This is a genomic window from Collinsella tanakaei, assembly GCF_016902615.1.
Taxonomy (GTDB): Bacteria; Actinomycetota; Coriobacteriia; order Coriobacteriales; family Coriobacteriaceae; genus Collinsella; species Collinsella tanakaei_A.
In genome coordinates, this window is record NZ_JACJMB010000006.1 from 1 (window position 1) to 57,671 (window position 57,671).

General features: G+C 64.8%; 51 protein-coding genes and 1 tRNA gene (1 of these 52 running past the window's edge). 15 read left to right on the forward strand and 37 right to left on the reverse strand.

What is annotated here, in order from left to right:
- Positions 1–85: 85 nt before the first annotated feature.
- The 3 genes from H6A21_RS03215 to H6A21_RS03225 all read right to left on the reverse strand — a co-directional run bounded on the left by H6A21_RS03215 (position 86) and on the right by H6A21_RS03225 (position 4,327).
- Entirely contained in the window at positions 86–1,198 is a 1,113-nt protein-coding gene (locus tag H6A21_RS03215) for a double zinc ribbon domain-containing protein (RefSeq protein WP_204560171.1), read from the reverse strand.
- A 214-nt stretch (positions 1,199–1,412) separates the two neighbouring features.
- Complete coding sequence (locus tag H6A21_RS03220; protein WP_239462617.1) at positions 1,413–4,163, reverse strand: HAD-IC family P-type ATPase; 2,751 nt, start codon at positions 4,161–4,163, stop codon at positions 1,413–1,415.
- Between the two features lie 87 nt (positions 4,164–4,250).
- Positions 4,251–4,327, reverse strand: a tRNA-Arg gene (locus H6A21_RS03225).
- Between the two features lie 174 nt (positions 4,328–4,501).
- On the opposite strand from H6A21_RS03225, the gene aroF reads away from it, so the two are divergent.
- The 9 genes from aroF (at position 4,502) to H6A21_RS11210 (ending at position 14,904) form a co-directional block, all read left to right on the forward strand.
- Entirely contained in the window at positions 4,502–5,521 is a 1,020-nt protein-coding gene (aroF, locus tag H6A21_RS03230) for a 3-deoxy-7-phosphoheptulonate synthase (RefSeq protein ID WP_204560173.1), read from the forward strand.
- A complete protein-coding gene (locus H6A21_RS03235) occupies positions 5,514–6,434 on the forward strand; it encodes a prephenate dehydrogenase (RefSeq protein WP_204560175.1) in 921 nt (306 codons plus the stop codon). Before aroF ends, H6A21_RS03235 begins: the two co-directional genes overlap by 8 nt.
- 6 nt (positions 6,435–6,440) lie before the next feature.
- Complete coding sequence (gene aroB, locus H6A21_RS03240; protein ID WP_204560177.1) at positions 6,441–7,532, forward strand: 3-dehydroquinate synthase; 1,092 nt, start codon at positions 6,441–6,443, stop codon at positions 7,530–7,532.
- Complete coding sequence (gene aroA, locus H6A21_RS03245; RefSeq protein WP_342636045.1) at positions 7,532–8,860, forward strand: 3-phosphoshikimate 1-carboxyvinyltransferase; 1,329 nt, start codon at positions 7,532–7,534, stop codon at positions 8,858–8,860. Before aroB ends, aroA begins: the two co-directional genes overlap by 1 nt.
- A gap of 4 nt (positions 8,861–8,864) precedes the next feature.
- Positions 8,865–10,004 carry a chorismate synthase gene (gene aroC / locus H6A21_RS03250; protein WP_204560179.1) on the forward strand — a complete coding sequence of 380 codons (1,140 nt, stop codon included), beginning with the start codon at positions 8,865–8,867 and terminating at the stop codon, positions 10,002–10,004.
- Positions 10,005–10,019: 15 nt separating this feature from the next.
- Positions 10,020–11,165, forward strand: a complete 1,146-nt coding sequence (locus tag H6A21_RS03255; protein ID WP_204560181.1) for a bifunctional chorismate mutase/prephenate dehydratase — start codon at positions 10,020–10,022, stop codon at positions 11,163–11,165.
- Complete coding sequence (locus tag H6A21_RS03260; RefSeq protein WP_204560183.1) at positions 11,166–12,425, forward strand: shikimate kinase; 1,260 nt, start codon at positions 11,166–11,168, stop codon at positions 12,423–12,425.
- Between the two features lie 9 nt (positions 12,426–12,434).
- On the forward strand, positions 12,435–12,881 hold the full coding sequence (gene aroQ, locus H6A21_RS03265; protein ID WP_204560185.1) for a type II 3-dehydroquinate dehydratase: 447 nt from the start codon (positions 12,435–12,437) through the stop codon (positions 12,879–12,881).
- 97 nt (positions 12,882–12,978) lie between these two features.
- The gene (locus tag H6A21_RS11210; RefSeq protein WP_204560187.1) at positions 12,979–14,904 is read left to right on the forward strand and encodes an FUSC family protein; all 1,926 of its coding nucleotides are present in this window, start codon (positions 12,979–12,981) and stop codon (positions 14,902–14,904) included.
- 44 nt (positions 14,905–14,948) lie between these two features.
- Here the strand turns inward: H6A21_RS11210 and H6A21_RS03275 are convergent, their stop codons facing one another.
- From H6A21_RS03275 to H6A21_RS03370, 20 genes are all read right to left on the reverse strand, one after another.
- On the reverse strand, positions 14,949–16,580 hold the full coding sequence (locus H6A21_RS03275) for a DNA repair protein RecN (protein ID WP_204560189.1): 1,632 nt from the start codon (positions 16,578–16,580) through the stop codon (positions 14,949–14,951).
- Complete coding sequence (locus H6A21_RS03280) at positions 16,573–17,433, reverse strand: NAD(+)/NADH kinase (RefSeq protein WP_204560191.1); 861 nt, start codon at positions 17,431–17,433, stop codon at positions 16,573–16,575. The genes H6A21_RS03275 and H6A21_RS03280 overlap by 8 nt, the downstream gene beginning before the upstream one ends.
- Positions 17,430–18,233, reverse strand: coding sequence for a TlyA family RNA methyltransferase (locus H6A21_RS03285; protein ID WP_204560192.1), 804 nt, complete (start codon positions 18,231–18,233; stop codon positions 17,430–17,432). Before H6A21_RS03285 ends, H6A21_RS03280 begins: the two co-directional genes overlap by 4 nt.
- The gene (locus H6A21_RS03290; RefSeq protein ID WP_204560194.1) at positions 18,230–18,520 is read right to left on the reverse strand and encodes an exodeoxyribonuclease VII small subunit; all 291 of its coding nucleotides are present in this window, start codon (positions 18,518–18,520) and stop codon (positions 18,230–18,232) included. The genes H6A21_RS03285 and H6A21_RS03290 overlap by 4 nt, the downstream gene beginning before the upstream one ends.
- Positions 18,513–18,995, reverse strand: a complete 483-nt coding sequence (nusB, locus tag H6A21_RS03295) for a transcription antitermination factor NusB (RefSeq protein ID WP_204560196.1) — start codon at positions 18,993–18,995, stop codon at positions 18,513–18,515. The genes H6A21_RS03290 and nusB overlap by 8 nt, the downstream gene beginning before the upstream one ends.
- Positions 18,996–18,997: 2 nt before the next feature.
- On the reverse strand, positions 18,998–19,360 hold the full coding sequence (locus H6A21_RS03300; protein ID WP_204560198.1) for an Asp23/Gls24 family envelope stress response protein: 363 nt from the start codon (positions 19,358–19,360) through the stop codon (positions 18,998–19,000).
- Positions 19,361–19,520: 160 nt separating this feature from the next.
- Positions 19,521–20,084 carry an elongation factor P gene (gene efp, locus H6A21_RS03305; protein WP_204560200.1) on the reverse strand — a complete coding sequence of 188 codons (564 nt, stop codon included), beginning with the start codon at positions 20,082–20,084 and terminating at the stop codon, positions 19,521–19,523.
- A gap of 241 nt (positions 20,085–20,325) precedes the next feature.
- The gene (locus tag H6A21_RS03310; RefSeq protein ID WP_204560202.1) at positions 20,326–21,456 is read right to left on the reverse strand and encodes a M24 family metallopeptidase; all 1,131 of its coding nucleotides are present in this window, start codon (positions 21,454–21,456) and stop codon (positions 20,326–20,328) included.
- Positions 21,457–21,539: 83 nt separating this feature from the next.
- The gene (locus tag H6A21_RS03315; RefSeq protein WP_204560204.1) at positions 21,540–22,646 is read right to left on the reverse strand and encodes a hypothetical protein; all 1,107 of its coding nucleotides are present in this window, start codon (positions 22,644–22,646) and stop codon (positions 21,540–21,542) included.
- A complete protein-coding gene (locus H6A21_RS03320) occupies positions 22,643–23,176 on the reverse strand; it encodes a shikimate kinase (RefSeq protein ID WP_204560206.1) in 534 nt (177 codons plus the stop codon). Before H6A21_RS03320 ends, H6A21_RS03315 begins: the two co-directional genes overlap by 4 nt.
- A 6-nt stretch (positions 23,177–23,182) precedes the next feature.
- Entirely contained in the window at positions 23,183–23,680 is a 498-nt protein-coding gene (locus tag H6A21_RS03325; RefSeq protein ID WP_204560208.1) for a YqeG family HAD IIIA-type phosphatase, read from the reverse strand.
- Positions 23,677–24,927: an endolytic transglycosylase MltG gene (mltG, locus tag H6A21_RS03330; protein WP_204560210.1), complete on the reverse strand. Its 1,251-nt coding sequence runs from the start codon at positions 24,925–24,927 to the stop codon at positions 23,677–23,679. Before mltG ends, H6A21_RS03325 begins: the two co-directional genes overlap by 4 nt.
- A complete protein-coding gene (gene ruvX / locus H6A21_RS03335) occupies positions 24,914–25,348 on the reverse strand; it encodes a Holliday junction resolvase RuvX (protein ID WP_204560211.1) in 435 nt (144 codons plus the stop codon). Before ruvX ends, mltG begins: the two co-directional genes overlap by 14 nt.
- Before the next feature lie 2 nt (positions 25,349–25,350).
- On the reverse strand, positions 25,351–28,008 hold the full coding sequence (gene alaS, locus H6A21_RS03340) for an alanine--tRNA ligase (protein ID WP_204560213.1): 2,658 nt from the start codon (positions 28,006–28,008) through the stop codon (positions 25,351–25,353).
- 146 nt (positions 28,009–28,154) lie between these two features.
- Positions 28,155–29,549, reverse strand: a complete 1,395-nt coding sequence (locus tag H6A21_RS03345; RefSeq protein WP_239462618.1) for an AI-2E family transporter — start codon at positions 29,547–29,549, stop codon at positions 28,155–28,157.
- Positions 29,546–30,337 carry an RNA polymerase sigma factor SigF gene (locus tag H6A21_RS03350; RefSeq protein ID WP_204560215.1) on the reverse strand — a complete coding sequence of 264 codons (792 nt, stop codon included), beginning with the start codon at positions 30,335–30,337 and terminating at the stop codon, positions 29,546–29,548. Before H6A21_RS03350 ends, H6A21_RS03345 begins: the two co-directional genes overlap by 4 nt.
- On the reverse strand, positions 30,337–30,714 hold the full coding sequence (locus tag H6A21_RS03355; RefSeq protein WP_204560217.1) for an ATP-binding protein: 378 nt from the start codon (positions 30,712–30,714) through the stop codon (positions 30,337–30,339). The genes H6A21_RS03350 and H6A21_RS03355 overlap by 1 nt, the downstream gene beginning before the upstream one ends.
- Positions 30,711–31,283, reverse strand: a complete 573-nt coding sequence (locus H6A21_RS03360; RefSeq protein ID WP_204560219.1) for a hypothetical protein — start codon at positions 31,281–31,283, stop codon at positions 30,711–30,713. Before H6A21_RS03360 ends, H6A21_RS03355 begins: the two co-directional genes overlap by 4 nt.
- A gap of 139 nt (positions 31,284–31,422) precedes the next feature.
- Positions 31,423–32,763, reverse strand: a complete 1,341-nt coding sequence (locus H6A21_RS03365) for a replication-associated recombination protein A (protein ID WP_204560221.1) — start codon at positions 32,761–32,763, stop codon at positions 31,423–31,425.
- 62 nt (positions 32,764–32,825) lie between these two features.
- The gene (locus H6A21_RS03370) at positions 32,826–34,085 is read right to left on the reverse strand and encodes a deoxyguanosinetriphosphate triphosphohydrolase family protein (protein ID WP_239462619.1); all 1,260 of its coding nucleotides are present in this window, start codon (positions 34,083–34,085) and stop codon (positions 32,826–32,828) included.
- A 247-nt stretch (positions 34,086–34,332) separates the two neighbouring features.
- On the opposite strand from H6A21_RS03370, the gene H6A21_RS03375 reads away from it, so the two are divergent.
- Together H6A21_RS03375 and H6A21_RS03380 are read left to right on the forward strand one after the other, a co-directional pair.
- The gene (locus tag H6A21_RS03375) at positions 34,333–34,782 is read left to right on the forward strand and encodes a prepilin peptidase (RefSeq protein WP_204560223.1); all 450 of its coding nucleotides are present in this window, start codon (positions 34,333–34,335) and stop codon (positions 34,780–34,782) included.
- Positions 34,783–34,965: 183 nt separating this feature from the next.
- Complete coding sequence (locus H6A21_RS03380) at positions 34,966–35,328, forward strand: hypothetical protein (protein ID WP_204560225.1); 363 nt, start codon at positions 34,966–34,968, stop codon at positions 35,326–35,328.
- A 98-nt stretch (positions 35,329–35,426) separates the two neighbouring features.
- On the opposite strand, the gene H6A21_RS03385 is transcribed toward H6A21_RS03380, so the two are convergent.
- From H6A21_RS03385 to H6A21_RS03405, 5 genes are all read right to left on the reverse strand, one after another.
- On the reverse strand, positions 35,427–36,722 hold the full coding sequence (locus H6A21_RS03385) for a glycosyltransferase family 2 protein (RefSeq protein WP_204560227.1): 1,296 nt from the start codon (positions 36,720–36,722) through the stop codon (positions 35,427–35,429).
- Between the two features lie 114 nt (positions 36,723–36,836).
- Complete coding sequence (locus tag H6A21_RS03390) at positions 36,837–37,844, reverse strand: RluA family pseudouridine synthase (RefSeq protein WP_204560229.1); 1,008 nt, start codon at positions 37,842–37,844, stop codon at positions 36,837–36,839.
- On the reverse strand, positions 37,841–38,431 hold the full coding sequence (lspA, locus tag H6A21_RS03395; RefSeq protein ID WP_239462620.1) for a signal peptidase II: 591 nt from the start codon (positions 38,429–38,431) through the stop codon (positions 37,841–37,843). The genes H6A21_RS03390 and lspA overlap by 4 nt, the downstream gene beginning before the upstream one ends.
- A 96-nt stretch (positions 38,432–38,527) precedes the next feature.
- Entirely contained in the window at positions 38,528–41,332 is a 2,805-nt protein-coding gene (ileS, locus tag H6A21_RS03400; protein WP_204560231.1) for an isoleucine--tRNA ligase, read from the reverse strand.
- Positions 41,333–41,897: 565 nt separating this feature from the next.
- Complete coding sequence (locus H6A21_RS03405) at positions 41,898–42,698, reverse strand: MBL fold metallo-hydrolase (RefSeq protein WP_204560233.1); 801 nt, start codon at positions 42,696–42,698, stop codon at positions 41,898–41,900.
- Positions 42,699–42,868: 170 nt separating this feature from the next.
- Here H6A21_RS03405 and H6A21_RS03410 point away from each other — a divergent pair, with 170 nt between their 5' ends.
- A complete protein-coding gene (locus H6A21_RS03410) occupies positions 42,869–43,846 on the forward strand; it encodes a Gfo/Idh/MocA family protein (RefSeq protein ID WP_204560235.1) in 978 nt (325 codons plus the stop codon).
- A 224-nt stretch (positions 43,847–44,070) separates the two neighbouring features.
- Here the strand turns inward: H6A21_RS03410 and H6A21_RS03415 are convergent, their stop codons facing one another.
- On the reverse strand, positions 44,071–44,829 hold the full coding sequence (locus H6A21_RS03415; protein ID WP_204560237.1) for a CPBP family intramembrane glutamic endopeptidase: 759 nt from the start codon (positions 44,827–44,829) through the stop codon (positions 44,071–44,073).
- A gap of 501 nt (positions 44,830–45,330) precedes the next feature.
- On the opposite strand from H6A21_RS03415, the gene H6A21_RS03420 reads away from it, so the two are divergent.
- Positions 45,331–46,416, forward strand: a complete 1,086-nt coding sequence (locus tag H6A21_RS03420) for an iron-containing alcohol dehydrogenase family protein (protein ID WP_204560239.1) — start codon at positions 45,331–45,333, stop codon at positions 46,414–46,416.
- A gap of 100 nt (positions 46,417–46,516) precedes the next feature.
- On the opposite strand, the gene H6A21_RS03425 is transcribed toward H6A21_RS03420, so the two are convergent.
- The 4 genes from H6A21_RS03425 to H6A21_RS03440 form a co-directional block, all read right to left on the reverse strand.
- Positions 46,517–47,527, reverse strand: coding sequence for an NYN domain-containing protein (locus H6A21_RS03425; RefSeq protein ID WP_204560240.1), 1,011 nt, complete (start codon positions 47,525–47,527; stop codon positions 46,517–46,519).
- Positions 47,528–48,034: 507 nt separating this feature from the next.
- A complete protein-coding gene (gene ftsH, locus H6A21_RS03430; protein ID WP_204560242.1) occupies positions 48,035–49,945 on the reverse strand; it encodes an ATP-dependent zinc metalloprotease FtsH in 1,911 nt (636 codons plus the stop codon).
- Positions 49,946–50,096: 151 nt separating this feature from the next.
- Positions 50,097–51,197 carry an S-layer homology domain-containing protein gene (locus H6A21_RS03435; RefSeq protein ID WP_342636050.1) on the reverse strand — a complete coding sequence of 367 codons (1,101 nt, stop codon included), beginning with the start codon at positions 51,195–51,197 and terminating at the stop codon, positions 50,097–50,099.
- Positions 51,130–51,411 (reverse strand): hypothetical protein, encoded by a 282-nt coding sequence (locus H6A21_RS03440; RefSeq protein ID WP_204560245.1) that lies wholly within the window; start codon positions 51,409–51,411, stop codon positions 51,130–51,132. Before H6A21_RS03440 ends, H6A21_RS03435 begins: the two co-directional genes overlap by 68 nt.
- A 370-nt stretch (positions 51,412–51,781) precedes the next feature.
- Between H6A21_RS03440 and H6A21_RS03445 the strand changes: the two genes are divergently transcribed.
- The gene (locus H6A21_RS03445) at positions 51,782–53,185 is read left to right on the forward strand and encodes an MATE family efflux transporter (RefSeq protein WP_204560247.1); all 1,404 of its coding nucleotides are present in this window, start codon (positions 51,782–51,784) and stop codon (positions 53,183–53,185) included.
- A gap of 190 nt (positions 53,186–53,375) precedes the next feature.
- On the opposite strand, the gene H6A21_RS03450 is transcribed toward H6A21_RS03445, so the two are convergent.
- The 4 genes from H6A21_RS03450 to H6A21_RS03470 all read right to left on the reverse strand — a co-directional run bounded on the left by H6A21_RS03450 (position 53,376) and on the right by H6A21_RS03470 (position 57,554).
- Positions 53,376–54,290: a TrmH family RNA methyltransferase gene (locus H6A21_RS03450; RefSeq protein ID WP_204560249.1), complete on the reverse strand. Its 915-nt coding sequence runs from the start codon at positions 54,288–54,290 to the stop codon at positions 53,376–53,378.
- Between the two features lie 219 nt (positions 54,291–54,509).
- Positions 54,510–55,691, reverse strand: coding sequence for a dihydrofolate reductase (locus H6A21_RS10915; RefSeq protein WP_239462621.1), 1,182 nt, complete (start codon positions 55,689–55,691; stop codon positions 54,510–54,512).
- A gap of 9 nt (positions 55,692–55,700) precedes the next feature.
- Positions 55,701–56,549: a thymidylate synthase gene (gene thyA, locus H6A21_RS03465; RefSeq protein ID WP_204560251.1), complete on the reverse strand. Its 849-nt coding sequence runs from the start codon at positions 56,547–56,549 to the stop codon at positions 55,701–55,703.
- Positions 56,550–56,906: 357 nt separating this feature from the next.
- A complete protein-coding gene (locus tag H6A21_RS03470; protein WP_204560253.1) occupies positions 56,907–57,554 on the reverse strand; it encodes a YitT family protein in 648 nt (215 codons plus the stop codon).
- 89 nt (positions 57,555–57,643) lie between these two features.
- On the opposite strand from H6A21_RS03470, the gene H6A21_RS03475 reads away from it, so the two are divergent.
- On the forward strand, positions 57,644–57,671 hold the start of the coding sequence (locus H6A21_RS03475) for a MerR family transcriptional regulator (RefSeq protein ID WP_204560255.1). It continues 812 nt past the right edge of the window; the window shows 28 of its 840 coding nt (coding positions 1–28); its start codon is at positions 57,644–57,646; the stop codon falls past the right edge of the window.

A 57,671-nucleotide genomic window follows, 5' to 3' on the forward strand; every position in this document is an offset into this window, starting at 1 on the left:
GGGGCGGGGGTTGTTTGGTGCCAGGGGGCGGGCGAGCGCCCTCGGGGTGGCACCAAACTACCCCGTCCCCGATGAGGACACAGACCTATTCGGCTGCGCTGTCCTTGCGCTCGGGTTCCCACTGATAGAAATAGGTGTCGAAATTCGTCAGGTCGTCGCTTCCCGCCTCGCGCATGGGCTGCAGGATCTCATCGTTGTGCGACGACATCGACTCCCCTTGGGGAATGGAGAGGGAGACGTCCCACGAATCGCAGATCTGGTCAACGCGGCCGTACATCCACTCGGCAAGCTGGCGCATGTGGTCGATATCCTCGCGATAGACCGTGTCTTCCGGAGCCTCCAGGGCGTCGATCTGATCGATGGTCGTCTGGATGGCATCGCGCAGCGCGTAGGCGCTCTCGGACGCCTCGGTGCGCGCAGTCAGGTCCGACAGCAGATAGTTGCTGTTGAACGAGTCGATAACCTCGCCGATGTTGCTGTCGCTGTTGTAGGAATCGATCTGGTGGTAGATGATCGTGAGCTTATCGAACACCTCGTCGTCGGTAAGCGGGCCGGAATCTTGCGGCTCGGTGGGGTTCACGCCCGACCCGTCGGTCGCTGCGTTGTCCGAGTCGCCCGTCTCGCTCAGCTGCCTGCTCGGGAAGGCCTCACGAGCCGCAGCGCGAAACGCATCGTAGAAACCGGGCATGACACCCAGAGGATCCATCGTGACAAACGCGGTCGCGCCGCCCGCGAGCGCGACGACCAGCAGCACGGCAACAAGCTTGCCCCAGTGGCGCCGACGGGGGTGATACGGGTCCTCATCGACCGCACGCGCCTTGCGCCTGCTCGAACGGGGCGCCTCGAGGTCCTCGCGAGAGAGCACGTTGGTAGAGGAAGGGTCCACGGAATCGTCGAGCACTCGGCCGGCACTCACCGGCTCCACGCGCGGGGCCTCCGTCTGGATGAGCGACTTCGTCAGCCGCGGGAAGCTCGCGGTCTTTCCCGCCGCGAGGTCGGATGAGGAGGAATCCGTCGACAGGATGCCCGGGGCGGGCCTGCCGCATTTCGGGCACGTGCGATCGTGGAGGGAGAGCCGGGCGCCGCAGCCCTCGCAGAACACGAACTCATCGGTATTCGCAGGACCGACGTAGCCGTGGCAATGCGGACAGAACGTCTCGCCGTCACCGATGGTTTTGAGACAGTGCGGGCAGATCACGAAGCTCCCTCATTTCAAGCTCGAACGCTACGGGCACAGCATACCACCTCGCCCGGACATCGCGTGGCATCGCCAAACAGCATCAACGCGACTGCGTGCACGCTCCGCATAGCCGTCGAGCACCGAAAACGATGGCCGGCCCATGCCGGAGCGCGCCTTTCGCGCACCGGGTGTCAACCAAAAAATCCACGTGAGATGGAGCGTATAGGGTACCTCAGCGTTTGCGTTTGCCCATCTTCACCTTGATGCCCTCGCTGGACTGTACGACGCGGCGGCGCTGGCGCTGGCGCGCGTCGGCCTTCTCGCGGGCGACCTCCTCGATCGCCGCATTCTGGGCACGCTCGAGCTCCCGGGTCTCCTTGCTGCGGGCGACCCGGCTGCGCACGCGATGGATGAGGCGCCGCGGCGCCGACCCCGTGGAGGTGACCTTTCTCCCCCGCTTGCCCAGCGACATCTTCACGCCGCGGCCGAACCCGGTCGCAGACCTGCTCTGGCGCTCGGGAGCGCGCCCGATGAGGGCCGCCAAGGCGAAGAAGAGCCCCATGCCGACAAGGGAGATGCCGATGGTAAGCGCCAGGAGCCCAAACGGAAGCGCGGCTATGGAGAAAAACTCGGGGAACAGACCGATGCTGATCAGGAGGCCGGCGATGACGCAGATGAACAGCGCAGCGCGCAGGCGCGTGAAGGGCCAGGAGATGCGCCAGATGAGGCTGCAGCTCACCGATGCTGTGGCGATCAGGCACATCGTCGAGAGGGTCTGGGTGTCGAGCTGGGCTGTCGCGCCCGCGAACATGCACAACCCGCACGCAACGAGCACGGCGATCGAGGCGGGGACGCAGCGCTTCAGCACATTCGTCAGGAAGCGTCCGCGAACCCGCGCACGGTTCGGCTCGAGGGCGAGCACGAAGCTCGGGAAGCCGATGCAGAAGAAGTTGATGATCGTCATCGTTATCGGCTGGAAGGGATAAGGCGGGCAGAAGATGCAGATTGCCGCGAGCCCCATGGAGAAGAGCGTCTTGGTGAGGAACAGCGCGGCGGAGCGCTGCAGGTTGTTGATGGAGCGTCGGCCCTCGGCGACGACCTCGGGCATCGAGGCGAAATCGTTGTCGACGAGCACGATCTCGGCGACGTTGCGCGCCGCATCGGAGCCCGCGGCCATGGCGACCGAGCAGTCGGCCTCCTTCAGGGCGAGGACGTCGTTCACGCCGTCTCCGGTCATGGCCACCGTATGCCCCCGGCGCTTGAGGGCGACGACGAGCTCGCGCTTCTGCTGGGGCGTGACGCGCCCGAAGACGTGGTAGCGGTCGATCGCCGCATCGAGGCGCGCGGGCGTATCGAGCGTCGTGGCGTCGACATACGCATCGGCGCCCGGGATCCCGACGACCTTCGCGATGGAGGACACGGTGCGCGGGTCGTCGCCGGAGATGACGTTGAGCTCGACGCCCTGCTGCTTGAAGTAGCGGATGGTGTCGGCAGCCGAGGAGCGGATCTCGTCGCGGATCGTCACAAGGCCGATGGGCCGCGCGCTCCCGACCATATCGCCCGTCTCGGTAAAGCCGTCCACCTGCGCGATCACGAGAACTCGGCAGGTCTCGGCGAACCCGTTCACAGTGCCCTCGAGCGCGGCGAAGGTATCGGGGGCGAGGCAGAACTGGGCGGCACCCATGATGAACGAGCCGTTCGCGAAGGTCGCACCGCTCCACTTCTTCGTGGAGGAGAACGGGATGACCGCCTGGGCGCGCGGCACGTCGACGGTGCGGCGCGCATAGTAGTTCAGGACCGCACGGCAGGTTTCGTTGGCATCCGCCTCGGTCGCGCGCGCGATACCGCACAGCGCCGCGTGGACCTCGGTGGCGCGTGCGGAGGCGGCATCGTCGGCGACGACCGCCCAGCCATCGTCGTCAAGGGCGTAGACGCCCGCTACCTCCATATGGCCCGATGTGATGGTGCCCGTCTTGTCAAGACACAACACGTCGACGCGCGCGAGCGTCTCGATGCAGTAGAGCTGCTGCGCGAGCACCTTGCGGCGCGCGAGGCGAAACGTCGCGATCGCGAGCACGGAAGACGTGAGCAGCACGAGCCCCTGGGGGATCATGCCGAGAAGGGCCCCCACCGTCGACAGGATCGCCTGGGAGATGTCCCCCCAGGCGGCGGAGCCGCTCAGCAGCCAACCGACGATCGAGGTGGAAGGGTCCGCCGCGCTGGCCGCCCACGCCGCATACGATTCGTGTGCGCTCGAGAAGAACAGGGCGATACCGAGCGGAACCATGATGACGCTCGCGAAGCGCACGATGGCGTTCAGCGCGTTCATGATCTCGGAGTTGACCTTCTTGACGTACTTCGCCTCGTTGTTGATGCGCGCGACGTAGTTCTCCGCGCCGACGTGCTCGACGCGCGCGCAGATGACGCCGGAGTCGATGAAGCTGCCGCTCATGAGGTTCGAGCCCGGGGTCTTGCGGATCAGGTCGCTCTCGCCGGTGAGCAGGCTCTCGTTCACGGAGGCCTCGCCCTGCACGACAACGGCGTCGGCGGGAATCTGGTCGCCGCGGCCGAGGCGGATGAGGTCGTCCTGCACGATCTGGTCGAGGTCGATCTCGCAGTCGGCACCGTCGCGTATGACCGTCGCCCGCTTGCTCACAAGCAGCGTCAGCTTGTCCACCATGCGCTTGGAGCGCAGCGCCTGGAAGATGCCGATGCCGGTGTTCAGGATGACGATGAGCAGGAAGGTCAGGTTCTTGAGGGAGCCGGTCGCGATGACCAGCACGGCCAGGATGATATTGATGAGATTGAACAGCGTGCAGGTGTTCTCGATGATAAGCTCGCGGACCGATTTGGTCTTGAGCTCCATATTCACGTTGACCTTGCCGGCCTCGATGCGCTGCCTCACCTCTTCGAGCGTGAGGCCCTTGAGTTCTTGAGTATCCGGCATCTGGGAACCGGTGTCCGCGGTCGTCGTGTCGGCCATAAGACTCCTCTGAATATGAGAAGAGAACCGCACGGCTCGCCCCGCGGTTCTCCCCCATCAAGCGTTTATGCAAACGCGCAGCTGCAATGGTGCCCCATGTCGGATTCGAACCAACGGCCTTCTGCTCCGGAGGCAGACGCTCTAATCCCCTGAGCTAATGGGGCGCACAAACACGAGTATAGCGCCGGGCCGGCGCGGGCGCCATAGTCATTTTGCCCCGTCCCCGATGGAGACACGTGTCATGGCGGTTAAGAAATCAGTCGGACACAGGCCGGTGTCCGCGCGTTGGTATACACTGCTCTGCTACACATACCATACCCGCAAACGATAGGAGACCCATGATCGCCATTCTGCGCAACAGCGCATCAGACGAGGCCGTCGGCCACCTCATATCGTGGATCGAGGGCAAGGGCCTCACCACGCATGTTTCCCGTGGCGAAAACGAGATCGTCATCGGCCTCGTGGGCGACACGACCCGCATCGACCCGTTCTTGCTCGAATCCATGGATATCGTCGAGCGCGTCCAACGCGTTTCCGAGCCCTTCAAGAAGGCGAACCGCAAGTTCCACCCGACCGACACCGTCGTCGACTGCGGCCACGGCGTGAAGATCGGCGGCGGCCACTTCCAGGTCATCGCCGGACCCTGCTCGGTCGAGGGCAGAAACCTCATCGACATCGCACGCCGCGTACACGCCGCGGGCGCCACGATGCTGCGCGGCGGCGCCTTCAAGCCCCGCACCTCCCCGTATTCCTACCAGGGCATGGGCGAGGCGGGCCTCGACCTTCTGCTCGAGGCCGGATCTGAGCTCGATATGCCCGTCGTGACCGAGATCATGGACCCCCGCGATGTCGAGCTGTTCGTGGACCGCGGCGTCGACGTCATGCAGATCGGCGCGCGCAACGCGCAGAACTTCAGCCTGCTGAAGGAGGTCGGCCGCACCAAGACGCCTGTCCTGCTGAAGCGCGGCATGTCCGGCACCGTCGATGAGCTCCTCATGGCCGCCGAGTACATCATGAGCGAGGGCAACGACAACGTCATCCTGTGCGAGCGCGGCATCCGCACGTTTGAGACGCGCACGCGCAACACGTTCGACCTGAACGCCGTGCCGGTCCTCCACTACCTGTCGCATCTGCCCGTCGTCGCGGACCCAAGCCATGCGACCGGCTATACGCGCTATGTCGAGCCGATGGCGCTCGCTGCCTGCGCCGCCGGGGCGGACGGCCTCGAGATCGAGGTCCACGACTGCCCAGAGAAGGCCTGGTCCGACGGCGCCCAGGCGCTGACGCCCGATCAGTTCGACCGTACGATGGAGCGCATCCGGGCCATCCGCTTCGTCATCGCTGAAGACCATGAGTAGCGACCAGCAAGCCCGGGGCCTGAGCGTCGGCATCGTCGGGTTGGGACTCATCGGCGGCAGCTTCGCCCGCGCCTATGCGGCCGCCGGCGCGCGCGTCTTCGCGTTCGATCCCAATGAGGACACGATGGGGGCCGCGCGGGTGGAGACGGTGGCCGGCGAGTTCGACGACACGACGGTGCCCTGCTGCGACCTGATCGTGCTCGCCGCCTATCCGCAGGCCTGCCTCACCTGGCTGCACGACCATGCGGAGCTGCTCGGCAGCATCTCCGACCCTGCACGCGGAACGGGACCTGTGGTGATCGACACGGCAGGCGTCAAGACGGCGGTCTGCCGCGAGGCGTTCGCCCTTGCAGCGCAGCACGGTTTCGCCTTCGTCGGCGTCCACCCCATGGCGGGTACGGAGAACTCGGGGTTCGCCTATGCCCGCGCCGACCTCTTCCGCGGTGCCCCGGTCGTGCTCACGCCCCCTGCGCTCGACGACATCTCCCGCCTCATGCTCCTCGACCGCGTGCACACGCTGCTCGCCCCGGCCGGTTTCGGGACCTACAGCGTCACGACCCCCGAGGAGCACGACGCCGTCATCGCCTTCACGAGCCAGCTCGCGCACGTGGTGTCGAACGCCTACGTGAAGAGCCCGACCGCCCAGGAGCACCATGGCTTCTCGGCGGGCAGCTATCGCGACCTGACGCGCGTCGCGCACCTGAACGCGCCCATGTGGGCCGAGCTCATGCTCGACAACGCGGACAACCTGAGTCGGGAGATCTCGATGCTGATCGACGCCCTCGCGGCCTATCGCGATGCGCTCGATGCCGGCGATTTCGAGCGCCTGCGCATGCTGCTCGCCGAGGGTGACCGCATCAAGCGCGCCCTCGATGACGCACGGGACGACGAGTCGGAATACGAGGGGAAGTAGGCAGCCATGCACACCATTGACGTCAACACGGGACGCCCCTATCGCGTCCATGTCGGGACCTTTCTGCTCGAGCGCGTCGGCGAGACGTGCCGCGAGGTCGCCGGCGGCGAGCGCGCCTGCATCGTGACGGACACCAACGTCGGCCCGCTGTACGCAAATCCCGTCCGCCAGGGCCTGGCCGAGGCGGGCTATGAGGTCGACATCTTCACCTTCGAGGCGGGCGAGGCGAACAAGCGCGCCGGCACCTACATCTCGATCCTCGAGTTCCTCGCCGAGCGCGCCTACACGCGCTCCGACGTCGTCGTCGCCCTCGGCGGCGGCGTGACGGGTGATATGGCGGGCTTCGCCGCGGCGACCTACATGCGCGGCTGCGCCTATGTCCAGGTCCCGACGAGTCTGCTCGCCATGGTCGACTCCTCGGTGGGCGGCAAATGCGCCATCGACCTCTCGTCCGGCAAGAACCTCGCCGGCGCGTTCTGGCAGCCCGCGGCGGTGCTCGCAGACATCGGCTGCCTCGCGACGCTCGATGACGCCCAGTTCGCCGACGGCTGCGGCGAGGTCGTGAAACACGCGGCCATCGCCGATCCCGACCTGTTCTGCGCGCTCGAGCGCACGCCCCTCACCCCCGAGCTGCTGCGCGAGAACGTGCCACTCGTCGAGGAGCTCGTCGCGCGCAACATCGACATCAAGCGCGCGGTCGTCGAGATGGACGAGCGCGAGACCCAGGCGCGCAAGCTCCTGAACTTCGGGCACAGCATCGGCCACGCCGTCGAGGCGAGCGAGAACTACCGTCTCGGCCACGGAACCTGCGTCGCCATCGGCATGACGGCGATCTCGCGCGCCGCGGCCGCACTCGGCGCATGCGATACGACCGTGCCGGAGCGCATCGAGACTGCCTGCGCCGCCCACGGCCTGACGACGCGTACCGAGCGCACCCTCGACGAGATCTTCGACGCCGCGCTCCACGACAAGAAGCGCCACGGGGACACCATCGATGTGGTCATCCCCCGCCGGATCGGCGCCTGCTCCATCGAAACGGTATCCCTGGCAACATTCCGCGACCTCATCGCCGAGGGAATCGGCGCGAAAGGAAAGTGATGGCATCCATGCTCGCCCGCATCCACCCGACCCCGCTTTCCGGTACCGTCCCCGCGATCGCGTCGAAATCGATGGCGCACCGCCTCATCATCGCCGCGGCCCTCTCGAGCGGCACGACCCATGTCATCTGCAACACGACCTGCGCCGACATCGAGGCGACCGTGCGCTGCCTCTCCGCCCTCGGCGCGCGCATCGAGACGGTCGATGACGGGTTCGAAGTGCACCCCGTCCCCAAGAGCATCGAGCTCGGGATCTTGAAGGCGTTCCAGGGGGTGACGCTCGACTGCGGGGAATCGGGCAGCACGCTTCGCTTCATGCTCCCCGTCGCCTGCGCCCTCGGCGCCAACGCCCGCTTCATCGGGGCCGGGCGCTTGGGCCAGCGCCCCTTGTCGCCCCTATCCGACGAGCTCATGGCAGCCGGCTCCTCGATCGCCGGGCAGGGCGGTTTCCCGCTCACCTGCGAGGGCCGCATGCGCCCCGGGCACTTCGTGCTGTCCGGCAACGTGAGCTCGCAGTTCATCTCCGGTCTGCTCCTGGCGTTCCCGCTGCTGCCCGGCTCGAGCGACATCGAGGTGCGCGGCCGCATCGAGAGCCGCCCGTACATCAACCTCACGATTCAGGCGCTCAAGCTCTTCGGCGTCGACATCGCCGTCGAGCGCTCCATCGCGCCGAACGGCATCGACGAGATGACGACGTTTCGCTTCGCAAACACGCCGTACCGCACGCCCGGCGAGGTCACCGTCGAGGGCGACTGGTCGAACGCGGCGTTTTGGCTGTGCGCCGGCGCCCTGTCGACCGCGCCGGTCGAGGTGAGCGGCATCTCGCTCACCTCCGCGCAGGGCGACCGCAATGTTCTCGCGGCCCTCTCGCGCTTCGGAGCCCGCACGAAGCGCGCGCCGCAGGCCGCCATCGTCGAGCCCGACGGGCTGCATGCGTTCTCGATGAGCGCCCAGGACATCCCCGACCTCGTCCCCATCATCGCCGCCGTCGCCTCCTGCGCGGAAGGAACGACCATCATCAAGGACTGCGCGCGCCTGCGCATCAAGGAGTCCGACCGTCTCGCCACGACCGCCTCGGAGCTCTGCGCGCTCGGCGCACGCGTCGTCATCGACCACGACAGCCTCGTGATCCACGGTCAGCCCACCTTGACCGGCGGTACGGTGGACGCGCACAACGACCACCGCATCGCCATGATGGCCGCCATCGCCGCCGAGCGCTGCGAGGGCGATGTCCTCATCCACGGCGCCGAGGCGGTCAACAAGTCGTATCCGACGTTCTTCGAGCACTACCGCATGCTCGGCGGGCGCGTCGAGCTCATCGAGGAGTAGGCCCATGGCCTCAGTATTCGGACATTCCCTGACGCTTTCGGTCTTCGGCCAGTCGCACTCCCCCGCCATCGGCTGCACCCTCGACGGCCTGCCGGCGGGTATCCCCCTCGACGTCGAGGAGCTGCAGCGGTTTTTGGCCCGCCGCGCCCCGGGACGCTCAGCTACCGCCACGACGCGCAAGGAGGCGGATCGCCCCGAGATCCTCTCGGGTATCACCGACGGGCACACGAACGGCGCACCGTTTTCGGCCATCATCCGCAACACCAACACGCGCTCCCAGGACTATGCCGAGCTCAGGCGCATCCCGCGCCCCGGACACGCCGACTATCCCGCGCGCGTGAAGTACGCGAACCAGCACGACGTGGCGGGCGGCGGCCACTTCTCGGGCCGCCTTACCGCCCCTGTCTGCATCGCCGGCGGCCTGTGCCTGCAGGCCCTCGAGCGCGCAGGCGTGCACGTCGTGGCGCATATCGCCCAACTCGGCGTCGACCGCATCGCCGACGAGGCGCTCGATTCGCTCCGCTATCGTCCCGAGCAGCGCGCGGCGATCCGCGCGAACGCGCTGCCGACGATATCGGATACCGCGGCCGAGCAGATGACCCAGGTGATCCTCGCGGCGAAGTCCGAGCTCGACAGCGTGGGCGGCATCATCGAATGCGCCGCATACGGCATGCCCACCGGCGTCGGCGACCCCATGTTCGACGGCATCGAGAACCGTATCGCGCAAGCCGCCTTCGGCATTCCCGCCGTAAAGGGCGTCGAGTTCGGCGCGGGGTTCGGCGCGGCGGCGCTCACGGGCAGCGAGAACAACGACCCCTACCGCATGGAGGACGGCCGCATCGCCCCGCAGACGAACAACGCCGGCGGCATCCTCGGCGGCATCACGACCGGTGCCCCCATCATCTGGCGCATGGCCGTCAAGCCGACCCCCTCCATCGGGCGCACGCAGATGAGCGTCGACATGGACGCCGGCGAGAACAGCGACCTCAAGGTGCGCGGTCGGCACGATCCCTGCATCGTTCCGCGCGCCGTGCCCGTCGCTGAGGCCGTATGCGCCCTCGCGCTCGTCGACGCCCTGCTCGACGACGGCTTCGCGCATCTTTTCGCCGACGCGCAAGCATCCCCATCGACCGATATCGACTAAACCCAGAGGAGCACCATGGACCTCGCGGACATCAGAACACGAATTGACGAGATCGACAACGGCATCCTGGCGCTGTTCGCCGAGCGCATGGAGCTTGCCGCCGACGTCGCCGCCTCGAAGCGCGCGACCGGCAAGGCCGTCTTCGACCCGGCGCGCGAGCGCGACAAGCTCTACCGCCTCGTCACGGCGGCGCCTGACGCCATCAAGCCTGAGGTCGCGAGCCTGTTCTCCCTCCTCATGAGCATGAACAAGGCAGCGCAGCTCAAGATTCTGAACGCGGACCGGACGGACAGCGCCGCTGCGCAGGCGAAAGCGGCCCTTCTGGCCCAGGACACGCCCTTCCCCATGACGGCGACGGTCGCCTGCCAGGGCGTCGAGGGCGCCTACAGCCAGATCGCCGCCTGCCGCCTGTTCTCCACGCCGAAGATCACGTTCCACCCCACGTTCGAGGGCGTGTTCCGCGCGGTTCGCGACGGCGCATGCGAATACGGCGTGCTGCCGATCGAGAACTCGACCGCAGGCTCCGTGAACGCCGTGTACGACCTGCTCGCCGAGTACCGGTTCTCCATCGTCCGGTCGCTGAGGCTGAAGATCGACCACCAGCTGCTCGCCAAGCCCGGCGTCGCGCTTGCGGATGTCCATGAGGTTTTCTCGCATGAGCAGGCCATCGCCCAGTGCTCTGAGCTCCTCGACCGCCTCGGCGTGCGCGTGCACGTGTGCGAGAACACCGCGCGCGCCGCCGAGCTCGTGGCCACGAGCGACCGCACCGACATCGCGGCGCTCTCCTCGCGAAGCTGCGCGGCCCTCTACGGTCTCGACGTGCTTGCGAAGGACGTCCAGGACGAGGGCAACAACTACACCCGCTTCGTGGTGATCTCCGCCACCCCGCAGGTGTTTCCCGGAGCGACCCGGACCTCGCTCATGGTCACGCTGCCGCATGCCCCCGGCGCCCTCTACCGGGTGCTCGAGCGGCTCTACGCCCTCGACATCAACCTCGTCAAGCTCGAAAGCCGCCCCATCCCCAACCGCGACTTCGAGTTCCTGTTCTACTTCGACCTCGACTGCCCGTATGGCAGCCCCGCGCTCGACACGCTGCTCGATGCGCTCGATGACGTCTGCGAGCGCTACACCTACATCGGCTCGTATACGGAGGTGGTCTAGATGGCACCGTCCGCACCCTACGGCGTGCTCGGGCGCACGCTCGGCCACAGCTACACGCCGATCATCTACCGCGAGCTTGCGGGCCTTGACTATGTGCGCTTCGAGCGCGAGCCCGATCAGCTCGAGGCGTTTCTTGCCGGCGACGAGTGGGCGGGCGTGAACGTCACGATCCCCTATAAGCGCGCAGTCATCCCCTACCTTTCGGAGCTGAGCGACATCGCCCGCAGGCTCGGCAACGTGAACACCATCACCCGCCTGCCCGACGGCGGGCTGCGCGGCGACAACACGGATTATTTCGGCTTCCAGATGCTCGTTGAATCGCTCGGCATCGAGCTTTCCGGCGCCCGGGCGCTCGTCCTCGGCGGCTCGGGCGGAGCCGGCACGACGGCGCGATGCGTGCTGGAGGACCTGGGCGCCGAGGCGATCTCGGTCGGGCGCACGGGGGCGGTGACCTATGACGATCTTGACGGCTACCGCGACGTCGACCTCATCGTCAACTGCACGCCCGTCGGCATGTATCCGGCCTGCCCCGCCTCGCCCATCGCCCTCGAGGGCTTCACCGAGCTCTCCGCCGTCATCGACATCGTGTACAACCCTGCGCGCACGGGCATCATGATGCAGGCGGAACGGCTCGGCATCCCCAGCGCCGGCGGCCTCATGATGCTCGTTGCGCAGGCGGCGGCCGCCGTCGAGCGCTACATCGGCACGCCACCCGATCGCGCGCAGGTGCGCGAGCTCACCTGCGCCCTGTCCGCCACCGAGCAAAACATCGCCTTCATCGGCATGCCGGGTAGCGGCAAGACGCGCGTGGGCCAGCAGGTGGCCGCCCTGCTCGGGCGCACCCACGTGGACGCGGACGCTGCCTTCGAAAAGCGCTGTGGCATGCCCGCGGGCGCCTACATCACCGCATATGGGGAGGAGGCGTTCCGTCGCGAGGAGACCGCCTGCCTGGAGGAGCTTGGACGCAGATCCGGCATCGTCATCTCCTGCGGCGGCGGCGTCGTGACGCGCCCGGAGAACTACGCGCTGCTGCATCAGAACAGCATGATCGTGATGCTGAACCGGCCGCTGAACGAGCTCTCCTCGAAGGGGCGCCCTATCAGCGCCCGCGACGGCGTGGAGAAGCTCGCGGCGGAGCGCATGGACCTCTACCGCGCTTGGGCGGACCTCATCGTCGATTCGCGCGACTGCGCCCCGGCGACCGCACGCGCCGTCTTAGAGTTCCTGCCGCGCATGCTGGACGACACCCGCGAGAACTAGGAGGACGACATGAGAGCGCTCGTGCTCAACGGACCGAATCTCAATCTGCTCGGGCTGCGGGAGCCTGACATCTACGGACGCGAGACCTACGATGACCTCGTCGCGCTCTGTCAGCGCGCCGGGGCAGCGGCCGGCTTCGAACTCGTGGACGTAAGGCAGTCGAACCATGAGGGCGACCTCATCGATTGGATCCAAGAGGCGTACGGGACCTTTGACGGCATCGTCATCAACCCTGCCGCCTACACGCACACGAGCGTCGGGCTGCTCGACGCTTGCAAGGCGGTGAGCCTGCCGGTCGTCGAGGTCCACATCTCGGCGGTGGAGGAGCGCGAGGACTTCCGCCAGGTATCCTACGTTCGTGCCGCCTGTTTCGCCACGATCACCGGCGAAGGTCTCGCCGGCTATGCGCACGCCCTGGAGCTTTTAGCGGACCGCTTGCAGCGCCGCGGCGCATAAGGCAAACGTTCGCATCCGCGGCCCCGCATCACCTGGCTGCGCCGAGGTTATAGTATTTCATACAGGACGGGTATTCGACACACAGGGGGCGCGAAGCGTGCGGGACGGCATCGGGATCTGGGCGCGCAGGCGGATCGTTGCGGCTCGTCATGGCATCTCCCAGCTACCCGATGCGATCACGTCAGGTGCCCTCTACACCCTGCTGTTCGCGACGATCATCTGGCTGTTCGGCACCGCGCACATCATGATCATCTCGCCCATCGTGGTGATCTTTCGCGGCCGGCGCCGCAAGATGTTCCCGTTATCGCTCATCCCCCGCGTCATCGTCACGCTGCTTATCCTGAACGTGCTCGCCCATCTCGCGACGCTCAATATCGTCTTCTGCTTCGCGCTCAACATCCTCGTCCCCTTCCTGCTCGTCATGGTGCAGGCAAGCCAGTTCGCGCCCAAGGCGTACTTCGGCTACGTCATGGCGTTCGTGTTTTTAGAGCTCCGCCCTCTCGCGCTCGACGACTTCCTTGTTCAGCTGGCCGTCACCGCCTATGCCGCCTGCATCCTCGGCGCGGTGCTGCTCGTCATGAGGTGGCAGCGCGTGCGCGAGGGCAGCACCGATTTCAATCTTGCCGAAAGCTTGGAGCGCCTCGCGTCGCTGCTCGACCGGCTGGCGGACGGCGCGAAGGTCGTCGATGTGCACAGCGAGCTCACCGAGATCGAACGCGACTACGACCGCCTGTGCATAAACGACCGCCGCCTCATCCGTACGCCCGATGCCACCTCGCTTCGCTACCATCTCGTCGCCACGCTCTTCCAGCGTGCCATCTACCTCATCGATGACGCGTCGTGGCAGCGCGGTGTGGGCGAGGGGCTCTCCATTGAGGCCCTGCACGATGTCGCTTCGATGATCAGGCAGGTCAAGGCCGCCCGGACGCCCGAGGAGCGCGCCGTGGTGCACCGCTGCCTGCAGATGATGCTCGATATGGTGGAGCTGCCCGACGGGCGTATACGCGTCTTCTTCCGCAGCATCCTGCACATCCTCATGCTCATCGTCTCCGACCCCGTCATCCGACCCCGGGGCCTCAAACAGCGCATCAAACCGGCACGCGAGTCCGTCGAGCGCCTGCTGATGTCGCTCAATCCCGATACGTTCCAGTTCCGCTTCGCCACGCGTTTGGCGATCGTCATGACCCTCACCTGCTCATTCAGCCTGCTCACCGGCTTAAATCACGCCTACTGGCTGCCCTTGAACGCGTTTTTGCTGCTGATGCCGAGCTACGAGGAGAGCTCGCATCGCATGGTCACCCGACCCGTGGGCACGCTCATCGGCTGCTTCGTGTCGTTTCTCGTCGTACAGGTGCTCAAAGACCCCATCGAGATCTACGTGTTCTGCATGGTCATCATCACGCTCCTCTACGCCTGCACCCCGGGAAGCTGGGTCCAGGCGATCTTCGCGACATCGTTTGCGCTCACGATGTGCTCGCTCACGATGGCGGAGACGACCGCCATGGCGCTACGCGTGCTCTACGTCTGCCTTGCCGCTCTGATCGTGCTCGCGGTCAATCGTCTCGTGATGCCCTCGACCAAAGAACGAATCTATGCGGGCAACCGCAGGCAGTTGTTTGAAACCTGTCGATCATATTGGGGTATCGTCATCGACAGCATCGATGGCGATATCGAGCTCGGCCAGGCGGCCGACATGCTCTCGGATTTCCATCTGATCTACGAGCAGGCCTACAGCTACGCGCAGGAAATCGACGACGAAGCCGAGCGCACGGCGGAATGCCGACACCTCGTGACGCTTTGGCATATGTTCTCCGAGGTGGAGCAGATCGAGTACCTCGTCCTTGCCGGTGAGGTCGATGGGCGAGACAGCGTCGTGCTGCGGCAGGTTGCCTCACGCTTGGGCGACAAGGTCGTACCGGCCCAACGTGGGTGCCTGGCCGTCGCGCTTGCCGCCGAGATCCGCTCCGATGAGATACGCTACGCCCTGGTGCACTATATCGAAAACGCCCTCGCGCTCACTTGAGGGAGCGCGAGGGCGAAAACGGACGGTGGGCACGAAGGAGCGCGTTAGAGCGTTCCGGCCTCGGCCAGCATCTCGCGAGCATGGTCGAGCGACGCGCGGCTGGCGTCTCCCGAGAGCATGCGGGCGATCTCGCGAACACGATCCTCCCCCGCAACCGGCGTAAGCGTGGTCTCTGGCAGGTCGTCGTCTGACTTCGACACGACGTAATGGCGCGCGCCCATGACGGCCACCTGCGCCAGGTGCGTGACGACGATGACCTGATGCGTGCGGGCGAGGTCGGCGAGCACCTGACCGAGGGAGCGGGCGGTGGAGCCGCCGACACCGGCATCGACCTCATCGAAGATGAGGGTGTCGACCCCGTCCGCCTCACCGAGCACCACCTTGCAGGCGAGCATGACACGCGACAGCTCGCCTCCGGAGGCGATACGGCGCAACGGACGGGCCGTCATGCCGGCAGAGGCGCGGTAGAGCAGCTCGCAGGCGCAGCTGCCGGCCTCGGTCCACTGCGCGCGGGGCAGCTCGCGGCTCTCCCACACCAGCTCGGCGCGGCCCATCTCCAGGCGGGTCATCTGAGCTGCGACCTCGCGACAGAAGCGGGGCGCCGCGACATCGCGCGCACGGGCGAGCGCTCGGGCCGCATCGCTCAGCACCCGCTCCGCCTCGTCGCGCGCCTCTGTCGCTCGCCGGAGGCGATCTTCGGCATCATCCACGAGCGAAAGCAGCTCGTGAGCCTCATCGCGCCGAGCGAAGACGTCCTCCATGCGCGGGCCGAATTGACGCAGCAGACCCTTGAGGGCGGCGTAGCGCTCCTGCGCGCGGGCGAGCTCGCGCTCGTCGAAGTCGATGGAGGCGCGATACCGCCTGAGATCGGCCGCGACGTCCTCGATGGAGATGGCCGCCGAGGCGAGCGCGTCGGCGAAAGACGCCAGCTCGCTGTCGACGCGACCCATGCGGGAGAGCTCGGCGATGGCGCTGTTCAGCGCATCGAGCGCCCCGTCTTCGTCGGATAGCGACGCGTCCGCATCAAGCGCAGCGGCGATCAGGGACTCAGCGTGCTCAGCGCGCGGCAGCGTCTCCTCGAGCTCTTCGAGCTCACCGGGCTTGGGGTCGACCTCAGAGATCGCCTCGTAGGCGAATCGGGCGTCCTCAAGGCGCGCTCCCTGCGTCCGGGAGGCCTTCTCCACCCGGTCGAGCTCGCGCTGCGCGGCGCGAGCATCGGCAAGCGCCTTTCGGTAGGCCTCATGGGCAGCCGTCACGCCCCCGCCCGCCCAGGCATCGACCATCTCGATATGCGACGCGGGATCGAGCAGGCGCTGGTGCTCATGCTGGCCGCACAGGTCGATGTGGGCGCCCACGCGGCCGGCGAGCTCGCGAACGCTCGCGATGGCCCCGTCGATCTTGACGCGGCTGCGGCCATCAGAGCCCACACGGCGCACGACGACGCAGCCGTCGGTGTCATGAGCCCCGAAAAACAGGCGACCGGTGACGACCGCGGCCTCCTCGCCCTCGCGCACCATCGCTGAATCGGCACGCTCGCCGCACAGAAGCTTCGTGGCGGACAGCAGCGCCGTCTTGCCGGCACCGGTCTCGCCGGTGAGGACCGTGAGGCCCGCACACGGCTCCAGTACCGCCTCTCGGATAAGGGCGAGGTTTTCGACGCGGATCTCATCAATCATCGCGACGCACCCCGTAGAAGACGCGGGAGACGGAGTTGTAGAAGCTCTCCGGGCCGTAATCGAGCAGAAGGATGTCGGCAGCGCCGCGCCTGACGGAGACGTGCTCGATCGTGCCGCGGCAGCTGACGAACTGCCCGTCGACCGAGACGGCCGGCGCACACGGGCGGTCGCCGGACATCGTCACCTCCACGACGTCGGAGGGCGAGGTCAAAAAGGCGCGCGCCTGGATGGTATGCGGGGCGATCGGGACACACACCATGCCGGTGTAGTCGGGGCTCACGATGGGACCGCCCGCCGACAGGGCATAGCCGGTCGAGCCCGTGGCGGTCGACACCACGACACCGTCTCCGCGCAGCCGATCGATATGATGACCCGACACGGAGATGTCGAACTCGACCATGTCGGACAGCGGGGCGCGCGTGAGCGCCATGTCGTTCAGGCCCGCAGCCTCGATAACCTCCTTGGTGTCGTCCTCGGCCACGGCCCGAATCGTGCAGGCGAGAGTGGCTCGGCGACTCACGTGCATCTCGCCCGCGAGCGCGTCCGAGACGACCGCGAGGATATCGCGCTCCTGGGGACTCGCCGCGGTGAGGAAGCCCACATGGCCGTAGCTCAGGCCCAAGATGGGAATCTCACGGGCGCCGACGATACGCGCGGCGCGCAGCAGCGTCCCATCTCCCCCGAGCGAGATGACAAGGTCGCTGCCCGACGCGTCCGGCGCACCGGCGATAAGCGAACAGGGATCCTGCGCCCAATCGACCTCATACCCCTGGCGCGTAAGCCACAGCTCAAGCGTCAGCCCGCTCTGGACGGCCTCATCGCTGCGATAGTTCGGAACGAGATAGATCTTCATAGCGTCACCGTTTTCTCATGAAGCTCGGCGATATGGGATGCGAACGCGCGCTCGTCGCGCATATCGGGGGCACCGAGGCGCCCGAAAAGGAAGAACTCCCGGTTGCCCTTGGCGCCGGTGATCGGCGAGGCGCAGATATCGACCGGGTAGAGCCCCTGCGCGCAGAACAGGTCGATGGCATCGCACAGGACGCGGGCGCGCACCTGCGCATCGCGCACGACGCCGCCTGCGCCAACCTCTTCCGGTGCAGCCTCGAACTGCGGCTTCACCAGCGTGCAGAACATGCCCGCAGGAGCGAGAAGCGCGACGACGGCGTCGATGATGCGTGCGATGCTCGTGAAGGAGACGTCGCACACCGCCAAGTCGAAGGCGTGCGTATAGCCAAGGTCCGGAACGTCGACGATGTTGGTCCGCTCGAGGAGATCCACGCGGTCGTCGTTGCGCAGAGACCAGGCGAACTGCGCGCGGCCGACGTCCACCGCCACGACGCGCGCGGCCCCGCGCTGCAGCAGGCAGTCGGTGAAGCCTCCGGTCGAGCACCCGATATCGATGCAGGTGAGGCCGGCGGGGTCGATGGCGAACGCATCGAGGGCGCCGGCGAGCTTGAGGCCGCCGCGCCCCACATAGGGGATATGGCCCTTGATATGGATGGCTGCGCCCACGGGCACGCGCGCGGCGCTCGAGCACAGACGCTCGCCTTCGCTCGACACCAGGCCCGCCATGCAAAGGCGCAGGGCCTCGTCACGGTCGGCGACAAGGCCCTGCGCTATCATCTCATCGTCAAGTCGGACACGCTTCATGATGCGTCGCGCTCCTGCGTGTCGCTCACGTCCGGGGCGGCATCGGCGTCCTGGCCATCGGTGTGCTCCGCAGCCGCATCGGCCTCGTTGGCCTCAGCCAGCTGATCTTCCTCGCGCGGCGTCAGCTCGAGCGTATCGACCATGTCGACGGCGCGCGAGCCGATCTCGATAGCCTCATCGAACAGGTCGAGACAGCGCTCGAGAGAGGTGTCCTTCGAGCGCACCTGCTGGATGATCTCGTCGAGCCTCATCGTCAGGTCATCGAAATTGCCCTGCGTATCAGCCATCGAGACCCTCATCGACTGCCTGGTCCGCATCGTCGGCGACAGGGGCGAACAGCGACGGGTCGCGGGAGATACGGCCGAGCACGCCGTTCACGAAACGCGAGGACTCATCGGTACCGTAGGCCTTCGCGATCTCGACCGCCTCGTTGATGACGATGGCGTCCTCAGCGGGAGCGTTCTCCCCCGCCAGGCGCATCTCGTAGACGGCGATGCGCAGCAGGTTGCGGTCGGCGCTTGGCATGCGGTAGAGGCTCCAGTTGTCGGAGACCTCGTGCAGGGCGTCATCGATCTCATCGAGGTGGGCGTAGCAGCCCCGAGCGAGCTCCTCGGCATACGGCTGCAGGGGCTTGTTGGAGGACAGCAGGTAATCGCCCGCCAGTACCTCGTCAACGGGCTTATCGAGCGCCTCGGCCTGGAACAGGATCTGCAGGGCCTGGCTTCGAGCGAGCGTGCGCCCGCGCTCAACTTTAAGACTCAAGATTACTCCTTGGGGAACACGAGGCCGTCGATGCACACATCGACCGCACTCACACCGACGCCGACCTGACCGTCGATCGCCTTCACGCAGACGGAGCGAACGGCCTCGGCGAGCTTCTTGAACGGGTAGCCGAAGAACACCGTGACACGCACCGTGAGGTGGAGCTTGCCGTCCTCGACGGTCACCTCGATGGGGGGCAGGGTCGGCTGCGAGCTTCTCGCAGAGAACATGGACACGAGGTTCGTCGCGAAATCATTGACGCCGACCGAGGCGACGCCCTCGACCTCTTCCACGGCATGGGACACGATGATGGACAGAACCTCGGGTGCGATAGCGATACCGTCGATCTTGATCTCAGAAGACATGTTCTCACCCATTCCTTGGTGATTGAATGCGGAAAGGTTCTTTTGAACCAGTGTACACGATACCCCATATAGCGGCTGTTGGCACGTGAGTTCCGCATGCGACGAAAAAAGGGCGGGGTACGATGGACCCCGCCCTGAAACGCGCATCTCGCGGTAAGGGTTAGACGCGGGAGACGAACTTGCCGTCGCGGGTGTCGACCTTGATCTTCTCGCCCACGTTGAGGTACATGGGGACCTGGATGGTCGCGCCGGTCTCGATGACAGCGGGCTTCGTGCCGCCCTGGACGGTATCGCCCTTGAAGCCGGGATCGGTCTCGGTGACCTCGACCTCGATGAACATCGGCGGGTTGACGCCCATGAGCTCGTCATCGGCGTACAGGAGCTGGCAGACGTCGTTCTCCTTGAGCCACTTGGCGTTGTCGCCGATGAAGTCCACCGGGACGGGGATCTGGTCGTAGGTCTCCATGTTCATGAAGTAGTAGTGATTGCCGTCGTTGTAGAGATACTGCATCTCGGTCGTGGTGAGCGTGACGCTCTCGAACTTGGTGCCGGCGTTGCAGGTGTTCTCGACGACGCGGCCGGTCTTGATGTCCTTGGTCTTGTAGCGAACGAAGGCGCCGCCCTTGCCGGGCTTGACGTGCTGGAACTCAACGATGGTGTAGACCTTGTCCTTGATGCGAAGACCGAGGCCGTTCTTGAAATCAGCGGTGGTGATGGATGCCATGGAAGACCTTTCTCACTCAATACACATAACGACATAAAGTATACGACAGATGGCAGATGCTGCACGAAATGCAACAGAACCTGCACCGATGCCGGTGCGGGTACGCAACGGCACCCGACGAGCGCCGGCCGCGCGGCGACCATACGGCAGCATGTCCGCATGGCCCATGCGCCGACGGAACGCGTGGGCTACCGATGCGATCGCCTGCCGCACGGTCGCACAAGGCCTTTCGCGGACCGTCCTAGCAATCGATGACCTGCAGCTCATGGGACGACTTCGTGAAGGGCTCGTAGCCGTCCTCGGTGACCAGGCCGTAGTCCTCCAGGCGCACGCCGCCGACACCGGGCAGGTACACGCCGGGCTCCACGGTGATGACCGAACCGGCCTCCACGATGTTGCTCGTACGGCCGAAATTCGGCAGCTCGTGGATGTCGATGCCCACGCCGTGGCCGAGGCCATGGCCGTAGCAGTCCCCATAGCCCGCGTCCGAGATGATCTTGACGGAGAGCATATGGATGTCGCGCCCGTCGACTCCCGCATGGATGGCGGCGACGCACTCCTCATGGGTGCGGCGGACGAGGTCGTAGAGGGCGCGCTGCTCGTCCGTGGGCTCGCCGAGCACGACGGTGCGCGTCATGTCCGAATCGTAATCGCGGTAGCGCGCGCCGTAGTCCATGAGGACGAAGTCGCCCTTCTCGACGACGCGGTCGCTCGGAACCGCGTGGGGGTTTGCGGAGTTGGGGCCGGAGGCGACGATGGAATCGAAGGCGAGGCCGTCGGCGCCGTTGTTCAGCATGAAGCTCTCGAGCTCGGTGCGGATCTGCTTCTCGGTCAGGCCCGGGCGGATGAACTCGAGCATATGTGCGAAGGCGGCGTCGGTGATGGACTGAGCGCGGCGCATGAGCTCGATCTCCTCGGCGTCCTTGACGGCGCGCATGCGGCGTATGTCGCCGTGCATCTGCGGCAGGGCGACGGCGATAGAGCGATCCTCGAGGCCGCGCACGATTCCCTGGTAGAAGCTGAGCTGCATGTCGTCCTCGATGGCGACGGTACGGCAGCGCGCATCGAGGGCGTGCTGGGCCACCCAGCCGGGGATATCGTGGCCGTCCATGTCGACGGCCCAGGGGCTTCCCTCGGGCAGGTTCTCCTGGAAGCTGTTGAAATAGCGCGAGTCGGTGTGCAGATAGCAGCCATCGGCTGTGATGAAGGCCGCATGCGGGAACTCATAGGTGTAGTCGAACACGCCGGTGGCACCGGTGAGCCACCTCAGATTCGCCTCGTCGCGCACGACGACGGCGTCGTAGCCGCGCTCCTCCATCATCGCGCGCACGCGCGCGATACGGCCTGCAGGTCCACTCAAACGATCGGTCATGAATTGCTCCTTTCTCAGGGCGTTGAGGATAGGCTCCCCTGTCATATGTTGAAGATGCGAGATCGAGAGCGCAAGTCGAGACGCTATTCGTCACAGGCAAGCTCGCGACGGGACGCCAAGAAGGCCTCCGCATGCCGCTCGAGCAGCTCGGAGTCGATGGCGCACAGCCGGATGGCGCCGGGGAACCGCGGAAGCGAGAGCATCAGGCGGTTCGAGCGCGCGAAACGCTCCGCCTTGATGGCCTCGCAGAAGCGAGCGGGCTCGAGGTCGAACGCAAGCTCCTCGATACCGAGATCCTCGAGGCGGTCATCGATCTCGAAGATGGTGTCGACATCAAGGTTGCACACGTCGTGCGCCAGGCGCGACTCGAACCGGATGCCCTCGGCAAGCAGGCGGTACCACGGCACGCCGTCCCCCAGGCACGCGCGCAGGGCGCACGCCGTCGTGTGCCCGAAGAGATAGGCGGAGCGCGACGACGGATTCGCCGAGCGGATCGCGCTGCTGCGGGCCGACTGGGCGTTGCAGAGCGCATCGGCGAAGGCCACCGCGTCCTTGGAAACCATGCCCTCGATCTTCTCGGCGAACTGCTCCCAGATACGACGGCTCTGGGAGAAAGCGGAGGTGAGCAGCTGCACATAGCCCGCGCCCAGCGCGTCGATATCGGCGCCGACAACGAGATCCAGGTCGCAGACGACCATATCCCAGCCGGGAGTCAAAGTAAGCGCGTCCTCGACGCCGGCCACATCGAGTGCGCGCATCGACGTGGCGACGGTGCACATGGCCTCGAGCGTGCAGGCCACCGCGACACTCGACATGCCGCCGCGCCACATCTTGGCGCAGAAGGCGACAACGGAGCAGACATCGGTGTCGCCGAGGGCGACGATCAGGTCGTCGGACGTAAGACCGTGCTCAGCGAGCTTGGCGAACACGAGCTCTGCGGTGGCGAGGTCGCGCACGGAATCGCGCTCGGCGACAGAGAGACTCTCGACAGCAAACCCGTTATCGATCAGCGCGCGGCGAAGCTCCCGGCGCAGCTCGGTGGAAGCCATCCCGTCGTCGACGACAAGTGCGCGCTTCGGGGCGCCCACGACATGCTTCAGGAGACCGGGGAGCTCCCCGGCCGCGTTCAGGCCGACGCGAAAGTCAGTGGTGCTCGACCCGAAGTTCACAAGCAGGCGGCGGACGCTCATATCAGACCACGCTCCAAAAGCAATTCGGCACAGAGGTAGGAGACCTCGGTGAAGGTTTTATCACGGATATCGACCGTCAGGTCGGCGGCGCGCCGGTACAGCGGCCGGCGATGCTCGAGCAGGCGGGTCGCATGCTCGATGGACCGGAAATCGGGACGGGTGTCGCGGCGGCGGATCTGGCGCAGCGAATCATCGATATCGCCATCGAGGTAGACGCAAAAGCCCATCTCCCGCATCAGGGAGATGTTGCAGGGCGTCTCAACGATACCACCACCGCAGGAGACGAGCAGGCTCCGCTCGCATCTCAAAGATTCGAGCACCTCGGTCTCGAGCTCGCGGAAGCGCGCCTCGCCGTCGCGCTCGAAGATGCAGCGCACCGTCATCCCCTGCCGGCGCTCGACGAGCCGGTCGGTATCGACAAAGCGGCGATTGAACATCATGCCGAGATTGCGGGCGAGCGTCGACTTGCCCGCACCGAGAAACCCGATGAAGAAGATATGGTCGCACCCGCGCTTCACCGCCCGCTGCATACGCGCCTACTCCTCGCAGGGCACGTTGCGCAGGGCGCGGCGCTCGAAGATGCGGAAGATCTGCGTGTACCAGAGGTCGACCGTCGTCTGCGGCTTGACGAGAATCGTCTCCACGCCGGCGAGCTTGCCCGCGAGGACGTCGGTATAGAGCTGGTCGCCGATGAGCACCGCCTCGCCGGGCGCGGCCCCCATGCGGCGCAGGGCCGCGCTGATGGCGAACGGCGCGGGTTTCATGGCATGGCTGATAGCAGAGAGCCCGAGCTCGGAAGCGGAGCGCATGACCTGGTCGCGATGCCAGTTGTTCGACACCATGTACAGCGAGAACCCGAGGGCGCGGGCGCGCTCGAGCCAGGCAGAGACCTCCTTCGGCGCGCAGGCGGCATCGCGCGGCACGAGTGTGTTGTCGCGGTCGAGCATGATGGCGCGCTTACCCTGTGCGCGCAGGTCGTCAAGGTCGATACGGTCGACCGACGAGACGTAGCGATGGGGCGAAAGCAAACTCATTGATGCGACTCCGAATACTCCTGGCTATCACGTTCGAACTGCTCGTAATCGGAGCTGAAGCGGTGCGTGCCGTCGCCATCGGGAGACGCCACGTAATACAGGTAGTCGGTGTCCGACGGATTGAGGGCGGCCTCGATCGAGGAGACGGAGGGGCTGCAGATGGGCCCGGGCGTGAGCCCGAGGTTCTGGTAGATGTTGTAGGGCGAATCGATCTCGAGATCATCGTAGGTGACCGGATCGCTGCCGCCGCCGCGGGCGTAGACGATGGCCGCATCGATCTGCAGCGGCATATCGATGGCCAGGCGGTTGTACATGACGCTCGCCACGAGCGGCCGCTCATCGGCAACTGCGGTCTCGCGCTCGATAAGGGAGGCCATCGTCACGATATCGTGGGCGGACAGGCCCGTGGGCGCGTTATCGAGACCCAGGGAGGCCGTCTCGGCCTGGAACTGATCGAGTAGTGTGCGGATCACCTGATCGGCAGTCGGCTGCTCCGAGAAGGAGTACGTCTTGGGGTAGAGGTAACCTTCCAGGGAGTCATCGTAAGCGCCCTCGAGGAACGGATAGTCCGCCACGTAGTTCGAGGCCTTGGCCTGCGCGATGAACTCATCGGCCGGGATGCCGAGCGTCTCCTCGACGCGCGCGGCGGTCTGGGCGACCGTCAGGCCCTCTTGGATGGTAAGGGTGATGCCCTCGACATTCGGGCCCTCGACGAGCTGGGTGACGACCGAGGCGGGATCCTGCCCGGTCGTGAGGATGTAATCGCCCGGCTTGATCGACATGGCGGCATCCGCCGCCTCGACGGCCGCGTAATAGGCCTTCGGGTTATCGATGATGTGATTTTGCGCGAGGATCTGCGCGATGTCGTCACCGGAGGATCCCTCGGGGATGTTCAGCTGGACCTCTTGGCCCGCCGCGACCGTTTCGGCCTGAGCGCCGAAGATGGCATCGTGAACGGTGGGGACGACAACGAAGCAGACGACGATGAGAATGATGGCGATGATGACGCCGCCGACGATAGCGGGTACCGGAGAGGTTCGCTGCTGGGTGCGCCGAGCGTGCGGACGCGGGGCTTGAACCGCCGGGCGCGGGGTGGCCGTCCTGGTGCCCCGCGGCGCTGCGGTTGACCTTTGCGCGCCCTCGCGTCCAGCAGGCTCGCGAAACCGCTTGCCCGCGGGGCGCTGAGTTGATGTCGACGCAGTCGATGTCTGGGAACGGCGCGGTGCGCGACCGTCATTCGGCGCCATGTTCATCCTTTCGGTCCTGGGCATCAAGCCACGCCTGCAAAAAGAGCGATGCGGCGACCATATCCACCTTGCCGCGCATCTTCCGCTCGGTAAGGCCCTTTTCACGCAGGATGCGCTTCGCCTCGCGCGAGGACAGCCGCTCATCGGCGAAGACGACGGGCAGGTCGAGGGCGCGCCCGATCTCGCGCGCGGTCGCCATCACGCGTTCAGCCTGGGGACCGTCCGTGCCCGCCATGGTCTGCGGACGGCCACAGACCAAAACGTCGGGCTCATGGTCCTCCACGATCTGCCTGAAGCTGCGCGCGATGTGCACGACCTCGGTCGCGGGCAGCACCTTGACGGGCATCGCCACGCGACCGGAGCGGTCGGAGACGGCGATGCCCACGCGGACATCGCCGATATCGAGAGCGAGCGCGACCACGTTTAGAGCCCGAGCTGGACGCGCGCGGCGTCGAGGGCGGCGGAGATGCCGCTCGCGTTCTTGCCGCCCGCCTGGGCCATCGTCGGGCGACCGCCGCCGCGGCCGTCGACTGCAGGAGCGATCGCCTTGATGATATCGCCCGCATGGAAGCCCGCCGACACCGCGTCATCGGTGGCAGCGGCGAGAAGCGCCGGCGTGCCCTTCTCGGTGACGGTCGCGAGCACGCAGGCGACGGGGCCCGTTACCTTCTGGCGAATCGTATCCCAGACGTTGCGCAGCTCAGCGGCCTCGAGACCGGAGAGCTGGGCGATGACGAGCTTGTAGGCGCCCGCATCGAGGGCGCCCTCGATGGCCGAGCCGATAGCATCGGAGGAACCGCCGGTGAGCGCGGCCTTCAGCTTCTGGTTGACATCGTGCAGGTTCTGCTGGAGCGAGGAGATGCGGTCGCAGACCTCGTCGTCGCGGCACTTGAGCTGGGTTGCCGCCTGAGCGAGCAGCTGCTGCTTGCCCTCGAGGTAGGCCATCGCGCCCAGGCTCGTGACGGCCTCGATGCGACGGACGTTCGAGCCGGTGGAGGACTCGGAGACGATGCGGAACAGGCCGATCTCGGCGGTGTTGCGCGCATGGGTGCCGCCGCAGAGCTCGCGGGAGAACGGACGGTCCTCATCGCCCGCGGACACGACGCGCACCACGTCGCCGTACTTCTCTCCGAACAGCGCGACGGCACCGGAGGCGCGGGCCTCGTCGATGCCCATGATGCGGGTAACGACGGGCTTGGCGGCGAAGATCTCGTCGTTCACGATCTGCTCGATCTGCGCGAGCTCGTCGGTGGAGACGGCCTCGAAATGGGTGAAGTCGAAGCGCAGGCGGTGCTCATCGAGCTGGGAGCCGGCCTGGTTGACATGGTCGCCGAGAACCTGCTTGAGCGCGGCGTCGAGCAGGTGGGTCGCGGTGTGGTTGCGGCGGATGAGCTCGCGACGGCGCACGTCAATGGCAGCGAGGACCGTGTCGCCGACGGAAACGGTGCCCTCGGCCACCGTCGCGTGGTGCGCATAGAGGCCATGGTGCGAGTGGGTGTCGGAGACGACAAGCGCGCAGGTGTCCGTGGCGAGCGTTCCGGTGTCGCCCACCTGACCGCCCATCTCGGCGTAGAACGGGGTGCGGTCGAGCACGATGTCGACCTCCTGGCCGGCATCGGCATGCGCGACGGACTCCCCGTTCGCGACGATGGCCACCACCTTCGCGTCATCGATGCGGGTCGCGTCGTAGCCGACGAACTCGGTGGCGGGAACCTCGTCGGTGAGCTCGACCCAGACGTCGCTGAACGTGCCCCAGGCGTCGCCCTTGACGTTGGCGCGGGCGCGCTCGCGCTGAGCCTCCATCTCGCGGTTGAAGCCGTCGATATCGACCGTATGACCGGCCCCCTCGGCGATCTCGACCGTGAGGTCGATCGGGAAGCCGAACGTGTCGTGCAGCATGAAGGCGGCCGCACCGTCGAGCACCTCGCCCTCGCCCAGAGCGGACAGCGCCTCGTCGAGGTAGACGCGGCCGTTGTCGAGCGTCGTGGAGAAGCGCTCCTCCTCGGCGTTCACGATGCCCTTGACGAGCGCCACGTTCTTCGTGAGCTCGGGGTAGGCGTCGCCCATGAGCTCGTTCACGCGATCGATGAAGCGCGCAAGGAACGGGCCCTCCACACCGAGCAGACGGCCGTGGAAGACGGCACGACGCAGCAGGCGGCGCAGCACGTAGCCACGGCCCTCGTTGCCCGGCAGGATGCCGTCGGAGATCATGAAGTCAACCGAGCGGGCATGGTCGGCGATGATGCGCAGCGAGCGGCTCGGGCCCTCGTAGTCATCGCTCACATAGGTGACACCGGAGATCTCCTCGCCGAGCTTGATGAGGCCCTGCATGATGTCGCTGTCGAAAAACGAGCTCTTGCCCTGCATGATGGCGCTCATGCGCTCCAGTCCCATGCCGGTGTCGAGGTTGCGGTGCGGCAGCTCCGGCATGGAGCCGTCCTCCTGGCGGTCGAACTGCGTGAAGACGAGGTTCCAGTACTCGAGGAAGCGATCGCAATCGCAGCCCGGCGCGCAGTCGGGACGGCCGCAGCCAACGTCCTCGCCCATGTCGTAGTAGATCTCGGAGCACGGACCGCACGGGCCGGTCGGGCCGGCGGCCCAGAAGTTGTCGTCGGCGCCGAGGCGGGAGATGTGGCTCTCCTTGATTCCGAGCGAGCGCCAGATATCATGCGTCTCGTCGTCATCGGTGAAGACGGTGAAGTACAGGCGGTCGATAGGCAGGTGGAAGACCTCGGTGGACAGCTCGAGGGCCCAGGCGCAGGCCTGCTGCTTGGAGACGCCGCCGAAGGAGAAGTTGCCGAGCATCTCGAAGAAGCTCGCATGACGGCCGTCGGAGCCGATGATATCGATGTCGTTGGTGCGCACGCACTTCTGGCACGACGTGGCGCCGATCTCGTGCATGGTCTTCTTGCCCTGGTAGTACTGCTTGAACTGGTTCATGCCGGCGTTGGCGAGCAGCAGCGAGGGATCATCGGGGATAAGCGGCGAGCTGGGGAACAGCTTGCAACCGCGGTCCTCGAAGAACTTCAGGAACGCGGAGCGGATCTCCGCGGTGGTCATGGTCGAAACTTCTGCAGTCATGTGTCGAACTCCTCGATTGACGCTTCAGGTAGGCGCAAAACGCACATAGGATAGCAGACACATGCAGGTTCATCTTGCAGATTGCCCGGACAGCACGGTATATGCACGCTGGGGGCGTCCCCGTAGGAGACGCCCCCAGCAACGAGTTACTTTCCGTCGTCCTCGTGGGATTCCCTGTCGCGATCGGAGCGGTTGAGCGGAAGCTTGAAGACGCCCGTCGACCCAGATTGCAGGCCGGAAAGCTTCGGCCAAGGGATCTCGAGGTCGCTTTTCGGCTTCGGGACGGCCGTGGCGTCGGGCACGACGTCGTTGTCGAGAATCTCGGATTCCGCGACGAAACGATCGTCGCCCAGCGCGTCGAAGGCAGGCACGGGATCGCCGTTGTCATCCAGGTACGGCGTACCCTTGAAGATGGCGCCCTTGTAGCTCACGAGCTGACGCTTCGTGCTCTGTTCGAAGTAGAAGATGAACAGGCCCTTCAAGGCGGCGCACAACGGGATGGCCACGACCATGCCGAGCGGTCCCATCAGGGTGCTGCCGATCACGATGGCGGCAAGGCTCATGGCGGGATGGACCTGAACGGTCGACTGCATGACCTTCGGGGAGATGATGTTGTCCGTGAGGTTCTGCGCGATGACGCACACCACGAGCGTCCAGATGGCGATGGAGGGACCGTAGAAGAACGCGATCACGACGGCGATCGCCGCGGAGAACACCGGTCCGATAACCGGGATGAGATGGAAGATGGCGGTGACGACGCCCATGAGGCCGGCATAGGGATGGCCGACGAGCAGCAGGCCGATAAATACGATGACGCCGTTGATGAAGGATGTGATGATCGTCGAGCGCATGTACCCGCCGACGGAACGGGAGAGGATCGCGACGATGAAACGGTAGTCGCTCTCCTTGCGGCCGCCGAGCGCGCGGCCGATCTCGCCGTGGATCGTCGGGTAGTCGCACGCGAGCCAGTACGCGAGCACCAGGCCGAGGAACGCCACGAACATCGTGTTCGCGAACCCACCGATAAACGGCATCACGCCCCGACCGAGATCGGTGGCAAGATCGGTGACGAAGGTGGTCGCGCTCTTCTGCAGCGATTCGAACAGGTCGTTCAGGTCGTTCAGCATATCGGAGGACGTCAGGCTGCGCAGGTCGCCGATGACGTCGGTGGCCCAGGACTGCAGGGAGGCGAAGTAGCGCGGCATCATGTTCAAGACATCGATGATCTGGTCGATGAACATCGGCAGCAGCAGCGTGAACAGCAAGATCACGACGGCGAGCACGATGACGAGACCGACGAGCGCCCCCGCAGCACGCGGGATGCCGCGATGCTCGAGGGCGTTGACGATCGGCGCCTCGACGAAGGCGATGAGGGACCCCACGGCCAGAAACTCGATGACCGGTGCAAGGACCCCCATGACGTTCAAGAGCATGGATCCGATGATGAGCAGGCCCACCACCGCCCAGATGCGCAGAGTTGCCACGCGCGTGTCGCGAAGCGTCTTATCGGCTGTGGTGGAGTGCATCTGATCCTGACTCATCGTTTACCCATGACTCCTTCGGGATCGATTTTGTCCTGAATCTTCTTGAGCGTGCGGCGCAGAAGGCGCGATACCTGGACCTGGGAGACACCGAGCTTCTCGGCGATCTCGATCTGGGTCATCCCTTTCAGGAACCTCATCTCGACCACCTCGCGCTCACGCGGCGAGAACCCCTTCAGGGCGTCCTCGATCACCAGGCGGTCATCGGTGAACGACAGCGCGCTGTCCTCGGTGGCGTAGCGGTCGAGCAATGACGGCGTGTCCTCGGAGTCCGACCCGCTCGGCGCCTCAAGGGGCACCGACGTGTAGGCCGAGGAGGACTCCATGGCCTCGAGCACATCGTCAACGGTGGTACCCAGGTACTCAGCGATCTCGTCGACGGTCGGAGAGCGCTGCAGCTGCGTCGTGAGCGCATCCGTCGCCTGGTTGATCTTGGCGGAAAGCTCCTGGAGGCGGCGCGGCACGCGCACGCTCCAGCCCTTATCGCGGAAGTGGCGCTTGATCTCGCCGAGGATCGTCGGCGTCGCATACGTCGTGAACTCAAGCCCGCGCTCGGGATCGAAGCGGTCGATGGCTTTCAGCAAGCCGAGATATCCGACCTGCATGAGGTCGTCGAGCGGCTCACCGCGGTTCTTGAACTTGTTGGCAAGGAAACGGACGAGATTCAGGTGGGACATCACGAGCTTCTCGCGTGCATCCATATCGCCGTTCTGCTTGTACCGGCGAAAGAGCTCGTGGGTCTTCTCCTTATCCCATGCCGCCTTGCCCGAAGCCGTCTTATCTGCCATTACACATCTGCTTTCAGGGTCAACACGAGTGATGCGGGATCGTCGATCTTCTCGTACGTATCGCAGACGGTGCCCAAGATTAGATCGGCGTAGGCTGCCTCCCCTGCCGGTTCGGCATCCTGCACGGAGGTGCCCGCAAGCCCGAACGTCATCGAGACATGGGCCTCGTCCACGTCGAACGTAACGGACAGCGCCTCGTGGGGCTGGACGGAGCAGGCGTAGATGAACGCCTCCTCGGCGGCCATCCTGATGTCCTCGACGCGATCGACGGACATCGAGCTCAAGGTCGCCACGTTCGCGGCCGTCATGCGAACGAGACGGGCGAGGCGCGGGTCAGCCGTGATGGAAAGCGAGATTGGTGCGGCACCGGTACTCATTCATGGTCCTTCCGATTCGAGTCCGAGGCGTCAGACGACTCGGAATAGGTGTAGTACTGCTGAACATGGGGGACATCCGCATCGGGCTCCGGCGTATCCGGCGCATCTGCGGGCTCCTGCGCGGACTCGCCCTCCCCTTCCGAAAGCGTATGGTCGGGTTCAGAGGCCGCGGCGCGGTGCTTGCCGAACAGCTTCTGCACCTTCTCGGTCGCAGCCGTGGCGATACCGCTGACGGCATCGGAGGCAGACGACATGCTGCCGGTGACCTCGGAGACATCGCGCAGCACGCCGTTGACCTCGATCAGGTCTGCCGAGAGTGCCTCGATGGCGATGCTCCCCTGTTTGAGGAGCGGTTCGACCTGGCCGAGGGCGGGCTGGATGTCGTCAAGGACCGTATCGAGCTTTTCGATCACGGGTTTCGTGTCGGCAAGCGTCTCATTCAGGCCCTCGAGCGTGGTGTCGAGCGAATCGACCGTAGAGCGCGTGCGGCGAAGCACGAGTGCCAGCTCCACGACCGCCCAGATGCCGGCGATGACGAGAACGATCAGCACGATTTGAAGGGGATCCATACTGCCTCCCTGCAAGGTGATGGGTTGATACGGCGGCGCGCCATGCGCGACCTGAATTGATACTACCCGACTCACGCACTTCCATGCGCGCCAACGGAAGAGTGATACGCAAAAGCAAGGTGCGGATTGATGCCAGCGCCTACGAGGAGCTCGACGGTTCCGTGCGGTCGCGGGCACCCTGCTCAAAGCGCCATTCCTCCCACCCGCGACCAGCCGGATGCCAGAACGCGCCGCGTTCGAGCCCCTCGGGCAGGTAGCGCTGGTCGACCCAGCCGCTCGGGTAGTCATGGGGGTACCGATACTCGCCGTAATCCTCCGACCCCGGCCGATGCCGATCGCGCAGATAGCTCGGCACCTCGCGGCGTCCGCTTGAGCGCACGTCGGCCAGGGCCGCATCGATCGACGCCTCGCAGGCGTTGCTCTTAGGTGCCAACGCCACGTAGAGGGCAGCCTGCGCGAGGTTGATGCGGCACTCCGGATACCCGATGACCTCGGCCGCCTTGAACGCGGCCGCAGCGACGAGAAACGCCTGGGGATCGGCGTTGCCCACGTCCTCAGATGCCTGGATCATGATGCGGCGCGCGATGAACTTCGGGTCCTCCCCGGCGTCGATCATGCGGGCGAGCCAGTACACCGTCGCATCCGGGTCGCTGCCGCGCATGGACTTGATGAACGCCGAGATGATGTCGTAGTGCATGTCGCCGTCCTTGTCGTAGGGCAGGCCGCGACGCGGAGTCGCCATCTGCACGTCATCGAGCGTGATCGCTATGGGCTGCTGCGCCTCCGCATCGACATCGGGCCGCGTGATGGCGACCTCGCTTGCCAGCTCAAGCGTGGTAAGGGCGCTGCGGGCGTCACCGGCGGCGAGCCGGCAGATGGCCGAGACGACCTCGTCGGCGGCGGAGAATCGACCGGAAAGGCCCCGCTCGTCCGCGAGCGCACGGCGCACGAGCACCGCGATGTCGTCTTCTGAGAGCGCCTCGAGCTCAACGACACGGCTGCGCGAGATGAGGGCGGAGTTCACCTCGAAATACGGGTTCTCCGTCGTGGCGCCGATCATGATCACGGTGCGGTTCTCGACAGCGTGCAGCAGCGCATCCTGCTGCGAACGGGAGAACCGGTGGATCTCGTCGATGAACAGGATGGTCCGGCGGCCGAACGCCATAAGGCGGCGCTGGGCCTCGTCGATCTCGCGCCGGAGGTCCTTCACGGTCCCGGTCACCGCGGACACCTCCACGAACTCGCTGCGCGTATGGGCTGCGATGACGTGCGCGAGCGTCGTCTTTCCGGTACCCGCCGGCCCGTAGAGGATGACGCTCGACAGCACGTCGTGCTCGATGGCGCGCCGAAGCCACGAATCGGGCCCGACGGCTTTGGTCTGACCGACATACTCGTCGAGCGACGTGGGCCGCATCCTCACGGCAAGCGGTGCGTACTTCAGGCGCTGGGCGCGCTCGCCGGCAGAAAACAGATCATCCATAAGCTCCCATTTCGTCATCACGTTGAACGCAGGCGCCACGCCGACGCGCACAAGGTTGCGCCCTAGCGATCGTTGATATAGGTGCGCTGCGGAAACCTGATCTCGGGAAACAGCTTCGTGGCGAACTCGGCGAAATACCCATCGGTCATGCTCGCGATGTAGTCGACGACGGTCTGGTCGAGATCAGACTCCCAATCATACCGCTTGCCGTAATGCGACAGGGCCTCGTCGATGCGCGCTATGTGGTGCCGGAAGATGTAACTCGACTCGTCGCCCGCTTGCAGGTCGGCAAGGCACCGGTCGTACACGAGCTCGAACGCATGCGCGAGGATCTCGGCACGCTCGCCCTCGATACCGCTCGTGCGGTAGATCTTGGCGTAATTCTCCGCCTTCGCGCGCGCGATCTCGCAGAAGAGCTCCGGGCTCATCTCGATGCGGTCCTTGCCGTAGCTGTGCTCGATGATGTCCACCGTCGCATGGCTCAAGATCCAGGAGTTGTACCGCCCGCCGAGACCGTCGTCGAAGTCGTCATCGGAGATCAGACCGGCGGCGATGGCATCTTGGCGGTCGCGACCGACGTAGGCGATGATGTCCGAGATGCGCACGACGCAGCCCTCGAGCGTCATCGGACGCAGATGCCCGATCGCGCGCTCCCCGGTCTCGACGCAGGAGGCGACGATGCGGTCGAACTCATCGAAGCCCGCAAGGCCGGACAGCTCGAATACGCGCTGCTCGTACTCGCCGTTATGGCAGAGCACGCCATCAAGCGTCTGGAGGCACAGATTCCGCCCGTACAGCCGATCGAGCACGCGCACGGAGTGGACGTTATGGAAGAACCAGCGGCCCGTCCGCTCGTGGAAGACATCGTTCAGGTAGCGCTCGCCCGCGTGCCCGAACGGCGTGTGCCCCAGGTCATGTCCGAGGCCGATCGCTTCGATCAGGTCGCAGTTGAGTCCGAGAGCGTAGCCGATATCGCGCGCGATGCGGCTGACGAGCTGCACATGCAACCCGCGACGCGACAGGTCGTCGTTGCTGCGGAAGCTGAACACCTGGGTCTTGCCGGTGTAGCGGTTGTATGCGGGGGTGTGCAGGATCTTTTCGACATCACGCACGAACGCCGGGCGCCAGATGCTCGCCTCATCCTGCGGGCGCTCCTCGCGCCGCCTTGCGGCGCCGTCGTCGGTGCGGAAGGGATTGACCCACCCCTGGGCGCGGTCGTGCTCCATGCGGGCGACCATCGCATCCGACAGCCTGTCGGGAATGGAGTTCATATGGCGCAGGACCTCTTCGCGCCGCGTGGCGCTTCGCGTCTCGTTGGGCATCGGGATACGCCCCCTTTCTTCTCTCATCTCATCAAAATGCATGGTCGCACACCGCATCGACGGATACGGAACCAGCACATATGTTCTCCATATCTTATTGAAGGAGGCGAGAACCCGTCACCGCGGTAAGACGCGCGTCGGGAAAGGCTCGGATGCGTTTGAGACGATTTGCCGCGATGGCGATGCGGAGCCTACCGGACCTGTAGCATGGAGCCATTCGCTGCCCACGAAAGGACCCGTGTAGACGATGCATCCCCTCGACCTCATCCTGATAGCGCTTCTCATCGTAGCGAGCGTCATCGATGTACGCGAGCGCAGGCTCCCCAACCCGCTCGCTGCCGTCATCTGCGCAGTGAGTGCCGCGAGGTGCCTAGCACAGGGCGGCGTGGATCTCCTCGTGAGCCACATGCTCGCGGCGGCAGCCCTCTGCACGGCGCTCGTGTTCCTCGAGGTCGCCTGGCGCTCCCGTGGCGCGGGAGCCGGCATCGGCATGGGAGACATCAAGCTCACCTTCGCGCTCATGATATGGGATCCCACGGCGGGCTGCCTATCGCTTGTGGGCGGCCTATGCGCCCTCGCCATCTGGGCGATCGCCACACGAGTGCGAACCCTGCCGCTCATCCCCTACCTCGCACTCATCCAGATCGCCCTCATCATGTGCGGCGCTGACGGGAGTCGGCTCATCTCCCTGCGCTAGCGAGGGAGCGGTAAGGGCCAAGCTAACAAGAGCCCGACACGATAGCGAGGCTCGGCAACTCGATCCGTATTATCGTCGAGGGTATGCACGGCGATACCGAACCGTATGAAATGTAAAGATCCGCGCGGCGGTGCATGCAACTGTCTATAATGATCGGGATGCAACCGAACCGTAAGGAGCACCATGTACGAAGCGAACGCCACGTACGCAACGAACAACTCGACCGGCGACCCCATGGCGCAGGCGCCGCGCGCCATCGAGTCGGCGAGCGCTTCGACCGCCTGCCAGACCAATGGCTCCAAATTCGCCTACGTGCTGACCGCGGGGGTGCTCGGCATCGTCAGCCTGCTGCTGATCGCCATCGCGCTGCTGATCTACTCCGTGTTCACCGAAACGGGTAGCTACCAAAGCCACCGCAGCTCCTACGTAGATGACCCTACCTATGGCATGTACGATGACGATTGGTACGACTATGGCGATGGCGATGGCTATGGCTACGACTACCACGATGGGTACTTCGACCATATGGGCAACATCGAGCTGTAACAGCAAGCTTTCAAGACATGTCGATACGCGACGGCGCGGACCTCACTATACGAGGTCCGCGCCGTCGTTCTCTATACGGTAAAGCGCAGCGCGATTCCCTACTTTACGCCGTCCATAACCTGGTCGAGCGTGACGGAGACGCCATGCCGTGTGGGCACCCAGTCCACCTTGAGGAACAGCGCCGCAACGGTGATGGGGATGTAGGTGAACATGAACAGCGGGAACGTGAACACGTTGGCGATAACCCTCAGCTTGCTTTGGCAATGGATGTGCTTGCGCTCGAAGATCGTGGTGAAGAGGCCGGCCGTGAAAAACGTTCCGTACATGGAGAGAAACGTCATGATGATGGAGCCGAGGCACATGTTCAGCTCGCGGTCCGTAGCCAGAAAGCCATGTGACAGCGACCCGACGATCATGAAGGTGAGATTGACCAGCACCGAGACGAGCGACAGGAGGTTTCCCGGCGCGATCGTCATGAACAGGTCGTAGGCGGCGAAGCGGCGCAGGATCACAAACGACTTCACCAGATGCGCCCCGTAGGTGAACAGGACCTGATAGAACCCCTTCGTCCAACGCATGCGCTGCTTCCACGACGCCGCGAAGGTGACGGGCTGCTCATCGTAGAACTCCGCAGGGGCGTAGCCGATTCGCACCCCATGGATGGCGCAGAACGTGGAGAACTGGATGTCCTCGGTGAGCGTATGGAAATCCCAGCCGTGCATGCCCTCGATGATCTTCGCCGAGACGAGGAAGCCCGAACCCGACACGGCGCACGAGGTGCCGCAGATCATGCGGGCGTTGTTGAGAAAGCGCGCCTCGCGCAGAAACCAGGTGGCGTAGGCGGCGGAGATCCACGAGCTGCCGAAGTTCTTGGAGTTGCGGTAGCTCGTGAGCGCGAGGTAGCCCGCGTCGAAGCCGTCATTCATGATGGAGACGTAATCGCGCGACAGCAGGTTGTCGGCATCGAAGATGAAGAATCCCTCGTAGCGGCCGGGATACTCGTTGAGGATGCGGTCGAAGCCATAGTCCATGACCCAGCTTTTGCCCTTGCGGGCCAGGTCGTGGCGCTCGTAGACGATGGCGCCGGCCTCCCGGGCGACGCGCGCGGTATCGTCGGTGCAGGCATCGGCGACGACGAAGATGTCGATGAGCTCGGAAGGATAGTCCTGGTCGCGGATGGACTGCACGAGGTTGGCGATGACCGCCTCCTCGTTGTGCGCGGCGATGAAGAACGCGTAGCGATGGAGCCGTTTAGCGCGCGGAAGCTTCACCTCACCGTTGATCATGCCGACGAGAAAGAAGACAACCTGGTAGAGAAAGCACAGGCTGAAGAGCGCCCCGACGATGAAGTTGAAGATGACGATGGGCGTCAGATGGGAAAGATCAAGCGGCATGCGGTGACCTCAGGAACCTCAGGATTGTACACATGGTCGCAAGTGTACCGCGCGCGCATGGATGCCCTGTGTCCGCAACGTGAACGTCCAGACGAACAACACGTGTGTCGAGCGCTATTCGTACATGAGCTGCGGGATGATGCGCTCGCCTACCTCCGTGCGGCCCATGGAGCGGTCGCAGATCTCCTCGTAGGCGGCGGCCAGGTCCCACGGCAGCGTATCGCGGCACTCGATGGTCTCGCCGGTCACCGGATGGTCGAACGAGACGCGCCACGAATGGAGAAACTGGCGCGTAAGGCCGAGGTTCGACCGCTCGGACCCCACTCCGTAGAGCGGATCGCCCACGAGCGCATGGTTGATATGGCGCATGTGCACGCGGATCTGGTGCGTGCGCCCTGTGTAGAGATGGCATTCGACGAGCGTGTAGCCATCGTCGCCGCGGGCCGCCTCAAAGCGCTCGAGCACCTGGAAGGTCGTGATCGCCTGGCGCGCAAAGGGGTCGTCGGACACGGCCATCTTGACGCGGTCGCGGGTGGAGCGCGCGATACCGGTATTGATCGTGCCGGAATCCATGGCAATATAGCCATGGCAGAGCGCGATATAGCGGCGGTCGAGCGTGCGCAGGCGGATGAGGTCCTGCAGCGCCCGCTGCGTCTCGTCATCCTTCGCGGCGAGCATGAGCCCGGAGGTATCCCGGTCCAAGCGGTGGACGATGCCAGGGCGATCATCGCCCTGCAGGGTCCCCAGGTGGTCGATACCGCAGTGGTAGACGAGCGCGTTCGCGAGCGTGCCGTCGTCGTGGCCGTGAGCGGGGTGGCATACGAGACCGCGCTGCTTGGACAGCACGATCAGATAGTCGTCCTCGTAACGGATGTCGAGCGGGATGGCCTGTCCCACGACGGGACCCGCCTCGCGCGGCTCGGGAAGCTCCGCCTCCACACGGTCCCCGTCGGCGAGCACGAGCTTTTTGGAATAGACGGTCTCGCCGTTCACGCACACGGCGCCGGACTCGATGAGCTTGGCGCAGGCGGAGCGGGACGGACAGGCGTCCTGGGCCCCCATGAAGGCATCGAGGCGCGCACCCGCCGTATCGGAGGTGATAAGGAAGCGAACGTCGCTCACTTGTCCCTCCCCTCGCGGCGAGCGGCCTTGCGCGCCCGCTTCTCGGCATCGCGGCGATTGAGCTCCTGGGTGGCGTCAACCTTGCTCGCCGGCGAGATGACGAACCCGATGAACGCGATGATCGCGCCGCAGGTGATGCCGATGTCGGCGACGTTGAAGATCGGGAAATCGATGAACTGCACGCAGAAGAAGTCGGTGACGAATCCGAACAGCAGGCGGTCGATGGCGTTGCCCACCGCTCCGCCGGCGACCATGCCGAGACCGATGACCTCGAGCTTGGAGACGAGCGGTGCCCGGTACAGGTAGGCGACGGTGAAGATGACGACCGCGATGGCGAGCAGCACGAACACGAACCCGAACCCCTCGCCCAGGCTGAACGCCGCGCCCGTGTTCGCGGCGAAGCGGAACTCGAGCACACCGGGGATGAACGGGGCGGCGACGAACCCATGGGCGACAAGCCCGCGGATGAAGACCTTCGTCACCTGGTCGACGATAAGGAATGCGAAAAACAGCGCGAGCGCGCACACGGCACGCCATGCGCGCGACGGGACGAATTCCTCGGCGGTACGGGGGGTGTCCATCGTCATGCGCCCTCCTCTCCAGAAAACACGTGGCACGGATGGGGACGGGGTTGTTTGGTGCCACATGGCTCCAAACAACCCCGTCCCCGATGAAGACAGCGCTTAGGCCTCGAGGGCGGCGGCGCAGCGGTCGCAGATGTGGGCATGCTCGCCGTGAACGCCCGTGGACTCACGGTAGTTCCAGCAGCGGTCGCAGCACTCGCCATGGGCGGCCTCGACGCGAGCGGTGAACTCCTCGCCGCTCGTGAGCTCGACCTCGGAGACGATGAAGAACTCAGCAAGGTCGCAGGCGTGCTCGCCGGTGAGCAGTGCATAGGCCTCGGCCGGGGCGGTCGCGATGACGCGGGTCGCCTGGCTCTTGGTGAACGTACCGGCAGCGCGGGCGTCCTCGAGAGCCTTGGTCACCACGCCGCGCAGCTCGAGCGCTGCCTCGAGCACAGGCTTGTACTCGTTGGCCACCTCGAGGGTGATCGGAGCCTGGTACCAGCTGAGCAGCGCCGCGTACTCCTGGTGGTCGCAGCAGCCGGCGGGCGCGAACGCCATGACCTCGTCGCAGGTGAAGGACAGGATCGGTTGCAGGTCGCGCAAGAGCATCGAGAGCAGCTCGGCCGTGACGGTCTGGGCGCTGCGGCGGGCGAGCGACCCGACCTTCTCGCAGTACAGACGGTCCTTCAGCGCATCGAGGTAGACGTTCGACAGCTCGGTCACCACGAAGTCGTACAGCGTGCGGTAGACGCGGTTGAACTCATAGGAGGCGTACGCGTCGTCGACCTCGGCCTGGACCTGGGTGAGACGCGCGAGCATGAGCTTGTCAAGCGGCAGCAGGTCCTCGAACGCCACGCCGTCGGTCTCCGGGTCGAACTGGTCCTCCAGCTCGGAGAGCAGGAAGCGGAACGTGTTGCGGAAGCGACGGTAGGCGTCAGAGGTGCGCGCGAGAATCTCGTGATCGATCGCGACGTCGGTCGAGGTGTCGACCGAGGCCACCCACAGGCGCAGGATGTCGGCGCCCATCTCGTCGCAGACCTTGTTCGGGTCGATGACGTTGCCGAGCGATTTCGACATCTTGCGGCCCTGGCCGTCGAGCGTGAAGCCCTGGGAGACGACCGCCTTATATGGGGCGATGCCGTTGGCGCCCACGCTCGTGAGCAGCGAGCTCTGGAACCAGCCGCGATGCTGATCGGAACCCTCGAGATAGAGGTCGGCCGGATACTGGAGCTCCTCGCGGCCCTCGCAGACCGCGCGCCACGACACGCCGGAATCCCACCACACGTCGAGGATGTCGCGGTCGGCCTTCAGGTGATGTCCGCCGCACTTCGGACACACGCAGGCGTCACCGAGGTAGCTCTCGGGCGCATCGGTGAACCAGGCGTCGGAGCCCTTCTCGTGGAACAGCTTGATGACGGCGTCGAGCGTGTCGTCGTTCATGACCTTCTCGCCGCAGTCGGCGCAGGTGTAGCTCGGGATGGGAACGCCCCAGTTGCGCTGGCGCGAGATGCACCAGTCGGGACGCTGCTCGACCATGGCGCCGATGCGGTTGGCCGCATGCGCCGGGTACCACGTGACGTGGTTGCGGATCTGGTCGAGCGCCTCCTCGCGCAGGCCGGTCTTGTCCATCGAGACGAACCATTGGTCCGTCGCGCGGAACAGCACCGGGTTCTTGCAGCGCCAGCAGTGCGGATAGCTGTGCGTGATCTTGACCTCGGCAACCAGGGTGCCATGGTCGCGCAGGTACTGGATGATGTGCGGATTCGCCTCGTCGGTGTCCATGCCGGAGAACGGGCCGCCCGTGCCGAACGTGTCGCCGACGTAGAACTTGCCGTCGTCGTCGACGGGCATGCAGATGTCCATGCCCTCCTTCATGCAGACATAGTAGTCATCCACGCCGTGGCCGGGCGAGTTGTGGACGATACCGGTACCGTCCTCGGTGCCCACGTAGTCGGCGAGCAGCGCCACGCCCTCGATGCCATCGAAGATCGGCTGCTTGTAGTGGAGATGGTCGAAGGTCTCGGCAGGTACCTCATAGGGCGCGCCGTCGACCATGACCGGCGTGCACTCCCAGCCGGCGATGCCGCAGACCTTCTCAGCGAGGTCCTTCAGCATGATCTCGGCGCGGCCGTCATGCTCGATGGCGGTGTAGATCGCGCCGGGCTTGAGCGATACGGCCTGGTCGGACGGGATGGTCCAGGGGGTCGTGGTCCAGATCACGAAGTCGACCGGGCCGTCGAAGGACTCGAGGCCGGCGGGCTTGGAGGTAAGCTCGAAGCGCACGTAGATGGAGGGGCTCGTCTCGTCGCCGTACTCGATCTCGGCCTCGGCGAGCGCGGTGTGGCAGTGCTTGCACCAGTGCACCGGCTTGTGGCCGCGGTAGATCATGCCGCGGTCGAACATGGCCTTGAAGACCTCGATATCGGCTGCATCGTGCTGGTTGTAGAGCGTGAGATAGGGATGGTCCCAGTCGCCGAGCACGCCCAGGCGCTTGAAGCCCTCGCGCTGCAGGTCGAGATTCTCCACTGCGAACTTGCGGCAGAGCTCGCGGATCTTGTCGGTCGGGGTGGCGTTGAACTTCTCGGTGCCGAGCATCTCCTCGACCTTGTGCTCGATGGGCTGGCCGTGGCAGTCCCAGCCGGGGACGTACGGCGTCTCGTAGCCCTGCATGGCCCAGTAGCGCTCGATGATGTCCTTCGAGATCTTGTTCATAGCGTGGCCGACGTGAATCGGGCCGTTCGCATACGGAGGGCCGTCATGCAAGATGAACTTCTTGTGCCCCTCGTTCTTCTTGAGCATCTGCTCGTAAACGCGGTTCTTCTGCCAGCGCTTCAGGCGCTCGGGCTCGCGCTGCGCCAAGGCCGCCCTCATGGGGAACTTGGTCTTGGGCAGGTTCATGCTGCTCTTGTACTCGTTGGCCACGAATACCCCCTTCGTCTCGAGGGCGCTTCTCGCATGAAAAAAAGCGCCCGTCCCTTGCAAGCTGGGACGAAGCGCTCAATGGTGGCGGATGCTCAGCACCCGCGGACAAGCTCCTCGCTATACCACCCAGCTTCAGGCACCTGCGTGCCCACAACTCGGCCGACCACATGACGGCGGTCGTCCCGGCGACGTCTACTGGGCAGAGGCTCCTGCCGTTCGGGCCGCAGCTCCGGGGTGATTTTCACACGGGCGCGCGCACAGGCTTCTCAGCTGCTGCCTGCTCTCTCGTGACGCGCGGGGACCGGCTACTCCTCCCCTTCACAGCCATTGGCGGGTATTGTAGCACGCAAGGCGTTACATGTTGTGACCGTATTGGGAAGGCTTAGGTCGAAATGCGAGATGAACGCTGCGTCCACAGGACCTGCCTGTGAACCGGCAGGGTGACCGATCAGCCAGAGCATTCCGGAAGCAAGCGCCCGATGCGGCCAGGCGTGAGACGCTTCCCGATGAGCTCGGTGCGAGCCGCCGGCTGCGTGGCAGCGGCGGCAAGTTCGGCGCCCGAGTCCTACAGCTGGATGGTATCGAGATCGTCGGGTATGTAGATGCCCCCGGAAAACGCGGTCGCGGCCTCGGCGGTGTAGAGCTCACAACGGTGCGCGAGGTTCTTGTCCTCGGTATGGTAGAGCACGAGGTTTCGCGCACCCAGGCGCTCGGCAAGGCGCGCCGCATCGAGCGCGGTCGAATGGTGCTTCTCGTACGGATGGAAGATATCCGCCTCGCCTGCCAGGCAGAACGCCTCGTGCAGAAGCCACGTCGTCCCTTCCGCATAGACGCGCTCCCGCTCGTTGTACGGTTCGTCGCCGCAGCACGTGAGCGTACGGCCCGACCCCAGATCCATCGCGAAGCCGAACTGCTTCGCCTTCGCGGACCCGATGTCGAAAAACGTCACCGCATGCCCCATGACCTCGCGGGTCTCGCCGTCGGAGACGCGCACGATATGCAGGGTGCGCCCGATCTCGGAGGCGATCTTTGCACCCAGTAGGCTCTGCGCCAGGCTCTCCAGCAGGTCTGCGACCTCATCATGGGCGTAGATGGTCGCCTCGCCCGCATACGTGCCGCGCTGCGCGCCCTGGCAGATCATGCGCATAAGCCAGATGACACCGAGCAGGTGGTCGATGTGCTTATGCGTGACGAATATCTCGCGGACGTCGCGCCAGCTCGTACCGGCCTGCTCGAGCCGCGAAAGAATCAGGTTACCGCCGCCGGCGTCGACGAGTAGGCACCGGTCGCCATCGCGCACCAGAAAGCAGGTGTTGTAGCAAGCGGTAGCCTGCGCGTTGCCGGTGCCGAGAACGGTGATCTCCACGTGCGCTCCTTTGACGATTCGACGATCCGCTCCCCGGCGGACACCGGGTCATGATAGCGCACGGCCCCAGGCCAGCAGGCGGTAGACCATGATATCGGCACGAGCGAGCACCCCCGCACGACTCGGTCGTGCGACAATGAGAGCGCAGATCGTGAAAGGAGACCAGCTATATGAAGATCGGATACCTTGGAGCCGGCAACATCTCGAGCCAGATGGCCGCAACCGTCGCGAAGATGGACGAGGCGCAAAACTACGCCGTCGCCGCACGCGACCTTGCGCGCGCCGAGGCCTTCGCCGAGCGCTGGGGCTTTGAGCGCGCCTACGGGTCGTACGAGGAGCTGCTCGCGGATCCCGAGGTCGACCTCGTCTACGTCGCCCTCCCCCATTCGCATCACCACCGCTGGACGCTCGCCGCGCTCGAGGCTGGCCATCATGTGCTCTGCGAGAAGGCCTTCGCCGTCAACGAGGCGCAAGCGCGCGAGATGATCGATCGTGCGCGTGCCAAAGGGCTGCTGCTCGCCGAGGCCATCTGGACGCGCTACATGCCCTCGCGCAAAATCATCGACGACATCGTCGCCTCCGGCTCCATCGGCCGCGTGCTCACCGTGGATGCGAACCTGGGTTACAAGGTCGACATGAACGAGCGCATGGTCGCACCTGAGCTTGCCGGCGGCGCCCTGCTCGACCTGACGGTCTACCCGCTGAACTTCGCCAGCATGGTGCTCGGAGACGACATCGCGCGCATCGACGCGCACATGGTGCCGACCGCAACCGGGGTCGACGGGCAGGATTCCGTCACGCTCACCTATGCCGACGGCCGCATGGCAACCATGTTCACGACCATGCACACCATGACCGACCGACGCGGCCTCATCTGCGGCACCGAGGGCTTCATCATGGTGGAGAACATCAACAACCCGCAGCGCATCTTCGTCTACGACGCCGACGGCCTCAACAGCTCGCTTCGTGAGACCATCGAGGTTCCCGAGCAGATCACGGGCTACGAGTACGAGGTGCTCGCTTGCAAACGCGCAATCGAGGCGGGCAGCATCGAGTGCCCGGAGATGACACATGCCGAGACGCTCGAGCTCATGCGGCAGATGGACGCCATCCGCGCTCAGTTCGGCATCGTGTATCCGTTCGAGTAGAAGATTCGCCTGAACGCGACCCACATGATTATGCGGAAGGGCGAAGCGGCTGCCGCTCGAACATGGACGAACGCACACGTCCTTCCGCATCACTTCGGCGAGAACGAACTTGCCGTGAGTTTCGCTCAGAGACCTTCTTAGCGAAACTCACGGCAAGTTCGTCATTTCAGCTGCGCGCGGTAACATCAAAAACCGGAACTTTCGGTGCCTCAAGGCACTCTCGCTCACGCCGCAGGGCGGGTGCGCCAAATCGCGAGAGCAACAAGCAGCAGGCCCGCAACGCCAAAGGCGAACAAAAGCCCCGCTGTGTAGCCATCGAGCCCCGCGCCATACGGGATGTTCGCGAGTGCATCTGCCGCACGATAGAAGCCAAGCGAGTAGAGCGCCTGCGGTACGATGGGCAAGCCGGAGATAAGATTGTGCAGGGCATGGGCGACCATGCCGGGAACAACCGAGTGAGCTCGCTTGACCAACAGCCCGAGTAGCACACCAAGAATAAACGCCGACATCGCCCGGTACGCGCTGAAATGAAACAGACCGAACACGACCGCCTGAACTACATTCGCAATCGCGAACGGAACGCAGGCGCGCGCCAATCCGACAAGCCACGCCCCGCGAAACCATAACTCCTCAAAGACAGGGGCGATGACGCATCCCGAAACAACCGAGGCGACGGTGACGGCAAACGAAGTCCCCTCCGACATCGAGCTCCCCGCAGTCGCGCTCTCCTGGGCAGCACGGACGGAATCAAACATCCATGGCGCAAAGGCGCGACAAGCGCCATTGAGCGCCTGAAGAACAAAAGCGAGACCGACTACGAGCAGAATTGCGCAGAGCAGCTGTCGCACATGCGGAAGATACGAAGGCACCGCAGCGGCATCCGATTGCAGCGCAGACGACCGTCCGTCCCTTCTGGATACAACCCCTCGTAGCCATGAGCGCAGCACCAAACGGTAGAACAAGATGAACGGCACGCCGAGCATAATCGCACTCGTCAGGGCATAGACCTATGCCGCGGCTGCAACACCACCCGGAACGGCACCGGCAGAAGAGGCTTCAACCAAGGCGCTGTGCACCGGCTCAAGCACGAGCTGGAACGCACCGACGAGCACCGGAGGCAGCACCGCTCCGGCGACGACCTGCGCCCGGGGAGCACGCGTCCGCGTCTTTACATCGTCCATCTCGTCTTTACATCGTCCATCTCCATAACGTCTTAACCTCCCGCACGGCCATAGGGGCCAATCAATACGCGAACACCTTACACCCGGTCGCCACCTCGCCCATCGAAGCGGCTTGCGCATGCAATCGAGCGCCCTCTCGATCTGAACGCATAACCAAAGCAAGCCGCAGCGAACCCACACACGAAAGATTCGACCACGCAGGCGCCACCTCAAACAACCGAAACCCAATGGAAATGGTTGAGACCTATACTCTTCACAATTTGCATCACAAGGCAAAGGCCATAACAAGAAAGAAGGAGCTCAATGCGTACCATCCAGATGAGCGACTATACCGTGGGTGAGGACGCCTTCGACGCCATACCCGAGACCCTTGCGAGCTACGGCGCGAAGACCGTGGTGCTCGTCGGCGGCGAGCGCGCGCTCGCTGCAGCCGCGCCCGGCATCAAGGAAGCGCTCGCTGGCACCGACATCGAGGTGCTCGACACCATCGTCTACGGCAAGGACTCCACGCGCACCAACGTCAACCGCCTGCTGGACGCCCCCGCATTCCGCGATGCCGACGTGGCGTTCGCCATCGGCGGCGGCAAGGCCATCGACACGGTGAAGACTGCCTCGAGCGAGCTCAACAAGACCGTGTTCTCAGTCCCCACCATCTGCTCGAACTGCTCGGCCGCCACGGCCATCGCCGTCATCTACCATGACGACGGGTCGCTCGAGGGCTACGCCTACCCGCCGTGCCCGGCGCATATCTTCATCAACCCGCGCATCATCGCCGAGGCGCCCGAGGAGTACTTCTGGGCCGGCATCGGCGACGCCCTGTCCAAGCAGCCCGAGGTCGAGTGGGCCACGAGCACCCGTGAGCTCGGCCATACCGCGAGCCTGGGCCTCGCCCTCGCCCACACTTGCACCGAGCCCCTCATGACCTGGGGTGTCCAGGGTCTCGCCGACGTGCGCGCGAACCGCTCGAGTGAGGCGGTGCGCCAGATCGCCCTCGACATCGTGGTGAACACGGGTTACGTCTCGAACCTCACGAACCAGCCCGACTTCTACTACAACTCCACCCTCGCCCACGCGTTCTACAACGGTTCCACCGGCGTGCATCGCGCGGGCAAGCACCTGCACGGCGAGGTCGTGAGCTTCGGCGTGCTCGTGATGTTCGCCTACGCGAGCAACACATCCGAGCTTGAGCGCTACGCGAAGTTCAACAAGAAGCTCGGCCTGCCTGTCACGCTCGCCGAGATCGACTTGGACGAAAGCCAGCTCGAGCAGCTCACCGAGTTCGCCCACACCAGCAACGAGTGGAAGCAGGGCAACCCCGAGCCCTTCGAGGACACTCGCTTCATCGAGGCCATCAAGACCGCCGACACCTACGGTCGCTCGCTGAGCTAACGCAGCTGGCCAAGACCTACCCATACGGCCGGCGGGCCGGACGCAGACACACGTCCGGCCCGCCGGCCTTTTCAATCAATCATGTAGGAGAGTTCGGCTTTCAATCACGCACGCGCAGGTAAATCTGCCGCTTTCCGCTCTCCCCGGTCGGCTCATCGAACTCATAGGCGCCGAGCGATTTCAGGAACGGTCGGAGCTTCTTGAAGCCGTAGTTGCGGACATCGAAGTCGGGCAGGCGCTTGGAGAGCTGGTCGCCAAGCTGACCGAGCGACACCCATCCGTCGTCGTCGGAGAACTTGTCCACGATCGCATTGATCGTCTCGCGGATCTTCTTGAGGTGACGGCGGCGGTCCGCCTTGCTCATCTCGCCGAAGGGAACCTCTTCGCCGTCGTCATCCTCATCATCGGCAGCATCGGTCTCCACAGTGAGCGGCGTCTGACCCCCAGCATCACCGGGACGGCGGCGCGGCGGGGCCGCATGGACGCTGTCCTCAGCAACATCAGCCTCAGAGGATGCAGAAGCCGCCGCGTCGCCGGAAGCCTTCCCGCTACTGGCATCCTTGCGTTTAGCGCTCTTCGACCTCGAGCGCTTCCGTGACCGGGAACGAGATGCAGCCTCATCGGCATCGTCGTCCTCGTCGGTTTCCTCCTCCGCCTTATGTGCCGCATAGAGCAGATCCAGGTACTTAAAGCTGTTACACGCGGAGATGAACGGCTGCGGGGTCTTCTGCTCCCCCATGCCGATCACCTGCATACCGCTTTCGCGCAGGCGCGCAGCCAGGCGCGTGAAGTCGGAGTCAGAGCTTACGATCGCAAACCCGTCGACATTGCCGGAATACAGGATGTCCATCGCATCGATGATCATCGCCGAGTCGGTTGCGTTCTTGCCGTACGTGTAGCTGTACTGCTGCATCGGTACGATCGAATTGTCGAGCAGGCAGCTCTTCCAGCTTACAAGCCTAGGGCTCGTCCAGTCGCCGTAGATGCGCTTATAGGTAGCGATACCGGAGTTCGCCACCTCTTCCAAGATGATCTTGATGTATTTCTCCGCCACGTTGTCCGCGTCGATAAGGATTGCGAACCGCAAGTCGGAATCGTACGAGCTCGCCATAGGCCCCCTTCGTTGTTGGTATCCCTGTCATGGTACCCCGTTTTAAAGAATCTCAGTGAGGGCGAAGTTCTCACAGACCTTGCATCCCACCTGGTTCACGCGCGGCAGGCTCGCCCTGCCAGAGGATACCCACACCGCACTCACACGCTCCGCCCGAAGGCTGCAGCAGGCCCCTCGGATGCAACGCCTGGACGGAATTTTGCGACCCAGAATCGATCGGGCGTGGAGGGCCACCCGGGACATCCAGATTACCTGCGGATATTGCCTCAAACAGGGCAGAGAACATGCCGGTTTCTCACAGCGCGAAATAAGCTCGCCTAATACCGCAAATGCGTGGCAACACAGTCGCGTTGAGCCTCCGCGCCCAAACGCCGTCGACGCCCGAAAGGCCGACGGCTGGCCTGATCCATATTGAATACCGCACATAGACGGCCTGATATCACGAAGGCGCCCGCCTCAGATCGATCCGAGGCGGGCGCCTAAAACCCGATTGGGGAGATCGAGCCACTACTGCTGCTGCGGTTTGGGCATATAGGGGTTCTCGCGCTTCATGAGCGTCATGAACTCCTCGCCCGTGATGGTCTCCTTCTTGTACAGATAGCGCGCGAGCTCATGCAGCTTGAACTTATTCTCGCGCAGAATCTGCAGGGCGCGCGCGTGCGCGTCGAAGATGACCTTCTGCACCGCATCGTCCACGCGCTCGGCCGTGCCGGGGGCGCAGGTGAGAGAGGTGTCCTGATTGAGGTAGGCGTTCTGCACCGTGCCGAGCGCCATCATGCCGAACTCCTCGGACATGCCGAAGCGGGTGATCATGTTGCGGGCGAGCTTCGTCGCCTGCTCGATGTCGTTCGCCGCACCGGTGGTCATCTCGCCGAAGATGAGCTCCTCGGCCGCGCGGCCGCCGCAGTACACCGCCAGCTTGTCGAGCACCTCCTGCTTGGTGGTCAGGAACTTCTCGTCCTGCTCGACCTGCATGGTGTAACCGAGAGCGCCGCTCGTACGCGGAACGATGGTGATCTTCGTGACCGGGGCGCCTTCCTTCTGGCTCGCCGCCACGATGGCATGACCGATCTCGTGGTAGGCAACGACTTGCTTCTCATGATCGGACAGCACCGTGGACTTGCGCTGCTGGCCGGCGATGACGACCTCCACCGACTCCTCGAAGTCCTCCTGGGTGGCGCGAGAGCGACCCATGCGCACCGCACGCAGCGCACCCTCGTTGATGATGTTCGCAAGGTCAGCGCCCGAAGCGCCCGGGGTGGCACGCGCGATGGCGGTCAGGTCGATCGGCGGCTGGGTCTTCACGTCCTTGGCGTGAATCTCGAGGATGGCCTTGCGGCCCGCCAGGTCGGGAAGCTCCATGGGGACGCGGCGGTCGAAGCGCCCGGGGCGCAGCAGGGCAGGGTCGAGGCTGTCGGGACGGTTCGTCGCCGCGATGACGACGATGCCCTTCTTGTTGTCGAAGCCGTCCATCTCGGTCAGGAGCTGGTTCAACGTCTGCTCGCGCTCGTCGTTGCCGGAGAACCCGCCGCCGTCGCGCTTCTTGCCGATCGTATCGATCTCGTCGATGAAGACGATGCAGGGCGCCTTCTCCTTGGCCTGCTTGAACAGGTCGCGCACCTTCGCGGCACCGCGGCCGACGAACATCTCGACGAACTCCGAGCCGGAGATGGAGAAGAACGGCACGCCCGCCTCGCCAGCGACCGCCTTGGCGATAAGCGTCTTACCGGTACCCGGAGGGCCCACGAGCAGCACGCCGCGCGGCAGCTTGGCACCGATGGCCTCATAGCGCTCAGGCTTCTCCAGGAAGTCGACGACCTCCTTCAGGGACTCCTTGGCCTCCTCCTGGCCCGCGACGTCCTTGAACGTCACGCCGACGTCCTTGGAGGCGACTATGCGCGCACCGGACTTGCCGAGGCCGCCGCCACCGCCGAAGCCGCCGAAGCCGCTCGAGAAGTCCATCGAGGGGTTGTCGTCACCCATGGCCTTCTTCATCTTGCGGTTCAGCCACCAACCGATGAGGAAGAAGATGATGATCGGCGCCAAGGTGATGAGCAGGTACAGCCACATACCCGAGTCGTTGCTCGGGATGATGACCGAGACCTCCGCCGACGACTCATCGATCTTCTGAGCGAGGTAATCCTCCGAATTCGGAAGGACCGTCGTCTGGTACGCCGTGCCCTCCTTGTCGCCCTTGAGCGTATAGAGCGCGACGTTGTCGGTTCCCGCCGTGTAATCCATCTTGTCGACTTTGTCGGCGTCCAGATCGCTCAACATGGTGCTGTAGGGGACCTCGGTGATCTCCTGCGTCGTGGTGAGACGGGGGAACAGCACCTGGCTGAGCACCAGGTACAGCGCGAACGCGATGAGGACGTAGAGGATCATATTCCGTCTACGCTTATGATCATCCATCTCCATAGGCATACTCCGTTTCGTACAGTGACAATGGCATAAGGATACCCCTGAGTTGAAATCGTAGACACACCCCGTGATGAAAACGCGGGTTCTCGTTTTTATGGGCGCCCTGCCCGGGCAGCGCTGACCCTCGCCCCGTCGCCCCTCCCTATCCTTATACCGTCGCGATGAGGAAATTCGAGACCATGCACGCCGCGTCGCCACGCGCTGCCGCCTCATCCGGCCAGAGCGCAGGGCCGCTTCCCATGATGCCGGCGTTTGCCGCCCAAGCCACCGACGCGTGCGCCCAGGTAGCGACCGCGCGCCCGTCCGCATAGCGCTCGAGCAACCCATCCGGCGCGTCGACGTCGCCGATGCCAAAAAACATCGCGTAGTTCGCGAGCATCACGGCGAGCTCCTGCCTCGTCACGGGTGCATCGGGCCGAAACGTCCCGTCACCGTAGCCGTGCACGACCTCAGCCGAAACGGCCCATGCGAGAGCTGCTGCGTAATACGCCCTCCCGTCGACGTCGATAAACCCGAGGACATACGAGCCGTCCGCCGCCACCTCGCCCCCAAGCGTGAAGGTGTTGCCCTGCATGACCGCGAGGTTGTGCAGCATGCACACCGCCTGCGCGCGCGTGAGTGCCTCCGCGGGCCCGAACAGGTCCGCACCCGCATAGCCGCCCACAAGGCCGAGGTCGTAGAGGCGCTCGATGGCCGGATACCAATACGCGTCGACGTCGACGTCGGCAAATGGAAGCGACGAGTCGGCACCGTCGGGGCCCACGTCGAACGAGAGGCGGACGTAGGTCGCGGGCATGGTAAACGCCCAGGCATCGGCGGCCGTCTCGCGAAGCGGCACGATCGCCCCGGATGCGTCGCGCGCGATAAGCCCGCGCACATGATATCCCGCGCGCGCCGATGCGGACACGCCCACCTCGGTCCCGGTCGCGATGACGTCGGCCGCCGGATCGATCGAGACATCCGCATGCGCGGCGCCCTCGACAACCACGTTCTGGACATCGGGCGCGAAGTCGACGGCGATGGTGACGTGCCCATCCGGCTTGCGAAACGTGGTATCGGCGTGCATCGAGCGGTGGATCTCACCAGCATCGGTCGAAACGACGATGCGCTCGGCGCGATACCCCTCATCCGGCACGGCGATGACGTCGCAGCTATCGCTGATTTGGCTCCACGGCCTGACCTCAACCGATCCGTGCTCGCAGGGAGCAATCGTGATCTCTTGGGGATCGAGCGCGTACGCGGCGGAAATCGCCCGCGTCGCACGCGGGCATCGTGAAGGTCAGCACGTCGCCATCGGCGTAGGCAACCGTCGTGCCGCCCGCGTCGGTCACGGTGATCCCAGCCGCCACATACCACGGGAGCGGCACCGCCTGCACCCTGACATGCGCGCCCGCACAGGCCGTGTCGCCATCGAGCGCGTCCCCATCGACGTACACGACAAGAGCGCCGAGATCATCGTCCACAACAGTTGCCGCAAAGGACCTCGCAGCACCGGACTCCGCCGCATGCGCCCGAACGGGAGATACGCAGACCGCACGTGCGCACAGCAGGGCGAGAGCCGCCGCCATGAGCATCGCCGAGCAACGCATACGTCCCGTCTGGCACCCCATAGCAAGTCCTCCTTCTGCACCGACCATCGTTGATTCCATTATGGGGACCGTCGCCGCCATTTGTTGCGCAAGTCCCCAGAGGGGGACGCGGGACCTATGGTGCCCGGGCATGAACGACACGTCACATGAAGGTCAAATGAATCGCCCGATGCGACGCAATCCCTAAGGGCGCTCCCCTACCATGGGAGGGCATGGAGGGAATTGCATACGAAGGGAAGGCGCAATGGCGTTCGGAAGGCGCTTGAGCAGGCATGCCGGTGCGGCATCGCTCGATGTAACCGAGGGTACGATCTGGAAGCAGCTGTTGCTGCTCTGTGTGCCCATCTTCTTCAGCTCATTCTTCCAACAGGCGCACGCCCTCATCAACACCTTCATCCTGGGCCAGTTCGGCGGCAAGCTCGCCCTGGGCGGCGTGCAGGCGACGGCATCGCTGTTCGAGCTTGCGGTCGGGTTCTCCGTGGGCCTCGGCGCCGGTTGCGCCGTCATCTCGGGCCAGTTCTTCGGCAGCCACGACGACGAGCGGCTCTCCCGCTCCATCCACACCGCCATGACGATCGCGGTCGTGCTCGGCCTCGCCGTCTCGGTCGCAGGCGTCATCTTCGTACCCCATATCCTCACGATCATGGGCACGCCCGCCGACCTCATGGGCGAAGCCGTCCCCTACTCCCGCTTCTACGCGGCGGCCATGGTCTGCTCGCTCGTGCTGAACATGGGTTCCGCCCTGCTGCGCTCCGTCGGCGACACGCGCACGCCCGCCCTCATCATCGCGAGCGGCTGTCTGATCAACGCATGTCTGGACATCCTGTTCGTCGCCGTGCTGGGCCTCGAGGCGATGGGCTGCGGCATGGCGACCGCCATCACGCTCACGATCAACGCAGCGACCATGACGATCCGCCTCATGCGCGCCAAGGGGGCCTGGCGACTCGACATCCGTCGCCTGGGCATCGACGGCCGCATCTGCAGAAGCATGCTCGCCACGGGCCTGCCGCTCGGCATCCAGTCGTCGCTCTACTCCATCTCCAACATCATCCTGCAGTCCACGGTCAACACGTTCGGCACCGACGCGGTCACCGGTTGGGGCCTCTCGGGCCGCCTGGACGCGTTCATATGGATGGTCACCGAGGCGCTCGGGGTATCCATGACGACGTTTTCCGCGCAGAACTTCGGCGCGCGGAACTACGAGCGCATGCGCCGCGGCTACCACACCTCGCTTATCATCACCGTGTGCATCATCGGCGGCATGTCGGCACTGCTCGTCGCCTTCGTGGGCCCGCTGTCGCGCATCTTCATCGATGACGCGGCGGTCACCGGATACACGACACTCATGCTGCACTTCATCGCGCCGTTCTACCTGTTCTACTCGATTGTGGACAACACGTCGGGTGCCATACGCGGATCGGGCGAGAGCCTGCGGCCCATGCTTCTGACGGTCCTCGGAACCGTCGTGTTCCGCATGATCTGGCTGCTCGCCGTGGTGCCCCAGCACCATACGATCGAGACGATGCTCATGGTCTACCCGGTCACCTGGATCTTGACGGCCATCCTCTTCGTCGCCTATCACCATTGGGGCCATTGGCTGAATCACGCCGAGGCGCGCGCCGAGAAGCTCAGCCACGGCGTCGTATAGGAACGCGCACGGGACGGCCCGCTGACGCCAACTGCGATTGGCCGGCGCACATACCCGCCGATTCACTGGACGCCTTCCAGCCGAATCGCTCGACCCCGCTACGTCGAAAAGAGCCTTCTGGGGTCGAGCAGGTCATCACGACATGCCGCGCGCCGAAAAAGGAAGCGGCAAGGGACCCCGAGGCGACACCTTACGCGAACATGCCGGGGCGGTAATGATAGCCGTTGTCGGCATGCGGGCAGAGCTGCCAAAACGCAACGGCACTCGCGGCGGCGACGTTTAGCGAGTCCACGCCGTGCGCCATGGGGATGCGTATCGTCAGGTCAGCGCCGTGGATGGTCTTCGCCTGCAGGCCCGCGCCCTCCGTCCCCATGAACAGGGCGAGCCGCTCGATATCGTGCAGTGCGGGGTCGTCCAGCGAGCGCGAATCGTCAGCCAGCGCCATGGCGGCGCAGGTGAACCCCGCCTCATGCAGATCGGCGAGGCCGTCGTGCGGCCAGACGCGCGCCTCGCTGCCGATGCGCGTCCAGGGGACCTGAAACACCGTGCCCATGCTCACGCGCACTGCGCGGCGATAGAGCGGGTCGCAGCAGGTCGGGCTCACCAAGATGCCGTCGACGTTCAGGGCGGCGGCGCTCCGGAAGATGGCGCCGACGTTCGTGTGGTCGACGATGCCCTCGAGCACGCACACGCGCACCGGGCGCCCTTCCGCCCGCTCGACCAAGCCCGCCAGGAACGCCGGAGCGGGCGCGAGCACGGGACGGCGAAACGCCGCAAGCGCCCCGCGCGTGACGGTGAAGCCGGTGAGCCGCTCCATCAGCTCCATTGGTGCGACGAACACCGGGATATCTGCCTCGGGACGCTCTGTCGTCACCCGCTCGAGCAGGGGCATGAGCTGATCGAGCCAGCGCTCACCCATAAGGAAGCTCACCGGCTCGAGGCCCGCGGCGACCGCCCGTTCGATCACCTTGGCGCTCTCCGCGATGAAGATCCCCTTCTCGGGCTCGAGTACGCTTCTGAGCTCGCGCTCCGTCAGGCGGCAATACGCATCGAGCCGCTCATCAACGAGCGTGTCGATGCGGATGATCTGAGGCGATACAGCCATGCGAATAGCTCCTTTATCGGGGGTGGGGTCCTCATCGAGATGCCGAAAACCAAGGCGAGCAGCAAGGAACCCTGAATAGGGGCTTTTGCAACCGCATGCGCGCAGGCGGGACGGATGCAATCGGGGCGAGAAAGGTGTTATGAAACTGTACCGACACAGCCCATGACACAAGCGCCCAGCACGGGACCCTGCCGCAAAATCACGTAGCCGGCGGTTCCCTTAAGAGCGCTTGCGGCCGAACAGGTGGCGTCCGGTGTTTTTCAGCTTGTCCACGAGCGTCGGGTCGGGGTGCGCCGCATCCCAGGCCTCGCGGCGGCGGCGCTTCTCGTACTCGTTGATGAGCGGCGCGCCGTAACCGTTCACGAGCTCGCGATACCACGAAACCATGTCGGCGAGGTCCTCTTCGTTGGGACGGCCCTTGTTCATACCGCCCATGAGCTTGTAGGGACCCCACGTGTCGAGACCGGGGCAGCCGTGCCCGGCGAGGAAATTCGCCTGCTTCGCACGGCAGATGCCGTCGATGTCCTTGCCGTACCACTTGCTCGCGCCGCCGTACGTCAAAAGCCCGAAGACGAACTCCCCTGGCCCGAGCGACGCCTGCAGCACGCGGGCAAGGTCATGGTCGATCTCGCCGTGGTAGATGCCGCTCGCGACACCGACGAGATGATATTGGCGCAGGTCGACCGCAGGATGCTTCTTGTCGACCGTCGCGATATCGAGCGTGTCGACGTCATCGGGAAACGCCGCAGCGATCGCGTCGACAACGCGCTTCGTGTTGCCGTGGTGCTTCGAGCGGTAGAGGATCATGGTGCGGATGCGCACGCCGCCATCCTCTGTCCCCGCAGCGGGCTCAGCGTTGTCTGCCGGTTCGGCGAACTGATCGGCCATCGAGCGCCGGCGATAGGTCACGAAGCGGTACTCGATGCCGGCATCCTCCTCATCGTCACCGATAAGAGCGGTATCGGATTCGCTCGCCACCTCCCAGTCGTCATCCTCATCGAGGTTCGGGAAATGCGTGTCGGCCAAGCGCAGGCAATGGGTCTTCGTCACGACCGCGACCGCGCACTGGGGCAGCAGCTGGCGATAGATCTCCTCGCCACCGATCACCCACGCCTCCTCCACGTCGGCCACGGCCGCGAGGGCCTCGTCGACGGAGTGCACGACCTCGACGCCCTCGCGCGCAAAGGCCGCATCGCGCGTGAGCACGATGTTCCGACGGTTCTTGAGGGGCCTGCCGCCCGGGAAGCTGTCGAGGGTTTTTCGGCCCATGATGACGGGATGCCCGGTCGTGCACGCGACGAAATGCTTCATGTCGGCTCGGTTCGAGACGATCATGTCGCCCTCGTAGCCGATGCCCCAGTCGTCGCTCACCGCGACGATGGCTGACAGCTTGCAAGCCATGTGTTCTCCTTAGATGGCGATAGGGATGTTCTTCACCTGCGGACCATGGTGGTAGTCCTCGACGATCAGGTCGTCGGTCGTGAAGTCGTAGAAGTTCTTGACCTCGGGGTTGAGCGAGACCTTGGGCGCCGGGTATTGCGGGCGCGCGATGAGCTCACGCACGATATCGACGTGCCGGTCGTAGATGTGGGCGTCGACGATGACATGCAGCAGGTTGCCGGCGATCATGTCCGATACCTGCGCGACCATCATGAGCAGGATCGCGTACTGGCAGACGTTCCAGTTGTTCGCAGCGAGGATATCCTGGCTGCGCTGCATGAGGACCATGTTCAGGACGGGTTTGTCGAAGCCCTCCTCATGGGTCACGTTGTAGGTGACGCTGTAGGCGCACGGATAGAGGTGCATCTCGGACAGATCGGCGAACGTGTACATGTTCGTCATGATGCGACGCGAGAACGGGGTGTGCTTGAGGTCGTAGAGCACGCGGTCCATCTGGTCGAAATCGCCCTCAAGGTAGTGCGACTTCTGCGCGATCTGGTAGCCGTAGGCCTTGCCGATGGAGCCGGTCTCGTCTGCCCATTCATCCCAGATGTGTGAGTTCAGATCGTGGATGTTATTCGATTTGCGCTGGTAGATCCACAGAATCTCATCCATGGCGCTCTTCAGGGCCGTGCGGCGCAGCGTGAGCGCCGGGAACTCCTCGCGCAGGTCGTAGCGATTCGTCACGCCGAAGGTCTTGATGGTGTAGGCGGGCGTCCCGTCCTCCCAGTGAGGGCGCACCCTCTCGCCTTCCGTCGTCGTCCCGTGCTCCAGGATATCCGTGCACATCGTCACGAAGAGCTGGTCCGCTTTGCTCATGCGCTCCCCCATCTTTCGGTCAACAATGCCCACCATTGTACGGCAGCGACGCAAACACGGGATGGGGCAATATTGTATGCACGGATCGGGTTCCCAAGGGTCCTGAGGCCAACCCGCGACACGCAGCGACGGCGCCATGTGTTACAGCGGCGGCGCATCGAAGTGGACATGCATGCTATTTCCGCTTTTAGGCGTCCGCCTGGCAGACAGGGCGAACACGGCACGGAGCGGACATCGGAAACCAGGCGCGAAGGCACCGCACACCAAGGCCTTGCGGGCGCGGTCGCCGCGGACCCGCCTAAAAGCGGAAATTCATTGCACGCGGCAGAACTTAAGCAACCCTTTGAGCAGCCGGATCTACGCGGGTTCCGCTTCCGTCTCGTTCTCAGAGGAGCTGAACCCGACGATAACGTCGATCAGGGGCGAGGAGATGAACACCGTGATGAGCGAGAACACGATCTTCGTCACCGGGATATAGCTAAGCGACAGCACCAGAACGCTCAAGTCCGTGACGAGATAGCAGCGCGAAAGTCGCCAACCGGAAAGCTTCTGGATGGAAAGCGCAAGGGCATCGTCGCCGCCCGCGGAGCCGCCGCCGCGCACCACCAGGCCCGCACCAACGCCGACGAAGATGCCACCGAGCACCGCCGCCACGAACGGCAGGGAGGAAAGATTCGGCAGCAGGTAGGGCAGATGCTCCCAGAGAGCATAGAACCCCGCAATCGCCGCGCTGGAGACAACGGACCATCCGAGGAAGCCCACACCGAGCAGGCGCAGGGCGAAGGCGTAGCACAAAAGATCGAGAATCGGCGACACGATGGACGAGGGGATGCCGAACCAGTGGTTCGCGAGCAGCAGGGCGCCGATCACGCCACCCTCGGTGATGCCCACGACCTCGTGGATGTTGTGGATGCCGAAGGTAAGGATAGCCGAGCCGAGTACGACCAACGAGAGCCGACGCGTGTATTCCGAACGATTTTGACGCAGACGTTTCCAGGAACCCATGGGTCCCATCACCTTTCTGTACTCGTGATTGTCTGTATCTAGGCTAAACTCTGGTACTGTACCAAGGTCAAATCGAATGTGGAGGACCTATGGAACGTCCGCGACCGAAACGGCGCT

Excerpts from the sequence above, each read along its gene's own strand:
- aroA (WP_342636045.1), top strand. The coding sequence starts at position 7,532 with ATGGCATCCATGCTCGCCCGCATCCACCCGACCCCGCTTTCCGGTACC.
- H6A21_RS03300 (WP_204560198.1), bottom strand. The coding sequence starts at position 19,360 with ATGTCTTCTGAGATCAAGATCGACGGTATCGCTATCGCACCCGAGGTT.
- alaS (WP_204560213.1), bottom strand. The coding sequence starts at position 28,008 with ATGACTGCAGAAGTTTCGACCATGACCACCGCGGAGATCCGCTCCGCG.
- H6A21_RS03410 (WP_204560235.1), top strand. The coding sequence starts at position 42,869 with ATGAAGATCGGATACCTTGGAGCCGGCAACATCTCGAGCCAGATGGCC.
- H6A21_RS03275 (WP_204560189.1), bottom strand. The coding sequence starts at position 16,580 with ATGATTGATGAGATCCGCGTCGAAAACCTCGCCCTTATCCGAGAGGCG.
- H6A21_RS10915 (WP_239462621.1), bottom strand. The coding sequence starts at position 55,691 with ATGGCTTGCAAGCTGTCAGCCATCGTCGCGGTGAGCGACGACTGGGGC.
- efp (WP_204560200.1), bottom strand. The coding sequence starts at position 20,084 with ATGGCATCCATCACCACCGCTGATTTCAAGAACGGCCTCGGTCTTCGC.
- H6A21_RS03365 (WP_204560221.1), bottom strand. The coding sequence starts at position 32,763 with ATGGATGATCTGTTTTCTGCCGGCGAGCGCGCCCAGCGCCTGAAGTAC.
- H6A21_RS03380 (WP_204560225.1), top strand. The coding sequence starts at position 34,966 with ATGTACGAAGCGAACGCCACGTACGCAACGAACAACTCGACCGGCGAC.
- aroB (WP_204560177.1), top strand. The coding sequence starts at position 6,441 with ATGCACACCATTGACGTCAACACGGGACGCCCCTATCGCGTCCATGTC.
- H6A21_RS03235 (WP_204560175.1), top strand. The coding sequence starts at position 5,514 with ATGAGTAGCGACCAGCAAGCCCGGGGCCTGAGCGTCGGCATCGTCGGG.
- lspA (WP_239462620.1), bottom strand. The coding sequence starts at position 38,431 with ATGACGATGGACACCCCCCGTACCGCCGAGGAATTCGTCCCGTCGCGC.
- H6A21_RS03420 (WP_204560239.1), top strand. The coding sequence starts at position 45,331 with ATGCGTACCATCCAGATGAGCGACTATACCGTGGGTGAGGACGCCTTC.
- aroQ (WP_204560185.1), top strand. The coding sequence starts at position 12,435 with ATGAGAGCGCTCGTGCTCAACGGACCGAATCTCAATCTGCTCGGGCTG.
- H6A21_RS03325 (WP_204560208.1), bottom strand. The coding sequence starts at position 23,680 with ATGAGTTTGCTTTCGCCCCATCGCTACGTCTCGTCGGTCGACCGTATC.
- H6A21_RS03285 (WP_204560192.1), bottom strand. The coding sequence starts at position 18,233 with ATGAAGCGTGTCCGACTTGACGATGAGATGATAGCGCAGGGCCTTGTC.
- H6A21_RS03320 (WP_204560206.1), bottom strand. The coding sequence starts at position 23,176 with ATGCAGCGGGCGGTGAAGCGCGGGTGCGACCATATCTTCTTCATCGGG.
- aroF (WP_204560173.1), top strand. The coding sequence starts at position 4,502 with ATGATCGCCATTCTGCGCAACAGCGCATCAGACGAGGCCGTCGGCCAC.
- H6A21_RS03470 (WP_204560253.1), bottom strand. The coding sequence starts at position 57,554 with ATGGGTTCCTGGAAACGTCTGCGTCAAAATCGTTCGGAATACACGCGT.
- H6A21_RS03220 (WP_239462617.1), bottom strand. The coding sequence starts at position 4,163 with ATGGCCGACACGACGACCGCGGACACCGGTTCCCAGATGCCGGATACT.
- H6A21_RS03445 (WP_204560247.1), top strand. The coding sequence starts at position 51,782 with ATGGCGTTCGGAAGGCGCTTGAGCAGGCATGCCGGTGCGGCATCGCTC.
- H6A21_RS03315 (WP_204560204.1), bottom strand. The coding sequence starts at position 22,646 with ATGAGCGTCCGCCGCCTGCTTGTGAACTTCGGGTCGAGCACCACTGAC.
- H6A21_RS03355 (WP_204560217.1), bottom strand. The coding sequence starts at position 30,714 with ATGAGTACCGGTGCCGCACCAATCTCGCTTTCCATCACGGCTGACCCG.
- H6A21_RS03450 (WP_204560249.1), bottom strand. The coding sequence starts at position 54,290 with ATGGCTGTATCGCCTCAGATCATCCGCATCGACACGCTCGTTGATGAG.
- H6A21_RS03280 (WP_204560191.1), bottom strand. The coding sequence starts at position 17,433 with ATGAAGATCTATCTCGTTCCGAACTATCGCAGCGATGAGGCCGTCCAG.
- H6A21_RS03255 (WP_204560181.1), top strand. The coding sequence starts at position 10,020 with ATGGACCTCGCGGACATCAGAACACGAATTGACGAGATCGACAACGGC.
- thyA (WP_204560251.1), bottom strand. The coding sequence starts at position 56,549 with ATGAGCAAAGCGGACCAGCTCTTCGTGACGATGTGCACGGATATCCTG.
- H6A21_RS03345 (WP_239462618.1), bottom strand. The coding sequence starts at position 29,549 with ATGAGTCAGGATCAGATGCACTCCACCACAGCCGATAAGACGCTTCGC.
- H6A21_RS03370 (WP_239462619.1), bottom strand. The coding sequence starts at position 34,085 with ATGCCCAACGAGACGCGAAGCGCCACGCGGCGCGAAGAGGTCCTGCGC.
- H6A21_RS03290 (WP_204560194.1), bottom strand. The coding sequence starts at position 18,520 with ATGGCTGATACGCAGGGCAATTTCGATGACCTGACGATGAGGCTCGAC.
- H6A21_RS03425 (WP_204560240.1), bottom strand. The coding sequence starts at position 47,527 with ATGGCGAGCTCGTACGATTCCGACTTGCGGTTCGCAATCCTTATCGAC.
- H6A21_RS03310 (WP_204560202.1), bottom strand. The coding sequence starts at position 21,456 with ATGACCGATCGTTTGAGTGGACCTGCAGGCCGTATCGCGCGCGTGCGC.
- H6A21_RS03385 (WP_204560227.1), bottom strand. The coding sequence starts at position 36,722 with ATGCCGCTTGATCTTTCCCATCTGACGCCCATCGTCATCTTCAACTTC.
- H6A21_RS03350 (WP_204560215.1), bottom strand. The coding sequence starts at position 30,337 with ATGGCAGATAAGACGGCTTCGGGCAAGGCGGCATGGGATAAGGAGAAG.
- H6A21_RS03415 (WP_204560237.1), bottom strand. The coding sequence starts at position 44,829 with ATGCTCGGCGTGCCGTTCATCTTGTTCTACCGTTTGGTGCTGCGCTCA.
- aroC (WP_204560179.1), top strand. The coding sequence starts at position 8,865 with ATGGCCTCAGTATTCGGACATTCCCTGACGCTTTCGGTCTTCGGCCAG.
- H6A21_RS03260 (WP_204560183.1), top strand. The coding sequence starts at position 11,166 with ATGGCACCGTCCGCACCCTACGGCGTGCTCGGGCGCACGCTCGGCCAC.
- ftsH (WP_204560242.1), bottom strand. The coding sequence starts at position 49,945 with ATGGAGATGGATGATCATAAGCGTAGACGGAATATGATCCTCTACGTC.
- H6A21_RS03375 (WP_204560223.1), top strand. The coding sequence starts at position 34,333 with ATGCATCCCCTCGACCTCATCCTGATAGCGCTTCTCATCGTAGCGAGC.
- mltG (WP_204560210.1), bottom strand. The coding sequence starts at position 24,927 with ATGGCGCCGAATGACGGTCGCGCACCGCGCCGTTCCCAGACATCGACT.
- H6A21_RS03360 (WP_204560219.1), bottom strand. The coding sequence starts at position 31,283 with ATGGATCCCCTTCAAATCGTGCTGATCGTTCTCGTCATCGCCGGCATC.